Source organism: Fodinibacter luteus (assembly GCF_039541575.1).
In the GTDB taxonomy this organism is placed as follows: Bacteria; Actinomycetota; Actinomycetes; order Actinomycetales; family Dermatophilaceae; genus Fodinibacter; species Fodinibacter luteus.
On record NZ_BAABGM010000001.1, the window covers coordinates 1 to 57,545 of the forward strand.

General features: G+C 74.2%; 48 protein-coding genes and 1 riboswitch (1 of these 49 running past the window's edge). Of the genes, 21 read left to right on the forward strand and 27 right to left on the reverse strand.

Annotated elements, in window-relative coordinates; translation table 11 throughout:
* Positions 1–265 precede the first annotated feature (265 nt).
* The 3 genes from ABD899_RS00005 to ABD899_RS00015 all read left to right on the forward strand — a co-directional run bounded on the left by ABD899_RS00005 (position 266) and on the right by ABD899_RS00015 (position 3,508).
* A complete protein-coding gene (locus ABD899_RS00005; protein ID WP_345200894.1) occupies positions 266–616 on the forward strand; it encodes a hypothetical protein in 351 nt (116 codons plus the stop codon).
* A gap of 172 nt (positions 617–788) precedes the next feature.
* Positions 789–2,018: a CaiB/BaiF CoA transferase family protein gene (locus tag ABD899_RS00010; protein ID WP_345200898.1), complete on the forward strand. Its 1,230-nt coding sequence runs from the start codon at positions 789–791 to the stop codon at positions 2,016–2,018.
* Entirely contained in the window at positions 2,015–3,508 is a 1,494-nt protein-coding gene (locus ABD899_RS00015; RefSeq protein ID WP_345200900.1) for a carboxyl transferase domain-containing protein, read from the forward strand. The genes ABD899_RS00010 and ABD899_RS00015 overlap by 4 nt, the downstream gene beginning before the upstream one ends.
* A gap of 148 nt (positions 3,509–3,656) precedes the next feature.
* Here ABD899_RS00015 and ABD899_RS00020 read toward each other — a convergent pair whose 3' ends face one another.
* Entirely contained in the window at positions 3,657–4,598 is a 942-nt protein-coding gene (locus tag ABD899_RS00020; protein WP_345200903.1) for a DMT family transporter, read from the reverse strand.
* A gap of 222 nt (positions 4,599–4,820) precedes the next feature.
* Between ABD899_RS00020 and ABD899_RS00025 the strand changes: the two genes are divergently transcribed.
* Positions 4,821–5,756, forward strand: a complete 936-nt coding sequence (locus ABD899_RS00025; protein ID WP_345200906.1) for a carbamate kinase — start codon at positions 4,821–4,823, stop codon at positions 5,754–5,756.
* Between the two features lie 27 nt (positions 5,757–5,783).
* Entirely contained in the window at positions 5,784–6,800 is a 1,017-nt protein-coding gene (locus tag ABD899_RS00030) for an acyltransferase family protein (protein WP_345200909.1), read from the forward strand.
* Between the two features lie 2 nt (positions 6,801–6,802).
* Here the strand turns inward: ABD899_RS00030 and purH are convergent, their stop codons facing one another.
* The 7 genes from purH to sucC all read right to left on the reverse strand — a co-directional run bounded on the left by purH (position 6,803) and on the right by sucC (position 15,315).
* Positions 6,803–8,431 carry a bifunctional phosphoribosylaminoimidazolecarboxamide formyltransferase/IMP cyclohydrolase gene (gene purH, locus ABD899_RS00035; protein WP_345200911.1) on the reverse strand — a complete coding sequence of 543 codons (1,629 nt, stop codon included), beginning with the start codon at positions 8,429–8,431 and terminating at the stop codon, positions 6,803–6,805.
* Positions 8,432–8,466: 35 nt separating this feature from the next.
* Positions 8,467–8,544: riboswitch (ZMP/ZTP riboswitch) on the reverse strand.
* Positions 8,545–8,619: 75 nt separating this feature from the next.
* Positions 8,620–9,045 (reverse strand): pyridoxamine 5'-phosphate oxidase family protein, encoded by a 426-nt coding sequence (locus ABD899_RS00040; protein WP_345200913.1) that lies wholly within the window; start codon positions 9,043–9,045, stop codon positions 8,620–8,622.
* 12 nt (positions 9,046–9,057) lie between these two features.
* Positions 9,058–11,256, reverse strand: a complete 2,199-nt coding sequence (locus tag ABD899_RS00045) for an alpha-galactosidase (RefSeq protein WP_345200915.1) — start codon at positions 11,254–11,256, stop codon at positions 9,058–9,060.
* Positions 11,257–11,260: 4 nt separating this feature from the next.
* Positions 11,261–11,848 carry a phosphoribosylglycinamide formyltransferase gene (gene purN / locus ABD899_RS00050; RefSeq protein WP_345200917.1) on the reverse strand — a complete coding sequence of 196 codons (588 nt, stop codon included), beginning with the start codon at positions 11,846–11,848 and terminating at the stop codon, positions 11,261–11,263.
* Positions 11,845–13,116, reverse strand: coding sequence for a cell division protein PerM (locus ABD899_RS00055; RefSeq protein WP_345200919.1), 1,272 nt, complete (start codon positions 13,114–13,116; stop codon positions 11,845–11,847). The genes purN and ABD899_RS00055 overlap by 4 nt, the downstream gene beginning before the upstream one ends.
* Positions 13,117–13,208: 92 nt before the next feature.
* Positions 13,209–14,102 (reverse strand): succinate--CoA ligase subunit alpha, encoded by an 894-nt coding sequence (gene sucD / locus ABD899_RS00060; protein WP_345200921.1) that lies wholly within the window; start codon positions 14,100–14,102, stop codon positions 13,209–13,211.
* Positions 14,103–14,136: 34 nt separating this feature from the next.
* Positions 14,137–15,315 (reverse strand): ADP-forming succinate--CoA ligase subunit beta, encoded by a 1,179-nt coding sequence (gene sucC / locus ABD899_RS00065; protein WP_345200923.1) that lies wholly within the window; start codon positions 15,313–15,315, stop codon positions 14,137–14,139.
* 366 nt (positions 15,316–15,681) lie between these two features.
* Between sucC and ABD899_RS00070 the strand changes: the two genes are divergently transcribed.
* The gene (locus ABD899_RS00070; protein ID WP_345200926.1) at positions 15,682–16,467 is read left to right on the forward strand and encodes a M23 family metallopeptidase; all 786 of its coding nucleotides are present in this window, start codon (positions 15,682–15,684) and stop codon (positions 16,465–16,467) included.
* Positions 16,468–16,536: 69 nt separating this feature from the next.
* Here ABD899_RS00070 and pcrA read toward each other — a convergent pair whose 3' ends face one another.
* Positions 16,537–18,981, reverse strand: coding sequence for a DNA helicase PcrA (pcrA, locus tag ABD899_RS00075; RefSeq protein WP_345200928.1), 2,445 nt, complete (start codon positions 18,979–18,981; stop codon positions 16,537–16,539).
* Between the two features lie 439 nt (positions 18,982–19,420).
* Here pcrA and ligD point away from each other — a divergent pair, with 439 nt between their 5' ends.
* Together ligD and arfB are read left to right on the forward strand one after the other, a co-directional pair.
* Complete coding sequence (gene ligD / locus ABD899_RS00080) at positions 19,421–20,410, forward strand: non-homologous end-joining DNA ligase (protein WP_345200930.1); 990 nt, start codon at positions 19,421–19,423, stop codon at positions 20,408–20,410.
* Positions 20,410–20,856: an alternative ribosome rescue aminoacyl-tRNA hydrolase ArfB gene (arfB, locus tag ABD899_RS00085; RefSeq protein ID WP_425474923.1), complete on the forward strand. Its 447-nt coding sequence runs from the start codon at positions 20,410–20,412 to the stop codon at positions 20,854–20,856. The genes ligD and arfB overlap by 1 nt, the downstream gene beginning before the upstream one ends.
* 103 nt (positions 20,857–20,959) lie before the next feature.
* On the opposite strand, the gene ABD899_RS00090 is transcribed toward arfB, so the two are convergent.
* Positions 20,960–21,913, reverse strand: coding sequence for an FAD-dependent oxidoreductase (locus ABD899_RS00090; RefSeq protein ID WP_345200932.1), 954 nt, complete (start codon positions 21,911–21,913; stop codon positions 20,960–20,962).
* 28 nt (positions 21,914–21,941) lie between these two features.
* Here ABD899_RS00090 and ABD899_RS00095 point away from each other — a divergent pair, with 28 nt between their 5' ends.
* The 3 genes from ABD899_RS00095 to ABD899_RS00105 all read left to right on the forward strand — a co-directional run bounded on the left by ABD899_RS00095 (position 21,942) and on the right by ABD899_RS00105 (position 26,543).
* Positions 21,942–22,799: a uracil-DNA glycosylase gene (locus ABD899_RS00095; protein WP_345200934.1), complete on the forward strand. Its 858-nt coding sequence runs from the start codon at positions 21,942–21,944 to the stop codon at positions 22,797–22,799.
* Positions 22,800–23,045: 246 nt separating this feature from the next.
* A complete protein-coding gene (locus ABD899_RS00100; protein WP_345200936.1) occupies positions 23,046–25,439 on the forward strand; it encodes a DUF222 domain-containing protein in 2,394 nt (797 codons plus the stop codon).
* A gap of 117 nt (positions 25,440–25,556) precedes the next feature.
* On the forward strand, positions 25,557–26,543 hold the full coding sequence (locus ABD899_RS00105; protein ID WP_345200939.1) for a quinone oxidoreductase family protein: 987 nt from the start codon (positions 25,557–25,559) through the stop codon (positions 26,541–26,543).
* Between the two features lie 203 nt (positions 26,544–26,746).
* Here ABD899_RS00105 and ABD899_RS00110 read toward each other — a convergent pair whose 3' ends face one another.
* The 3 genes from ABD899_RS00110 to ABD899_RS00120 form a co-directional block, all read right to left on the reverse strand.
* Complete coding sequence (locus tag ABD899_RS00110) at positions 26,747–27,094, reverse strand: hypothetical protein (protein ID WP_345200941.1); 348 nt, start codon at positions 27,092–27,094, stop codon at positions 26,747–26,749.
* Positions 27,095–27,187: 93 nt separating this feature from the next.
* Positions 27,188–28,033, reverse strand: a complete 846-nt coding sequence (locus ABD899_RS00115; RefSeq protein ID WP_345200944.1) for a LuxR C-terminal-related transcriptional regulator — start codon at positions 28,031–28,033, stop codon at positions 27,188–27,190.
* Positions 28,030–29,325, reverse strand: coding sequence for an ATP-binding protein (locus ABD899_RS00120; protein ID WP_345200946.1), 1,296 nt, complete (start codon positions 29,323–29,325; stop codon positions 28,030–28,032). Before ABD899_RS00120 ends, ABD899_RS00115 begins: the two co-directional genes overlap by 4 nt.
* A 115-nt stretch (positions 29,326–29,440) precedes the next feature.
* Between ABD899_RS00120 and ABD899_RS00125 the strand changes: the two genes are divergently transcribed.
* The gene (locus ABD899_RS00125; protein ID WP_345200949.1) at positions 29,441–30,820 is read left to right on the forward strand and encodes a PspC domain-containing protein; all 1,380 of its coding nucleotides are present in this window, start codon (positions 29,441–29,443) and stop codon (positions 30,818–30,820) included.
* Entirely contained in the window at positions 30,820–31,209 is a 390-nt protein-coding gene (locus ABD899_RS00130; protein WP_345200951.1) for a hypothetical protein, read from the forward strand. The genes ABD899_RS00125 and ABD899_RS00130 overlap by 1 nt, the downstream gene beginning before the upstream one ends.
* A gap of 8 nt (positions 31,210–31,217) precedes the next feature.
* Here the strand turns inward: ABD899_RS00130 and ABD899_RS00135 are convergent, their stop codons facing one another.
* Entirely contained in the window at positions 31,218–31,883 is a 666-nt protein-coding gene (locus ABD899_RS00135) for an NUDIX hydrolase (RefSeq protein WP_345200953.1), read from the reverse strand.
* Entirely contained in the window at positions 31,880–33,004 is a 1,125-nt protein-coding gene (locus tag ABD899_RS00140; RefSeq protein ID WP_345200955.1) for a glycosyltransferase family 4 protein, read from the reverse strand. The genes ABD899_RS00135 and ABD899_RS00140 overlap by 4 nt, the downstream gene beginning before the upstream one ends.
* 36 nt (positions 33,005–33,040) lie before the next feature.
* Between ABD899_RS00140 and ABD899_RS00145 the strand changes: the two genes are divergently transcribed.
* Both ABD899_RS00145 and ABD899_RS00150 read left to right on the forward strand, forming a co-directional pair.
* A complete protein-coding gene (locus ABD899_RS00145; protein WP_345200958.1) occupies positions 33,041–33,889 on the forward strand; it encodes a PIG-L deacetylase family protein in 849 nt (282 codons plus the stop codon).
* A complete protein-coding gene (locus ABD899_RS00150) occupies positions 33,886–34,929 on the forward strand; it encodes a lysylphosphatidylglycerol synthase transmembrane domain-containing protein (RefSeq protein WP_345200961.1) in 1,044 nt (347 codons plus the stop codon). Before ABD899_RS00145 ends, ABD899_RS00150 begins: the two co-directional genes overlap by 4 nt.
* Here the strand turns inward: ABD899_RS00150 and asnB are convergent.
* The 5 genes from asnB to ABD899_RS00175 all read right to left on the reverse strand — a co-directional run bounded on the left by asnB (position 34,920) and on the right by ABD899_RS00175 (position 41,668).
* Positions 34,920–37,616 (reverse strand): asparagine synthase (glutamine-hydrolyzing), encoded by a 2,697-nt coding sequence (asnB, locus tag ABD899_RS00155; RefSeq protein ID WP_345200963.1) that lies wholly within the window; start codon positions 37,614–37,616, stop codon positions 34,920–34,922. The two genes, ABD899_RS00150 and asnB, sit on opposite strands and share 10 nt — an antisense overlap.
* A 154-nt stretch (positions 37,617–37,770) precedes the next feature.
* Positions 37,771–38,697 carry an alpha/beta hydrolase gene (locus ABD899_RS00160; protein ID WP_345200966.1) on the reverse strand — a complete coding sequence of 309 codons (927 nt, stop codon included), beginning with the start codon at positions 38,695–38,697 and terminating at the stop codon, positions 37,771–37,773.
* 89 nt (positions 38,698–38,786) lie between these two features.
* A complete protein-coding gene (gene guaA / locus ABD899_RS00165) occupies positions 38,787–40,361 on the reverse strand; it encodes a glutamine-hydrolyzing GMP synthase (RefSeq protein ID WP_345201651.1) in 1,575 nt (524 codons plus the stop codon).
* A gap of 91 nt (positions 40,362–40,452) precedes the next feature.
* Positions 40,453–40,797: a DUF3817 domain-containing protein gene (locus ABD899_RS00170; RefSeq protein ID WP_345201653.1), complete on the reverse strand. Its 345-nt coding sequence runs from the start codon at positions 40,795–40,797 to the stop codon at positions 40,453–40,455.
* A gap of 49 nt (positions 40,798–40,846) precedes the next feature.
* The gene (locus ABD899_RS00175) at positions 40,847–41,668 is read right to left on the reverse strand and encodes an SURF1 family protein (protein ID WP_345200969.1); all 822 of its coding nucleotides are present in this window, start codon (positions 41,666–41,668) and stop codon (positions 40,847–40,849) included.
* A 126-nt stretch (positions 41,669–41,794) separates the two neighbouring features.
* On the opposite strand from ABD899_RS00175, the gene ABD899_RS00180 reads away from it, so the two are divergent.
* Both ABD899_RS00180 and ABD899_RS00185 read left to right on the forward strand, forming a co-directional pair.
* Complete coding sequence (locus tag ABD899_RS00180; RefSeq protein WP_345200971.1) at positions 41,795–43,513, forward strand: ABC transporter transmembrane domain-containing protein; 1,719 nt, start codon at positions 41,795–41,797, stop codon at positions 43,511–43,513.
* Positions 43,513–45,288: an ABC transporter ATP-binding protein gene (locus ABD899_RS00185; protein ID WP_345200974.1), complete on the forward strand. Its 1,776-nt coding sequence runs from the start codon at positions 43,513–43,515 to the stop codon at positions 45,286–45,288. The genes ABD899_RS00180 and ABD899_RS00185 overlap by 1 nt, the downstream gene beginning before the upstream one ends.
* 15 nt (positions 45,289–45,303) lie before the next feature.
* Here the strand turns inward: ABD899_RS00185 and ABD899_RS00190 are convergent, their stop codons facing one another.
* The 5 genes from ABD899_RS00190 to ABD899_RS00210 all read right to left on the reverse strand — a co-directional run bounded on the left by ABD899_RS00190 (position 45,304) and on the right by ABD899_RS00210 (position 51,041).
* Positions 45,304–46,020, reverse strand: coding sequence for a DedA family protein (locus ABD899_RS00190; protein ID WP_345200976.1), 717 nt, complete (start codon positions 46,018–46,020; stop codon positions 45,304–45,306).
* 54 nt (positions 46,021–46,074) lie between these two features.
* Positions 46,075–46,386: a DUF1905 domain-containing protein gene (locus ABD899_RS00195; RefSeq protein ID WP_345200978.1), complete on the reverse strand. Its 312-nt coding sequence runs from the start codon at positions 46,384–46,386 to the stop codon at positions 46,075–46,077.
* The gene (locus tag ABD899_RS00200) at positions 46,383–48,245 is read right to left on the reverse strand and encodes an FAD-dependent oxidoreductase (protein WP_345200980.1); all 1,863 of its coding nucleotides are present in this window, start codon (positions 48,243–48,245) and stop codon (positions 46,383–46,385) included. Before ABD899_RS00200 ends, ABD899_RS00195 begins: the two co-directional genes overlap by 4 nt.
* Positions 48,242–49,831 (reverse strand): succinic semialdehyde dehydrogenase, encoded by a 1,590-nt coding sequence (locus ABD899_RS00205; RefSeq protein WP_345200983.1) that lies wholly within the window; start codon positions 49,829–49,831, stop codon positions 48,242–48,244. Before ABD899_RS00205 ends, ABD899_RS00200 begins: the two co-directional genes overlap by 4 nt.
* Before the next feature lie 88 nt (positions 49,832–49,919).
* Positions 49,920–51,041, reverse strand: a complete 1,122-nt coding sequence (locus ABD899_RS00210; RefSeq protein ID WP_345200986.1) for a GuaB3 family IMP dehydrogenase-related protein — start codon at positions 51,039–51,041, stop codon at positions 49,920–49,922.
* Positions 51,042–51,216: 175 nt separating this feature from the next.
* Between ABD899_RS00210 and ABD899_RS00215 the strand changes: the two genes are divergently transcribed.
* Complete coding sequence (locus tag ABD899_RS00215; protein ID WP_345200988.1) at positions 51,217–52,842, forward strand: DHA2 family efflux MFS transporter permease subunit; 1,626 nt, start codon at positions 51,217–51,219, stop codon at positions 52,840–52,842.
* A gap of 37 nt (positions 52,843–52,879) precedes the next feature.
* On the forward strand, positions 52,880–53,920 hold the full coding sequence (locus tag ABD899_RS00220; protein WP_345200990.1) for a P1 family peptidase: 1,041 nt from the start codon (positions 52,880–52,882) through the stop codon (positions 53,918–53,920).
* Positions 53,921–53,927: 7 nt separating this feature from the next.
* Here the strand turns inward: ABD899_RS00220 and guaB are convergent, their stop codons facing one another.
* Positions 53,928–55,532: an IMP dehydrogenase gene (guaB, locus tag ABD899_RS00225; protein ID WP_345200992.1), complete on the reverse strand. Its 1,605-nt coding sequence runs from the start codon at positions 55,530–55,532 to the stop codon at positions 53,928–53,930.
* Between the two features lie 245 nt (positions 55,533–55,777).
* Here guaB and ABD899_RS00230 point away from each other — a divergent pair, with 245 nt between their 5' ends.
* Both ABD899_RS00230 and ABD899_RS00235 read left to right on the forward strand, forming a co-directional pair.
* Entirely contained in the window at positions 55,778–56,068 is a 291-nt protein-coding gene (locus tag ABD899_RS00230; protein ID WP_345200995.1) for a WhiB family transcriptional regulator, read from the forward strand.
* 129 nt (positions 56,069–56,197) lie between these two features.
* Positions 56,198–56,425, forward strand: coding sequence for an RNA-binding S4 domain-containing protein (locus tag ABD899_RS00235; protein ID WP_345200997.1), 228 nt, complete (start codon positions 56,198–56,200; stop codon positions 56,423–56,425).
* A gap of 184 nt (positions 56,426–56,609) precedes the next feature.
* Here ABD899_RS00235 and groL read toward each other — a convergent pair whose 3' ends face one another.
* Positions 56,610–57,545 carry the 3' portion of a chaperonin GroEL gene (gene groL, locus ABD899_RS00240; protein ID WP_345200999.1) on the reverse strand. The gene runs 681 nt beyond the window's last position, so the window shows 936 of its 1,617 coding nt (coding positions 682–1,617); its start codon lies beyond the right edge, outside the window — the gene reads right to left on this strand; the stop codon is at positions 56,610–56,612.

A 57,545-nucleotide genomic window follows, 5' to 3' on the forward strand; every position in this document is an offset into this window, starting at 1 on the left:
GGCGACCACCGACACCCACCCCTACGAACAGGCCTGTCCCACACCCGGAAAGGTCACAACCAGGTCACGATCCGACAGGCACCGCACCCACCGCCTCCACCCCACCGCCTCCACCCACCGACCCCGGCCGCGCCGCCCGAGCGCGACTCCACGCCCAGCGCAGGCCTGGCCACGCCACGGCATCCGGACGCCGGGTCCGGGCTGCCGTCGCAACCCCTCGGCAGCGGTCGCCCCTCTCGACGCGCGCAGAAGTGAGACTAGGATGATGGCTGAGTACGACGTGAACCAGGCTGCGGTCGCCCGCGCGCGCGACCTCATCGACAAGCACCAGTACGTCCTCGACAGCGACTGGGGCGAGGTGCAGCCCGACGCCGCGCGCGAGAACGCCTATCTCGAGCGGCACTCGTGGGCCGAGTACGGCGCGTGGCACCTCGGCCTCACGCGGGGGGCGACCGACGAGACCAAGGGCCGCTACGCCTTCGTCGTCGGCGACCTGCGCCGGGTGCATCGCAGCGCCCTCATCGCCTGCGTCTACCGGGCCGGCGAGTGGCGCCACAAGGAGGTCGAGCTGGCCGCCCACGGCCTCCTCCAGCACCTCGACCGGACGAGCGGCTGACCCTCCGAGCGACGCGCTGTCTCGTGCGGCACCTGCCCCGCGAACGGCATCCGGCTGGCACGACGTGACGGCCCCGGAGACGCCGGGACGGCCCGCCCTGCCCACCGGTGCCGGGTGCCGCGTGGGAAGGTGGACGGGACCCCGCCCCTTCCACCGACGCCAGGAGCACACCGTGAGCGGACCCCTCGACGACGTCGTCGTCATCGACCTCACCCGCGCCCTCGCCGGACCGCACTGCGGCATGATGCTCGCCGACATGGGGGCACGCGTCATCAAGGTCGAGAGCCCCGACGGCGGTGACGAGTCCCGTGGCTGGGGTCCGCCCTTCGTCGGGCCCGACGACGAGCCGGTGTCGACGTACTTCCTGTCGTGCAACCGCAACAAGGAGTCGGTGACCCTCGACCTGAAGTCGGACGACGGCCGCGAGACCCTCGCCCGGCTCGTCACGCACGCGGACGTCCTGCTCGAGAACTTCCGGCCCGGGGTGCTCGACCGCCTCGGGTTCGACGTCGAGCGGCTCCACGAGCTCAACCCGGGGCTCGTGCTGCTGTCGATCAGCGGGTTCGGCCACGACGGCCCCGAGGGCGGGCGCCCCGGCTACGACCAGATCGCCCAGGGCGAGGGTGGCCTCATGTCGCTCACCGGCGCCGACCCCGACCACCCCCAGCGCGTCGGGGTGCCGATCGGTGACCTCCTCGCCGGGATGTACGGCGCGTACGGGGTCGTCGCGGCCCTGCACGAGCGCACCCGCACCGGCCGGGGCCGCGTCGTCCGGACCTCGCTGCTCGCGTCCATCGTCGGGGTGCACGCCTTCCAGGGCACGCGCTACACCGTCGCCGGGGAGGTGGGGCGCGCCGGCGGCAACCACCACCCCTCCATCTGCCCCTACGGCCTGTTCACCTGTGCCGACGGGATGATCCAGCTCTCCTGCGGCAGCGAGAGCCTCTGGCAGAAGCTCGCGACCGCCTTCGGGATCGACCCCGCGGCACCGGGGTTCGCGACGAACCGCGAGCGCGTCGGCAACCGGGAGCTCGTCGTCGAGACGCTCGACGCCGCCTTCGCGGACATCCCGCAGGACGAGCTCATGGCCAGGCTCGCCGAGCTCGGCATCCCCGCCGGTGAGGTGCGCACGCTCGACCGCGTCTACGAGTGGGAGCAGACCCGCAGCCAGGGTCTCGTCATCGACGTCGACCACCCACTCCTCGGCCGCATCGAGATCCCCGGGCCGCCGATCCGCTTCGACGACAACGCGTTTGCCGGTGGTCGCAGCGAGCACCTCCACCCCCCGCTGCTCGGCGAGCACAACGACGCCGTCCGGGCGTGGCTCGACGCCGTCGACGCCGCCGACGCCGCCGAGGGCGCCGATCGGGGCGTCGACGCCGCCGGCGGGGCCGGTTCGTGACCGAGCGCCCTCGCCGCCCGGGGGCCCGCGAGCTGCTCGCCGCCGTCCTCGACGAGGGCACCTTCGTGTCGTGGGACGAGGCCCCGCTCGGCGTCACCGAGCCGGACAGCGCCTACGCCGCCGAGCTCGCCGCAGCGGCGCAGCGGGCCGGCACCGACGAGTCGATCCTCACGGGAGAGGGACGCATCCGCGGGCACCGGGTCGCGGTCGTCGTGGGCGAGTTCCGCTTCCTCGCCGGCTCGATCGGGCGCGCCGCCGCCGAGCGCGTGACGCTGGCCTTCGAGCGGGCGACCCGCGAGCGGCTCCCCCTCTTCGCCGCGCCGGCATCCGGTGGCACCCGGATGCAGGAGGGCACCCCGGCCTTCGTCACCATGGTGAAGATCTCCGGTGCGGTCGCCACGTTCAAGGCCGCCCGGCTGCCCTACATGACCTACCTGCGCCACCCGACGACCGGCGGCGTCCTCGCCTCGTGGGGCTCGCTCGGGCACGTGACCGTCGCCGAGCCCGGCGCGACGATCGGCTTCCTCGGGGCGCGGGTCTACGAGGCGCTCTACGGCGAGCCCTTCCCCGACGACGTGCAGACCGCCGAGAACCTCTACGCCCACGGGCTGCTCGACGCCGTGCAACCCGTCGAGGCCCTGCCCGCGATCGCCGGGCGCTTCCTCGACATCGTCCTGACCACCCCCGACCTCACCCCCGTCGAGGACGTGCCGCGGGAACCGCTCCCCGACCTCCCCGCGTGGGAGTCGGTGACCCGCTCCCGCCACCCCGAGCGTCCCGGCGTGCGCGCCCTGCTCCGGCTCGGGGCCACTGACGTCGTCCCGCTGTTCGGCACCGGCGCGGGCGAGTGGGACCGCAGCCTGTTCCTCGCCGTGGCGCGCTTCGAGGGGATGCCGTGCGTCGTCCTCGGCCAGGACCGTCGCGCCGAGCACGCCGAGGCGCCGCTCGGACCGTCGGGGCTGCGGGTCGCTCGCCGGGGCATGCGGCTGGCCACCGAGCTCGGGCTGCCCCTCGTCAGCGTCATCGACACGGCCGGGGCCGCCCTGTCGAAGGAGGCGGAGGAGGGCGGCATGGCGGCCGAGATCGCGCGCTGCCTCGCCGAGCTCGTCGTCCTGCCGGTGCCGACGGTCTGCGTGCTCCTCGGTCAGGGCGCCGGAGGCGGGGCCCTCGCGCTCATGCCGGCCGACCGCGTCGTGTCCGCGCAGCACTCGTGGCTGTCGCCCCTGCCGCCCGAGGGCGCCTCAGCGATCCTCCACCGCACCGTCGACCGGGCCCCGGAGCTGGCCGAGCAGCAGCGGGTGCGCTCGCTCGACCTGCTCGAGGCGGGCATCGTCGACCGCATCGTCGCCGAGCGCCCCGATGCCGCCGCGGAGCCCGAGGCCTACTGCCGCCGGATGGCCCAGGCGATCCGGCACGAGCTGCGCACGCTCGTCGCGATGCCGTCGCCGGAGCGGCTCACCGCCCGCCGCGACCGCTGGCGTGCCCTCTGACCCCCCGTGCGAGCCGCCCGGCATCCCACGTCGTCCTCTCCCTCCCCCGCGAAGTCAGGAGCACTCCGACCGCTCAGGGCCTCACTCGGACCTGAGCCCGCGAAGTGCTCCTGAGTCCGCGAGAGACGGCACCGACGTCGGATGCCGGTCAGCGGGTCGGCGCCAGCGCCTCCTCGGCCGCGTCGGGCACGTCGACCGACGGGCGCCGGCTGCGTTGCTCGTGCAGCGCGAGGCCGACGACCGAGGCGAGGACGACGGCGAAGCCGAGCCACTGCGACCGGGACAGGGTCGCGTCGAAGGCGAGGATGCCCACGAGCGCCGCCGTCAGCGGGAAGGCGAGCTCCGCGAGGGTGGCCCGTGACGCCGGGGTGCGGCCGAGCGCGCGGTAGTACAACACGAGCGCGAGCAGCCCCGGGAAGAGCACGAGCAGGAGGATGTTCGGCGCGGCGTCGAGCCCGACCGCGAGCGGCGTCGACGTGACCCCGCTGATGACGAGCAGTGTCACGAGGCCGATCGCGAACCGCAGCGCCGTGAGGTCGGAGAACCGCAGCTCGGCGCTCGCCGCGCGGCCGAGCACCGTGCCGGCCGCCCAGAGCGCGGCGGCCCCCACCGCCAGCGCCGCGGCCTGGGCGCTCGAGACGGTGACCCCCAGCGGTTCGGGGAAGGCGAGCAGCCACGCCCCGGCCACGGCCGGCACGGCGAAGAGCGCGTAGCTCGGCCGCAGCCGCTCTCCGAGCACGACCGCGGCGAGGGCGATCGCGAACAACGGCTGGAGCTTCTGGAGCACCTGCGGCGTGATGGGGTCGCCGAGCCGGAACGCCGCGGTGAACAGCGTCGTCGCGAGCGCCGACGACCCGGCCCCGATGACGACGACGCTCACCTTCGTGCGGGTGCTCGCGGCGAGCGCCCGCCGCGCCGCCGGGACGACCCACGGGCTGACGATCACGACGAGCACGAGGTGCTCCCAGAAGACGATCGCGAGGGCGGGGTACTCCTGGGCGAGCGGTCCGCGCCACAGGGCCGACAGCCCCCAGAACGAGGCGGCGATCGCGACGAGCCAGGTGCGGTCGGTGGCACGGGGCGGGGTCATGGGCGACAGCCTCGCACCCCGGCCCCACCCCGGGCGACTCCTTCGGGTTGGGTGCTCAGGTGGTTGCCAGGGCAGCCACCTCGGCACACGACCTCGACGAGCCGGGGCGCAGGTGACAACCGGGCGCCCCTCGTTGGGCAGGTCCTGACAACGCCGAGCCCCGCACCGCTCCCTATCGTCGGGAGCCCGGGCACTCGGCGCGGGTGAGACGAGGAGGTTGCCATGCGGGTCCTGCTCGCCCTCGGCGGCAACGCGATGACCGGACTCGACGGCAGCGCCACCCCTGCGGCCCAGATAGCCGCGATCGAGGTCGCCATGCAGGCCACCGCCCACCTCGTCGCCGCGGGGCACGAGGTCGTCATCACGCACGGCAACGGGCCCCAGGTCGGCAACCTGCTCGTCAAGAACGAGCTCTCGGCGCACGTCGTCCCACCCGTGCCGCTCGACTGGTGCGGCGCGCAGACCCAGGGGACCCTGGGCTTCACGATCCTCGACGCCCTCGACGCCGCCCTCGCGACCCTCGGGGCCGCCCGCCCCGTCTCGGCCGTCGTGACCCGCACCCTCGTCGACCGCGACGACCCCGGCTTCACCCACCCGACGAAGCCGATCGGCCGCTACCTGCCGGCCGGTCAGGCCCGGCAGATGGTCGAGCACGGGCAGGTCTGGCAGGACCGCGGCGAGAAGGGCTGGCGCCGCGTCGTCGCCTCCCCGGAGCCCATCGAGGTGCTCGACGTCCCGGCCGTGCGCGCCCTGCTGGATGCCGGTCACGTCGTCGTCGCGGCGGGCGGCGGGGGCATCCCCGTCGTCCGCGACGCCGACGGCCGGCTGCGCGGCGTCGAGGCCGTCATCGACAAGGACCTCACGGCCGCCCTGCTCGCCCGCACACTCGGCGCCGACGTGCTCGTCATCGCCACCGACGTCGACCACGCCGCCGTCGGCTGGGGCACCCCGCAGCAGCGCGACCTCGGCCGGGTCACGCTCGCCGAGATGCGGGCGCACGCCGCGGACGGCCAGTTCGCCTCGGGGTCGATGGGCCCCAAGGTCGACGCCGCCACCCGGTTCGTCGCCGGTGGAGGCCCGCGCAGCGTCATCACGTCGCTGGCCCGGATCACCGACGCCGTCGAGGGCGGCTTCGGCACCGTCATCGAAGCCGACTGAGCCGGGGGCCCCCGGCACACTGGCCCCATGCCGACCGCCGCCCGTCCGCCGCGCCTCGACGGCCTCGACGCCGCCCGCGGGCTGGCCGTGGTCTCGATGCTCGTCGCCCACCTCAGCCCGGTCGGCGGGCCCCTGACGGTCAGCGAGTACCTCACGGCGCCGCTGTTCGCGGTGATCATCGGCACCTCGATGGGCGTCCAGCTCGCCGAGCGCCGGCCGGCCGCCGGGCCCTTCCTGCGTGACAACGCCGTGCGGGCGAGCGTGCTCATCGTGCTCGGGGTGCTGCTCCAGCGGGTCTACCACCAGATCGCGGTCATCCTGCCGTACCTCGGCCTCCTCGTCGTCGTCCTCGCTCCCCTGGCCCTGCTCCTGCACCGGATGCCGGTCCGCACCGTCGTCCTCTCAGCGATCCTGTCGATCGTGAGCCCGCTCGTCATGGACCGGGCGAGAGCGTGGACGGCGACGGGCGGCGACCGTCCCCGGGTGGTCCTAGAGCTCGTGCACTGGCTCGCCGCGGGCGGGTCGTACCGGGTCATCTCGCTGCTCGCGATGGCGCTCGGCGGTCTGGCGCTCGCCACCGTGCTCCGCCGCGCCGGTCGGCTGCCGGCAGCGTGGGCGGTCGGGGGCCTGCTCACGGTCGCGGGGCTGGGCACCTACCTCGTCGGCGCGCTCACCCCCGCCGGGGCGTCGGCCTACTCGGGCACGACGGCCGAGATCTCGGGTGCCACGCTCCTGGGCTGCGCGTCCGTCGTGCTCTCCTTCGGCGTCGTCCAGGTCCTCCGGGACCATGGCGCCGGGCGCGTCGCGGAACCGTTGCTCGCCACCGGGCGGCTCGCGCTCAGCGCCTACACCCTGCAGATCCTGTGGCTCGCGCTGGTCGCCGCCGTCAGGGACCAGGCCCGCGACGACACGTGGTGGGTGCTCGGGTCCAGCCTCGTCGTCGTCGTCGGCTCGTGCTGGGCCCTGGAGCGCACGTGGGGCACCGGTCCCCTCGAGTGGCTCGTGCACCGGCTGCGCCGGCCTGCTGTGCGACCGCGGGCCTGACGTCAGTGCGCGAAGTGGCGGGTGCCCGTGACGTACATCGTCACGCCCGCCGCCCGGGCGGCCTCGACCACCTCGGCGTCGCGCACCGACCCGCCCGGGGCGACGACGGCGCGCACCCCGGCATCGATCAGCACCTGGAGCCCGTCGGCGAAGGGGAAGAACGCGTCGGATGCCGCGACGGCGCCCCGCGCGCGCTCCTCACCCGCGCGTGACACGGCGAGGTGGCACGAGTCGACGCGGTTGACCTGCCCCATGCCGATGCCGACGGAGGCACCGTCGCGGGCGAGCAGGACGGCGTTCGACTTCACCGCGCGCACCGCGCGCCACGCGAACTGCAGGTCGGCGAGGACGGCGTCGTCCGCCGGGTCGCCGGAGACCAGCCGCCAGTGCGCGGCGTCGTCGCCGCCGGTGACCGAGCCGTCCTCGGAGCGCACGACGGCGTCGACGCCGTCGCGCTCCTGCATGAGCAGGCCACCGCTGATCGGCCGCGTCTCCACCCCGCCACGCCGCGGTGCCGCGCACTCGAGGAGGCGGATGTTCTTCTTCGCCGTGAGGACCTCGAGCGCGTCGGCGTCGAAGCCGGGGGCCACGACGACCTCCGTGAAGATGTCGGCGACGGTGCGCGCCATGTCGGCGGTGACCGGCCGGTTCGTGGCGATGATGCCGCCGAAGGCCGAGACGGGGTCGCACTCGTGCGCCTTGCGGTGCGCCTCGGCGATGTCGGCGCCGACCGCGATGCCGCACGGGTTGGCGTGCTTGACGACGGCCACGGTCGGCAGGTCACCGTGGTCGTGGGCGGCGCGCACCGCGGCATCCGCGTCGACGTAGTTGTTGTACGACATCTCCTTGCCGTGCAGCTGACGGGCCTGGGCCAGCCCCGGCTGGGGCTGGAACCCGTTGGCGTAGAGGGCGGCTCGTTGGTGGGGGTTCTCGCCGTAGCGCAGCACCGCCGACCTGCTCCACGTCCCGCCCGCCCAGGCGGGGAAGCCGGTGCCATCGGAGGTGTCGGTGTACGCGTTGCCCATCCACGAGGCGACGTGCACGTCGTAGGTCGCCGTGTGCACGAACGCCTCGGCGGCGAGGCGCGTGCGCTGCTCGAGGGTGAAGCCGCCGCCACGCACGGCATCCAGCACGCGGCCGTACGTCGACGGGTCGGTGACGACGGCGACGCTCGGGTGGTTCTTCGCCGCCGCCCGGACCATCGAGGGGCCGCCGATGTCGATCTGCTCGACGCACTCGTCGGGGCCGGCGCCCGAGGCCACGGTCGCGGCGAACGGGTAGAGGTTGACGACGACGAGCTCGAACGCCTCGACCCCGAGCTCGGCGAGCTGCTCGAGGTGGTCGGGCTTGCGGGTGTCGGCGAGGATGCCGGCGTGCACCCGCGGGTGGAGGGTCTTGACCCGGCCCTCGAGGCACTCGGGGAACCCGGTGAGCTCCTCGACCCTCGTCACGGGCAGGCCGAGCGACTCGATGAGGGCGGCCGAGCCGCCGGTGGACACGAGCGAGACCCCGGCGTCGTGCAGGCCGCGGACGAGGTCCTCGAGGCCGGTCTTGTCGTGGACGGAGACGAGCGCGCGGCGCACCGGGCGGACGTCCTGCGAGGGGCCGGGGGCGGTGACGGCGTCGGGCATGGCGGGCGCTCCTTGCGGGTCGGTCGGGTCAACCTGCGGGGCACCCAGGCGGGCGATGCCCCGACGCGAGACTTCCCGGTGGTGCACCACCCTCGCCAGTCGTCGGGCCGCAGTCTACCGAGGACGACGTGCTCGCCCCACCCCGGCCGTGGGTGCGGAAACGGTCGCCCCGGCCACCACGTCGGCACTCATCGCGGGTAGGGCGAGGGCGGCAGCGGGTGCGGCCAGGAGCCACCGAGCACCCGGTCGACCTCGAGGACGACGACGACGCGCTCCGGGTTCGGTCGCGGCACCCGGTAGCGCACGGCGTACCGCTCCTCGGCGTCGCGCACCGACGCGGCGTCCTCGAGCACGCGGGTCATCCCCTCGAGGGTGACCCACCGCCGGCCCTGCACCTGGCTCAGCGCGGCCCGCCGGCCGGCCCGGGCCTGGTGGACCTTCGCGCTCGACCGGCTCGCGATGACGCGCGCGACGAGCGCCACGGCATCCCACGTGAAGCCGACCGGAACGACGTGCGGCGACCCGTCCCGGCGCAGCGTCGTCAGGGTCGCGAGGTGCCGCTCGGCGAGGAACTCCAGGGCCGGGGCGGACAGGTCTGCGGGGTGGGTGGCCACCCGGCGAGTGTGTCACCCCTGCGCGGGCTCGAGGTGGAGCAGGAAGCCCTGACCGGGCAGGAGGGCCGGCATGGCCAGCCCGGCCGCGCCGAGGGCCGCGCCGCTGACGACGAGGCCCTCGCCCGTCGCCGCCTCCCACCACGCCGGGGGCTCCACCTGCACGGTCACCGGCAGCCCGGCCTCTCGCCGGACCCGCACGCGGTAGGTGCGGCCGGGGTCGAGCCCGGGCAGCGGTACCGCACCGGGGGTGACCCCGCGGCCGGTGGCGACCTGGACGACGGTGAGGACCGCGGCCGAGCGGTCCGGCGCCACGACCCCTCCGACGTCGATGCTGTCGTCCGGGTGGTCGGACCGCACGGCATCGCCGCCGTGGAGCAGCGGCCGCAGCTCGCGGTACAGCGCCGACCACGCCCGCAGCGCCTCGAGCTCGTCCGGGTCGCACGTCGTGATGTCCCACTCGAGGCCGGCGTGGCCGCCGAGCGCGACGAGCATGCGCAGCGAGAGGTCGAGGTGCCGGTGGGTCGTGTGCGCCGTCGGTGGGCCGACGTGCGACCCCATCCGCTCCGGTGGCACGAGCAGGCCGGTCCAGCGCTGGATGGCGACCCGCTCGAGGGCGTCGTTGCAGTCCGAGGTCCACACCCGGTCGGTGCGGGCGAGGACGCCGAGGTCGACGCGCGCCCCGCCGCTCGAGCACGACTCGATCTCGAGGTCGGGATGCCGCCGGCGCAGCTCGTCGAGCAACCGGTACGTCGCGAACGTCTGGGCGCGCACCGCGGGCCGGTCGGTGCCACCGTCGTCGGTGCGCACGGCCTCGTGCAGGTCGCGGTTGTGGTCCCACTTGACGAAGTCGATGCCGTACGTCCCGATGAGGGCGCTCATCGCCTCGAGGACGTGCGCGAACGCGCCGGGGTCGGCGAGGTCGAGCACGTGCTGGTGGCGCGAGGGGTGCGGCGGGCCGGCCACCGGGCCGAGGACCCACTCGGGGTGGGCGCGCACGAGGTCGGAGTCGAGGTTGACCATCTCGGGCTCGAACCACAGCCCGAACTGCATGCCGAGGCCCTTGACGTGGTCGACGAGCGGGCCGAGGCCGTCGGGCCACACGTCGGGCGACACGACCCAGTCGCCGAGCCCGCGGTGGTCGTCGCGCCGTGACCCGAACCAGCCGTCGTCGAGGACGAACCGCTCGACCCCGATCGACGCCCCGGTGTCGGCGAGCCGCTTGAGGTGGTCGAGGTCGGTCTCGAAGTAGACCGCCTCCCACGTGTTGAGCACGAGCGGGCGCGGGGTGGAGCGGTAGCCGGCCTGGGCGCGCTGGTGGCGCACGAGGCTGCGGGTCAGCCCGTCGAGGCCCTCGGTGGAGTGCACGAACACGACGGGGGGCGCGGTGTACGTCTCGCCCGGGCCGAGCCGCAGCTCCCCCGGCGCGAGGGCCTCGCCGCCGCCGATGACCGACGCGTGCGCCCCGGCGCCCTCGGGAAGCCGCTCGACGAGGTGCTCGTGGTTGCCGCTCCACGCGACGTGGGTGGCCCACACCTCACCCGATCGGAAGCCGAAGCCGGCCGTGCCGGCGACGAGGAGCAGGGTCGCGTCGTGCCCGGTGCGGCCGCGGCGCCCGGTGCGCAGCCACGTGCCGTCGGCGAGGGGCCGGCGCTGCGGCGAGCGCTCCCGGCACCACCGCCCGGTGAGGTCGAGCACCTCGTCGGCCCGGGTCGGCAGCGGCAGCACGGCGCGCAGCGCGCCGACGTCGAGCGGGGTCTCCTCGGTCGACGTGTTCGTCAGCTCGGACCCGACGACGAGCACACCGTGCTCGTCGAGCCGGTAGCGCAGCACCACCTCGGCACCGACGTCGGATGCCGTCGCGCGCACGACCGCGGTCGCCTCGCCGGCGCCGGCCCTGCCGTTCGTCCCGGGGTCGCCGTCGCCTGCCTCGAGGGTGGCGACCCAGCGCGGGGCCGTGCGCCCGCCGGCGCGGTGCGCGGCGAAGGCCGGGGTGCCGAGCCACCCCTCGCCGGACGTCGGCAGGACGCTGAGGTGCCACGGCAGGTCGAGCTGGTTGTGTGGCACCGGTCGGCCGGTGACGAGTGCGACGTCGGCGAGCGCGGCATCCGGCAGGTCGGCGCCCCAGTACGCGACGTGCGGCAGCCCGCCCCCGTCGCCGGAGAGGACGAGGGCGCAGCCGCCGCCTCGCAGCGTGACCGTGTCGGGCGTCATCGCTTCAGTCTCCCTGCCAGGACCGGTCGGCCGCGAGGGCGCGCACGACGTCGACGAGCATCTCGCGCTCGACGACCTTGATCCGCTCGTGGAGCGACTCGACGGTGTCGTCGTCCTCGACCCGCACGCAGCGCTGGTCGATGATCGGGCCGGTGTCGACGCCGGCATCCACCCAGTGGCACGTGCACCCGGTGACCCGCACCCCGTGGGCCATGGCGTCGCGGACGCCATGGGCACCCGGGAAGCTCGGCAGCAGCGCCGGGTGGGTGTTGACGACGCGGTGGGAACCGAGGACCGCCGGGCCGAGCACCTTCATGAAGCCGGCCGACACGACGAGGTCGGGGTCGACCGCCGAGATCTGCCGTTCGAGGTCGAGGTCCCAGTCGGCACGCGTGAGGTAGTCGGGCACGCGGCAGACGAACGTCGGGATGCCGGCCGTCGCGGCGCGCTCGACGCCGAGCGTCCCGTCACGGTCGGCTCCCACGGCGAGGAGCCGGAAGGGCGCGCCGTCGCCGGCGGCGGCGTCGATGAGGGCCTGCAGGTTGCTGCCCGCCCCGGAGACGAGGACGACGACGCGCAGTGGCGAGGTCACCGGCGCAGCCTCCACGCGTCGCGCACCACGACGACGAGGGCGCCGAGGCACAGCTCGGCGAGCAGCGCCAGGAACAGCCGGCCGGCGGGGGCCCCGACGTCGGCGAGCCGGAACTGCCCGACCGAGCCCCCGGCGAGGACGTCGAGCCCGGCGATGACCAGGGCGGTCGTGACGCAGGCCCAGAACGCGACGGCCAGCTTCGTCCGGAGCCGGGACAGCCGGGCCACCTCGGACAGCGCCCGCCGAGCGGCGTGGGCCCCGACCCCGACGACGACGAGGCCGCCGAGGGCGACGAACCACGGGAACGCCCCGGGCCGGGGCAGCGCAGCGAGCACCGGCACCATGGGGAGCAGCCCACCCTCGGCACCCGACCACGTCACGTCGCCGCCGTCGACGACGCGGAAACCGGGCCCCGCGAGGAACGACACCGCCCACAGGGCGAGGTTCGGCAGGGAGGCCACCTGGGCGAGGGCGAGGACGACCCCACCGAGCCCCGCTGCCGCGACCCCCTCGGAGATCGTCGAGACCTCCCCCCACGCCAGCGCGACCGCGGCCACGACGGCGACCAGGCCCGCCGCGAGCAGCACCCCGGCGCCGGCGAGCCCCGGCCGCACCCCGCGTCGGATCGTGTCGGGGACCCGTGCGAGGGACAACCGGGGTCCGAGGACGTCCGGGTCGTCGAGGGCGACCGGTCGCAGCGCGAGGGCGAGGGCGGCCAGCGGCACGAGGACCGAGGGCACGACGAGCGAGAGCGGGCCCACGCGGACCGGACCGGCGAAGGTGAGCGCCACCGCGCCGACGACGGCGCCGGCATACCCGGCCCACCACGCGCCGAGTGCGGCGGCCAGGGGCGTGGGCAGGAGCCCCCACCAGTACTCACCGTCGGTCGAGACGTCGACCATCGCCTCCCTCGCCCCGAGCCACGCGACGAGCACGAGCAGCGCGAGGCCGGCGAGCGGCACGAGCGAGACCGTCACCCCACCCACCGCCACGTGGGCACCCGACGTGAGCAGCCACAGCGCGGCGCCGGTGCCGACGGCCTGCCCGGGGGTGCCCGCACCGACCGGCTCGACGAGCCACGCCAGCACGACCGGACCCACGACGACGAGCACCGACGCGAGCCCGGTGAGCAGCCCGACGACGCCGGCGCGCTGCCAGCCGGCACCCACCGCCTCGCCGCCGGGGGCTGTCGGCGTGCCGGGCTCACCGGCATCCGCCGGCTCGGAGGAACCGGGAAGGACGGCACGCAGTCGCTCGGTGACGGTCATCGCGACCAGTGTGCGCGAGAACCGCCCGGAAGTGTCCGAGCAACGCCGCGGCGACCCCGGCCGGGAGCTGACCCGAGAACTCCGCGGAACGGTCAGCCGGCGAGGCCCTGCATGATCTCGCGCATCAGCCCGGCCGTCTCGGAGGGCGTCTTGCCGACCTTGACCCCGGCGGCCTCGAGGGCCTCCTTCTTCGCCTGCGCCGTTCCGGACGAGCCGGACACGATGGCGCCCGCGTGACCCATCGTCTTGCCCTCGGGGGCGGTGAAGCCGGCGACGTACCCGACGACCGGCTTCGTCACGTGCTCCTTGATGTAGGCGGCGGCGCGCTCCTCGGCATCCCCGCCGATCTCGCCGATCATGACGATCGCGTCGGTGTCGGGGTCGTTCTGGAAGGCCTCGAGGCAGTCGATGTGCGTCGTGCCGATGACCGGGTCGCCACCGATGCCGACCGCGGAGGAGAACCCGAAGTCCCGCAGCTCGTACATCATCTGGTAGGTCAGCGTGCCCGACTTCGAGACGAGGCCGATGCGGCCGGGGCCCGAGATGTCCGCCGGGATGATGCCGGCGTTCGAGGCCCCGGGGCTGATCAGGCCGGGGCAGTTCGGCCCGACGATGCGTGTCGTGCCCTTGTCCTTGGCGTAGTTGTAGAACTCCGCGGTGTCCCGCACGGCGACGCCCTCGGTGATGACGACGGCGAGCGGGATGCCGGCGTCGATCGCCTCGGTCGTGGCGGCCTTCGTGAACTGGGCCGGGACGAAGATGACGGTGACGTCGGCGCCGGTGGCCTGAACCGCCTCGGCGACGGTGCCGAACACGGGGACGGTCGTGCCGCCCTCGAACTCGACGGTCGTGCCGGCCTTGCGGGGGTTGACGCCGCCGACGACGGCGGTGCCGGAGCGCAGCATCCGCTGCGTGTGCTTCATGCCCTCGGAGCCGGTCATGCCCTGGACGATGACCTTGGAGTCTGCGGTGAGGAAGATGGCCATGGGTGTCTCGTGTCTCTCTGCTCGCGCTCGGTGGTCAGTTCTGGGAGGCCAGCTCGGCAGCCCTGCGGGCGGCGCCGTCCATGGTCTCCTCGATGATGACGCGAGGGTGGTTGCGCTCGGCGAGGATGCGGCGACCCTCCTCGACGTTGTTGCCGTCGAGGCGGACGACGAGCGGTCGGTCCTCCTCGTCGCCGAGGGCGTCGAGCGCCCCGACGATGCCGTTGGCCACGGCGTCGCACGCGGTGATGCCGCCGAAGACGTTGACGAAGACGCTCTTGACCTGGGGGTCGCTGAGGATGATGTGCAGTCCGTCGGCCATGACCTCGGCGCTCGCGCCGCCCCCGATGTCGAGGAAGTTCGCGGGCCGCTGGCCGCCGAACTCCTCACCGGCGTAGGCGACGACGTCGAGCGTGCTCATGACGAGCCCGGCGCCGTTGCCGATGATGCCGACGGAGCCGTCGAGCTTGACGTAGTTGAGGTCCTTCTCCTTGGCCGCGGTCTCGAGCGGGTCGGTCGCGCTCGTGTCCTCGAGCGCGGCGTGGTCGGGCTGACGGAAGAAGGCGTTCTCGTCGAGCGTCACCTTGCCGTCGAGGGCGACGATGTCGCCGGCGGCGGTCTTGACGAGCGGGTTGACCTCGACGAGCGTGGCGTCCTCGTCGCGGTAGACGACCCAGAGCCGCTTGAGCACCGGCTCGACCTTCGCGGCGGTCTCGGCGTCGAAACCCGCCTGCTCGACGATCTCGCGGGCCTTGGCGTCGTCGATGCCGACGTTCGGGTCGACGGTGACGCGGGCGAGGGCCTCGGGGCGCTCGACGGCGAGCTGCTCGATGTCCATCCCCCCCTCGGTGGAGCACATGGCGAGGTAGCTGCGGTGGGCGCGGTCGAGGAGGATCGAGAAGTAGTACTCCTCGGCGATCTGGGCGCCCTGGGCGATCATCACCTGGTGCACGGTGTGGCCCTTGATGTCCATGCCGAGGATCGCGCGGGCGTGCTCCTCGGCCTCGTCGGTCGTCTTCGCGACCTTGACCCCGCCCGCCTTCCCCCGGCCGCCGGTCTTGACCTGGGCCTTGACGACGGTCACCCCGCCGCTCGCCGCGCCGATGCGCTCGGCGGCCGCCCGGGCCTCCTCGGGGGTCGTGGCGACGGCCCCTGCGAGCACGGGGACACCGTGCTTCTCGAACACGTCACGGGCCTGGTACTCGAAGAGATCCACGGGGCGATCCGTCCTCACTGTCGGCGGTGGGTGGTCCGCTGCGGAGCCTAACGGGGCGGCCGTTCCCTGTCGTGGCCCGGGGCGCTGCCGGGCGCCGGGTGGGAGGGATCTCACGCCCGAACGGTCACTGGCGGCGACGACCGGCGTCGACTGCCGGATGCCGTCCGCCCACCGGCTGCCTCGCGACACGCCCGGGAGCGTGGGTCGGGTGAGCGGGATCACAGGACGCGCAGACCCGCACGTCACCCGGGGGTTTCCAGGTTTCGTGCAGCCTCGGCTCCCCGGGGGCAGAGGGGTGGTTTTTGTGTCACGGAATGGTCACGCTACGGTGGATCAGCCCCGTCACCGCCCCTGAGGTCTTTCCCTGTGAGTTCCCTGCCCTACCAGGGGCGCCACTATGCCGGACGACACCGTCAGTCCCGCCGTGCGCGCCTGCCCCGAGCCTTCAGCTCGAGCTTCGTCCTGCCCACGACGGCAGCGGCAGCTCTCGTCGTGACCGCGACCGGGGCGACGATGGCCGAGTCCGCTCCCGCTCCCCTCACGCTCGACCTCTCCGGGCAGCAGACGGCCTTGGCACGCACCGAGCAGGTCGCCGACGACGCGATGGTCACCGACCTCGCCCAGCGCCGGCAGGCCTCGTCGATGCAGACCGCCGCCCTCCAGGGCCGTGTCGAGGCGCAGCAGCGCGCAGCCCGCGACGCCAAGCGCAAGGCCGCGGCAGCGGCAGCGGCGCGCGCCAAGGCGGCGCGCGAGGGCAAGCGCTGGGTCAAGCCGATCCGCACCGGCACCCGCACGTCCGGCTTCGGCTGGCGATGGGGCAAGACCCACGACGGCCTCGACGTCGGGGCACCGACCGGCACCCCGTTGTACGCCATGTCGAGGGGCACGGTCATCTCGGCCGGGTTCGTCTCGAGCTTCGGTGGCAAGGTCGAGATCCGCTACTGGGACGGCACCGTGTCCTGGTACGCGCACATGAGCAAGATCAGCGTCAGCGAGGGCCAGAGCGTCATGCCCGGCGACCGTGTCGGGTCGGTCGGCAACACCGGCAACTCGTTCGGGTCGCACCTGCACATCGAGATCCACCCGACGGGCGGCGACAACCCGGTCAACCCGTACCCCTGGCTGCAGAAGAAGGGCATCCTCGTCGGCTGAGCCCCGCGTGGCTGAGCCCCGCGTGGCCCGATGGGCCGGCCGGTCGTGGCCGGCCGAGCCGCGGCGCGCTCAGAGCTTGTCGAGCGGGGCGAAGCGGAGCACGAACCGCTTGACACCCAGCTCACCACCGAAGTCGACCTCCGCCTGGGTCTTCTCGCCCTCACCGAGGGTGCGCACGACGGTGCCCAGCCCGTAGGTGTCGTGGGTGACCCGGTCGCCCGGGGACAGCGGGATGACCGGTCGGTTGCCCGGGGAGCGCACCCCGGGCCGGGCGGCGAGGGTGGCGACGGCCGGTCGCTGGTCGCGCCGGCCCACCGCGGCCGCACCGGAGAGCTCGCGTTCCCACACGAGCAGCTCGGCGGGGATCTCGTCGAGGAAGCGTGAGGGAGGATTGTACTGCGGTGCGCCCCAGGCGGATCGCAGCGCCGCCCGGGACAGGTGGAGCCGCTCCCGAGCCCGGGTGATGCCGACGTAGGCGAGCCGGCGTTCCTCCTCGAGCTCCTTGGGATCGGCCAGGCTCCGCTGGTGCGGGAACGTGCCGTCCTCCATCCCCGTGAGGAAGACGACGGGGAACTCCAGCCCCTTCGCGGTGTGCAGCGTCATGAGTGTGACGACACCGGCCGCCTCGGCCTCGGCCGAGTCGGGGATCTCGTCGGCGTCGGCCACGAGCGAGACCTGCTCGAGGAAGTCCTCGAGGGCGAGGACCTCTCCGGTCTCGCGACGCGCCTCGTCGAACTCACCGGCGACCGCGACGAGCTCGGCGAGGTTCTCGATGCGGGTCTCGTCCTGGGGGTCCTGGCTCGCCCGCAGCTCGGCGAGGTAGCCCGAGCGGTCGAGGACGGCCTCCAGGAGGTCGGACACGCCGGCATCCTCGTCGTCGCGGACCGCCCCGAGGTCCTCGAGCAGGGCGGTGAAGCCCTTGATCGCCGTCACCGACCGGGTCGCGATGCCCGGGGCGTCCTCCGGCCTGCCGAGGGCGGCGACGAACGGGATGCGCTCGCGCTCGGCGAGGGCAGCGACACAGGCCTCGGCGCGCTCGCCGATCCCCCGCTTCGGGACGTTGACGATGCGGCGCAGGTTCACGGTGTCGGTGGGGTTGGACAGCACCCGCAGGTAGGCCAGGGCGTCCTTGACCTCGCGCCGCTCGTAGAAGCGCGTGCCGCCGACGACCTTGTAGGGCAGGCCGACCCGGACGAACACCTCCTCGAGCGCGCGCGACTGCGCGTTGGTGCGGTAGAACACGGCGACGTCGCCGGGCCGCACCCCGTGCTCGTCGCCGAGCCGGTCGATGGTGCGCGCCACGAAGGACGCCTCGTCGTGCTCGTTGTCGCCGACGTAGCCGACGATCCGGGCACCGTCGCCGGTGTCGCTCCACAGGTTCTTCTTGCGCCGGCCCTCGTTGCGGGCGATGACGGCGTTGGCCGCGCGCAGGATGGTCTGGGTGGAGCGGTAGTTCTGCTCGAGCAGGATGGTGCGCGCCTGCGGGTAGTCCTGCTCGAACTCCTCGATGTTGCGGATCGTCGCGCCGCGGAAGGCGTAGATCGACTGGTCGGCGTCACCGACGACGACGAGCTCGCTCGGCTCGACACCGAACTCGGTGCGGCCCTCCTCGGAACCCACGAGCTCGCGCACGAGCTGGTACTGGGCGTGGTTGGTGTCCTGGTACTCGTCGACCATGACGTGGCGGAAGCGACGCCGGTAGTGCTCGGCGACGTCGGGGAAGGCCTGGAACATGTGCACGGTCGTCATGATGAGGTCGTCGAAGTCCATGGCGTTGGCCTGCCGCAGCCGCCGCTGGTACGCGGTGTACGCCTCGGCGAGCACCTGCTCCTGGTGCGGGCTCGCCTCCCCCACGCGCCCGGCGAACGTCTCCTCGTCGACGAGCTCGTTCTTGAGGTTGGAGACCTGGTGGCTGAACGAGCGCGGGTTGTAGCGCTTGGGGTCGAGGTCCATGTCGCGCAGCACCATCGACATGAGGCGCTGCGAGTCGGCGGCGTCGTAGATCGAGAACGTCGAGCGCAGGCCGACCTTGTCGGCCTCACGGCGCAGGATCCGCACGCACGCGCTGTGGAAGGTCATGACCCACATCGCCCGCGCCCGCGCCCCGACGAGCGTCGACACCCGCTCACGCATCTCGGCGGCGGCCTTGTTGGTGAACGTGATGGCGAGGACCTGCCCCGGCTGCACCCCGCGCGCGGCGAGGAGGTGGGCGATGCGCTGGGTGAGCACCCGGGTCTTGCCCGAGCCCGCCCCGGCGACGATGAGCAGCGGGCCGCCGTCGTGGAGCACGGCCTCGCGCTGCTGGGGGTTGAGGCCGGCGAGCAGCGCCTCGGGGTCGGGTCGCGCCGCTGCGGGGCCGCCATCGGGCCCGAGCCCGGCCGCTGCGGCCTCGGCCCAGGTGGGGACGCCGGCCGCGTTGACGAGGGCCGCGTGGGCGCTGGCGTGGGTCGCGGGGTCGACGTGCGGCTCGTGCCGCGGGTCGCCGAAGTCGAGGCCGTCGAACAGGGTGCTCATGTCGGGGCCAACCCTACGTCGCCGGACCGACGACGCCGACGTCGCGCCCGAGGCAGGGGCACGACGAGGCGGCCGGGACCACCACCGAGGTCCCGGCCGCCCGTGGCGGGTGCGCTCCGCAGGGGCTCAGGAGCGCGTCACCGCCGGATCGTGCGGCTGTCGGAGGGTCAGCCGCACCGGGGGTCGTCGATCGTCTCGTCCGACGCGGTCGTCGGCGAGGAGGGCCTGGGTGCTGCTCATGGGCGCCTCCCTCTCTGCCGTCGGGCGTTGGTCCGTGGAGGAGACGTTAAAGGTTTGTCGAGTGTCTGTCCATCCGCTGTCGAAGGTTCACCCCGGTGGACCCCGACGACCGTCGCCGGTGGACCCCGACGACCGTCTCGGGTGCCCCCCGGCACCGGCATCCCCACCGTGGGTGCCTCCACGTCCTACCGTGGTCGTCATGGCCTCGCGCAAGGGTGAGTTCGGGGAGCCCGTCGTCCTCGACGTCGACGGTTTCGACGTGCGGGTCTCCAGCCCCGACCGCATCTACTTCCCCGCCCGTGGGGAGACCAAGCTGGACCTCGTGCGCTACTACCTCTCGGTCGGCGACGGCATCGTCAACGCCCTGCGCGAGCGGCCGTGCATGCTCCACCGCTTCCCCGACGGGGTCGCCGGTGCGAAGGTGCACCAGAAGCGGCTCCCCCGAGGTGCGCCCCCATGGGTCGAGACCGTCCGGCTGCACTTCCCGCGCTATGGGCTGCACGCCGACGAGCTGTGCGTCACGCGGCTCGCCGACGTCGCGTGGGCCGTGCAGATGAGCACCGTGGAGTTCCACCCGTGGAACAGCCGGCGCGCCGACACCGAGAAGCCCGACGAGTGGCGCATCGACCTCGACCCGATGCCCGACGCGCCGTTCTCGCGGGTGCGGCGGGCGGCCCACGTCGCCCACGAGGTGCTCGACGAGCTCGGAGCCGTCGGCTGGCCGAAGACGAGCGGGGGCAACGGTCTCCACGTGTACGTGCGGATCCGACCCGACCACGGGTTCGGCGACGTGCGCCGCGCCGCCCTGGCGTTCGCCCGGGAGGTCGAGCGCCGCCTGCCCGACGACGTCACGACGACGTGGTGGCGCAAGGACCGCGACCCCGAGGCGGTCTTCGTCGACTACAACCAGAACGCCCGCGACCACACGATCGCAGCGGCGTACTCGGTGCGCGGCAACGACATCGGGACCGTGTCGACGCCCATCCGGTGGGACGAGGTCGACGACGTCGAGCCGCGCGAGCTGACGATCGCCACGGTGCCCGGGCGTCACGCGGCACTCGGTGACCTCCACGCGGGCATCGACGACGCCGTGTTCGACATCGCCCCGCTGCTCGAGTGGGCCGACCGCGACGACGCCGAGGGGGCCGAACCGCCGCCCGAGGCCGAGGACGACACCGGGAAGCCCTGATGGACCTCGTCGTCGCACCGGGTCCCGGTGTGCCGCAGGGCCTCACGATTCCTGCAGGCGAGCTCGTCGAGAGGTTCTCGCGCTCCTCCGGGCCGGGCGGCCAGGGGGTGAACACCGCCGACAGCCGGGTCGAGCTCGAGCTCGATGTCGTGGCATGCGGCGGGTTGACGCCGACCCAGCGGCGTCGCGTGCTCCGCGCCCTCGACCCGCGCCTCGTGGGCGGACGCCTGCTCGTCGTCGCGGCGTCGGAGCACCGGCAGCAGCGACGCAACCGGGTCGCCGCCCGCGAGCGGATGGCCGAGCTGCTCCGTGACGCGATGGCTCCCCCACCGTCCCCGCGTCGGGCCACCCGGCCGACCCGGGCATCGCGCGAACGCCGGCTGTCGGCCAAGCGTCGCCGCGGCGAGACGAAGGCGGGGCGCGCGCGGCCGGCATCCGACGCCTGACCCGCACACCCCCGCGGGCTCAGGAGCAGTTCGCGGGCTCAGGGCCTGCTACGGCCCTGAGTCGACGAAGTGCTCCTGACTTCGCGTTGGCGGGGAACGGGCGTCAGGATGCCGTGTGCTTGCCGACGAGGGCGACGACCTCCGCCGCGCACCCCCACGAGAGCGTCACGCCGGCGCCGCCGTGGCCGTGGTTCGTCACGACGAGGCGCCCGCTGCGCTCGGACGCCGCCAGCGAGACGGAGGGCGCGACCGGCCGCAGCCCGACCCGGGAACCCAGCACCGCGGCATCCGCCAGCTCGGGCACGACGGCGCGCACCCGCGCGACGATGTCGTCGTGCACCCTCGGGTCGGGTTCGGTGTCCCACTCGCCCTCGACGTCGGTGCCACCGCAGACGACCCAGCCGGGATGCGGCAGCGCGTAGACCATGCCGTCGGGGTGCGCGTCGTCGACGACCCACCGGTGCAGGCCCGGGTTCTCGAGCAGCGCGACCTGCCCGCGCGACGGCATCCCGCGGTCGTCGCCGACGAGCGGCCCGGACTGCAGACCCGCGGCGACGACGACGACCTGGGCAGCCACCGGGTCGAGGTCGTCGAGGTGCTCGACGTGGGCGTCGGCGAGCTCGACCCCGGCCTCGCGGCAGCGGTCCTCGAGCCAGGGCAGGAAGACCGGCATCGTCACGAGCGGCACGGTCGCGACGACACCGCCCGTGGCCCCTGGCGGCAGCTCGTGCGCGGCAGCCTCCCGCCAGCCCGGCAGCCCCTGGGTCCACCACCGGTCGGGGGCTCCGCGCTCGACGACGACCCCATCGCGCAGGGCGACCCCGCTCGACGGGTCCGCGGCCAGGGCGGCGAAGCGCTCGCGGGCCACGCTCCCCCAGCGCAGCACCCGGTCGCGCGGGTCGACGTGGTACGGGAACCACAGGCCCCCGGCCAGCGCCGAGACGGTGTCGGCGACCGGTGCGTCGCGCACGCAGCGCACGACGTGCCCGGCGCGGGCCAGCTCGAGGGCCGTGGTGAGCCCGACGACTCCACCACCGACGACCGTCACGCGCGCCATGCCACCATCCTCCCCTAGCCTCGGCGGCATGGGACGGCGCGACGTGGGACCGCTCGGGGGTCTCGACCCCCACCCCGTCACGGGCGACCTGTTCCCCTCCCCCGTGCCCGCGGGCAGCGGCTGGCCGGGTGACCCTGCGACCTCCGACACGCCCGTCGCGGGCACCCCCGCCGCGGTGCGACGGCTCGCGGCGAGCGCCGGCGACGTCGCCGAGCTCCAGGCGCGGGTCTCGGTGTGCCGGGCCTGCCCCCGCCTCGTCCGGTGGCGCGAGGACGTCGCCGTGTCGGGGCGTCGGGCGTCGTTCGCGGACCAGCCGTACTGGGGGCGGCCGGGCCCGTCGTTCGGCGACCCGGACGCCGACGTCCTCCTCGTCGGCCTCGCCCCGGCGGCCAACGGCACGAACCGCACCGGCCGGATGTTCACCGGCGACGCGTCCGGCGACGTGCTGTACGCGGCGCTGCACCGCACGGGGTATGCCGCCCTCCCGACGTCGGTGGCGGCCGGTGACGGCCAGGCGCTCACCGGCATCCGCATCGTCGCGGCGGTGCGGTGCGCTCCGCCCGAGAACCGCCCGACGCCCCGGGAGCGCGCGACGTGCGCGGCGTGGCTCGAGCGCGACCTCGAGCTCTCGGCGCCGCGCCTGCGTGCCGTGTTGTGCCTCGGTGCGATCGGCTGGGACGCCACGCTGGCCGCCGTGCGATCCCTCGGCTGGGACGTGCCTCGCCCGAAGCCGCGGTTCGGCCACGCGCGTGAGGTCGCCCTGACGACGGCCGATGGTCACGGTGTCCGGCTCGTCGGCTGCTACCACGTCAGCCCCCACAACACGTACACCGGACGGCTCACCCCGGACATGCTCGACGACGTGCTCCGCTCGCTGCGCAGGTAGTCGGCGTGGCGTTTCGACCACAGGGTGTGCGGTCTTGCGGTGTCGTCCACGGGGCGTGCGGTCGGGCGGCGTCCCGAGCAGGGGGTGCGGTCGGGCGAGGGCGTCCAGAGGGCGGTGCGGTCGGCGGGAATGTCCACAGGGCGTGCGGCCGGGCGGGGCGTCCACAGGGCGTGCGGTCCGTTGTCGTCGTCCACAGTGGGTGGCGGGCCCAATGGGCCTGTCAGTGGACACGTGTACGGTTTTCGTATGAGGGGGAGATCGGGTTTCGAGGGGTCGGGCGGCAGCCCGGGGGTGGCTGTGCCGCAGCCGGTGACGGATGCCCTTCCGCCCGGTGAGCTGGTCGCTGCGCCTGGTGGTGGGGCCGTGCCGCCCGGTGAGCGGGTCGCTGCGGCTGGCGGTGCGGCCGTGCCGTCCGGCGGGGATGCCGTGCCGTGCGGTGGTGGCGGTGTCGCGCCTGGGGTCGGCGGTCAGGTCTCCGCCGCCGGTAGCGGGGATGCCGTGACCGAGGGTGCCGTGGCCCGACCGGTGTCGGAGGGCGGACCGCCCGGCGGGGACGCCGCCGCGCCTGGTGGTGGTGTGGTGGGGCCGGTGGTGGCGTTCCAGGGGTGGCTGGCGGGGGTGGATGTCGGGGGGCTGAGCGACGCGGAGCGGGTGGACCTGGTCGGGGTGTTGGAGCGGGTCAAGGGGTCGGTGTGTGCGGTGCAGGCGCGGGCCACGGATGCGGTGCGGTGCTCGCGGGAGGTGGTGGCGCCGGTGGACGCGGCCCGTTCGGTGGGGTCGGTGGTGGCGTTGGCGCGCCGGGAGTCCCCGTCGGCGGGGGACCGGTTGGTGGGGGTGGCCCGGGCGTTGGTGCACGAGATGCCGGTGACGATGGCCGCCCTGGCGGCCGGGGTGATCTCGGAGCGGCATGCGGTGGCGGTGGTGGCGGCCACGGCGTGCCTGTCCCGGGAGGATCGGGGGGTGGTGGATGCCCGGGTGGGTCCGGTGCTGCCCGGTGTGGGGGTGCAGGGTGCTGCGGGTGCGGCGGGGCGGGTGGCGGCGGAGCTGGACGCGGCGGCGGTGGTGGCCCGGCGGGCGGCGGCGGTGGCTTCGCGGCGGGTGACGACCCGCCCGGCCCCGGATGGGATGGCGTACCTGTGCGTGTTGGGTCCGCTCAAGGAGGTGGTCGGGGCGTACGCGGCGGTGCGGGCCCGGGCCCGGGCGGTGGTGTCCGGGCAGTGCCCTGAGGAGGGTCCGCAGGGTCGGGGGGTGGGGGCGGTGATGGCCGATACCGCGTTGCGGGTGTTGTCCGGGCGGGCCGTCGGTGAGGTCACTGCGGTGGAGGTGCACCTGGTGATCACCGACATGGCGTTGTTCGGGGTTGGGGATCCCAAGCGGTCGGTCAACGAACCGGCTCGTATCCCCGGCCACGGCAGTGTGCCCGCCCCGATCGCCAGGGCCTGGCTGCGCGAGGACCTCCCCGACACCGAAGACGACGACGGCGGACCCGACGACGCCGCTGCACGTGGAGGCACCGTGCCCGACGACCACGTGCCCGACGAGCCCGTGCCGAACGATCCGGTGCCCGACGAGGCGCCCGACGACGTACCTGGAGTCGACGACGTCGTGCCCGACGAGACGGAGTCCGGCGAGGGGACCGAGGACGCTGACGGTGACGTCACCCCGCGCCAAGAGCCCGTGCCCGACGAGCCTGTCCTGGACGTGCTGCGCGACGACGCTGACGCCCTGCACGACGACGCTGAACCAGGCGACGCCCAGTGCGGCGAGGCTGGACGTGACGAGGTCCCCGAGGGTGCGGTCGTGGACGAGGCCGTGGCCGACCCCGCGAGGGCCGAAGCCACAGCTGATGGTCCCGCCGGCGCCGGGGCCGACCCCGCGGGGGCCGAAGCCACAGCTGATGGTCCCGCCGGAGGCGCCACGGCTCGACCCCGGGGTGGGCAGCCGCCGGGCAGCCCAGCACGGGGTGCGCCCCCGCCTGGGCGTGCCCGACCGCACCCCAGTGCGCCGCCGGAGCGTTCGCACCCACCGACGCCCGGGTCCGCCGTCGGCGCCGGGCCGGGAACCCGGGCTCGGAAGCCCGAGGCGGGTTCCCGGGTGGCGCGGGTGTGGCTGCGTCGCCTGTACACCAGCCCGGACGGGCGCGACCTGGTCGGCATGGACTCACGACGGCGCACGTTCTCGGGGTTGCTGCGCCGGATGCTGGTGCTGCGCGACGACGTGTGCACCACCCCGTGGTGCCAGGCCCCGATCGTGCACGCCGACCACGCCCACCCGGCCCGGGCCGGCGGGGTGACCGGGTACGGCAACGGCGACGGGCGGTGCGCGAGGTGCAACCAGGTCAAGGAGGCCCCGGGGTGGTCGGTGCGGGTCATCGACGACGGCCTGCCCGGGCGGCACCGGCCGCGGCAGGTCGAGGTGACGACCCCGACCGGGCACACCTACCGCTCCGTCGCCCCGCCGATCACCGGGTGGGGGTGGGAGGAGAGGCCCGGCCCGCACATCCCCCGGCCCGCAGGCGACCAGGACCTCGGCGCCGAGCACTCCTCCATCCCCGCCACACCCGCCATGGAGTCCGACGCACGGCGCTCCCAGCGAGCCCGCGACCCCGAGCGGGCGGACACCCTCCGTCGGCCGGCCTGAGCGTCGAGGGCGCGACAACGGCCAAGCGTCCCGGCGCTCGAGAGGCCGCACGTCGTCGACGTGCTGGGCTCAGTCTGACCGAGGCCGGACGAGGCGCCGGCGACCTACGCTGGCACCATGACCTCACGCACCGGACCCGCCCTCGTCGTCACCGGCCACGGCGGCCGCGACGTGCTCGCCGTCGAGGAGCGCCCCGCGCCCGCACCGGGGCCCGGGGAGGTGCTCGTCGAGGTCACCGCCGCCGGGGTCAACTTCATTGACGTCTACCAGCGCGAAGGCACTTACCCCGTGGCGACACCGTTCGTGGCCGGCAACGAGGGTGCGGGAACGGTCGTGTCGACCGGCGAGGGAGCCGGTGGTCTTGCGCCGGGGGCTCGAGTCGCCTGGCCGCAGACGCTCGGCAGCGCTGCCAGGTACGTCGTCGTCCCGGCATCCGAGGCGGTCGTCGTACCCGACGGGGTCGACCTCGAGACGGCCGCGGCCGTCATGCTCCAGGGCCTCACCGCGCACTACCTCACGACGAGTACGTATGCCGTGCGCCCAGGGGACGTCGCCCTCGTCCACGCCGCAGCCGGTGGGGTCGGCCAGCTGCTCGTGCAGCTCGTCCGGGCTCGCGGCGGCGTCGTCGTCGCGACGGCCGGCGGACCCGAGAAGTGCGCGGCCGTCCGCGAGCTCGGCGCCGAGCACGTCGTCGACTACCGGGCCGTCGAGGACCTCGCCGCAGAGGTGCGCGCGCTCACCGGCGGACGCGGGGTCGACGTGGCGTACGACGGGGTCGGCAAGGACACCTTCGACGCGTCACTGGCGTCGCTGAGGCCGCGTGGGACGCTCGCCCTCTTCGGCGCCGCGAGCGGTCAGGTGCCACCCGTCGACCTCCAGCGGCTCAACGCCGGAGGCTCGCTGTTCGTCACCCGCCCCAAGCTGCTCGACCACGTCGCGACGCGGGACGAGCTCGAGTGGCGGGCAGGGGAGGTGTTCGGCGCCGTCGCCGACGGCAACCTCCGCGTGACGATCGGCGGCCGCTACGCGCTCACCGACGCGGCCGCGGCCTACGCCGACCTCGAGGGCCGGCGCACCCGGGGCAAGCTCATCCTCATCCCCTGACCGCTTCATCCCGACCTCGTGCGGGTTGCCCACGGTTCTCTAGCGGTTGCGGGCCGAGAACCGCAGACAGGTCGCACGAAGTCGGTGAGGCGCCGCCGGAAGACGACGTCGGGAGTCGGGGAGCGGCGGGCCGAGAGCCGGGCTGGGTCAGGGTTCCCTCGGATGCCGGATGGCCGGGTTCAGCGGATGCCGGATGGCCGGGTTCAGCGCCAGAGGACCGCGATGGCGGTGTTGAGCAGGGCGAGCGCGCCGGCGGCGGTCACGAGCTGGGCCCGGGCGCCCTGGCCCTTGCGCTCCTTCGCGGCGGCGATCTCCGCACAGGCGGCGACGGCGATCGCGACGAGCAGCTTGACGCCCACCTTGACGTGGTTGAGGTCCTCGTCGCCCGCCTCGGCGAGACCCACGAGCACGAGGCCGGTGAGCAGCTGGGCACGCGCACCCCAGACCAGGGCCGGGGTCGCGACGCCGCGCGCGACGAACACGGCACTGCCGACGATCGCGGCCATGCCGAGCAGGTGGGCGAGGACGAGAAGGTGCTCGAGGAACTCCATGGCCGACACCCTAGGTCCCGCCCCCTCCCCCGCCGCCGGCACCCCCGAGCGCCGACTCGGGAGGGTCCCCGGCAGCCGACCGGCAGCTACATATCAGAGGAGGCGGCGGCCCATGGCCCAGGCGGTGAGCTCGTGCCGGGACGACAGCTGGAGCTTGCGCAGCACCGACGACACGTGCGTCTCGACGGTCTTGACCGAGATGAACAGCTCCTTGGCGACCTCCTTGTACTGGTAGCCGCGGGCGATGAGCCGCATGACCTCGCGCTCGCGCGCGGAGAGCCGGTCGAGCTCCTCGTCCACCTCGGCGATCTCGCCGGCCGCGGCGCCGAAGGCGTCGAGCACGAAGCCGGCCAGCCGCGGCGAGAACACGGCATCCCCGTCGGCGACGCGCCGGATCGCGGTGATGAGGTCGCGCGCCCCGATCGTCTTCGTGACGTACCCGCGCGCCCCGGCCCGGATCACCGCGATGACGTCCTCGGCCGCGTCGGACACCGACAGCGCGAGGAAGCGCACCGGCGTCCCGGCGGCGGTCTCGACCCCCATGCACCCGCGGATGACGTCGACACCGCCGTTGCCCGAGCCGCCGGGCAGGTGCACGTCGAGCAGCACGACGTCGGGCGTCTCGGCCCGGATGACGGCGACGGCGGTGTCGACGTCGGGGGCCTCCCCGACGAACTCGCACACCGCGGGCCCTCCCGCGGCCGACATCGCCTCGGTCAGCTCGGCGCGCACCCCGGTGCGGAACATCCGGTGGTCGTCGACGAGCACGACGCGCACCGGTCCCGCGGGCGGACCCCCGGACCGGCTCGGGCCGCTCGGGCCGCTCGGGCCGCTCGGGCCGCTCGGGCCGCTCGGGCCGCCGGGCCCTCCGGTCGGGCGGGTGGGGCCGCGGGAGCCGCTGGAGCCCCCCGTGGGGCCGGTCGGAGTGGTCTGGCTCATGGCTGTCCTTCCTCGAGCGGTGGCAGCCGCAGCTCCACCTCGGTGCCGTCGTCCCTGCGGCGCACCCGCGCCGTCCCGCCGTGCCGCTCCATCCGACCGAGGATCGACTGCCGGACGCCGAGCCGGTCGGTCGGCACGGCATCGAGGTCGAAGCCGTCGCCGCGGTCCCGCACGAAGGCCTCGACGCCGCTCGGCCCGATCTCCACGTAGGCCGTGACCGGGGTGCCGCCGTGCCGCACGGCGTTGAGCAGCGCCTCGCGCATCGCCTGGGCGAGGGCCGCACCGTGCGGCTCGTACGGCCGGTCGCCGGTCACGACGAGGTCGATCGCGACCCCGTGGACGTCCTCGACGTCGTGCGCCACCTCGGTGACCGCGGCGGCGAGCGTCGACTGCGAACCCTGCGGCCCGGCGTACAGCCACGAGCGCAGTTCGCGCTCCTGCGCCCGGGCGAGCCGGGTCACGGCGGCGGCATCCCCCGCCTGACGCTGGATGAGGGCCAGCGTCTGGAGCACCGAGTCGTGCAGGTGTGCCGCGATGTCGGCGCGCTCGGTGGCCCGGGCGGCGGCCACCTGCTCACGGCGCAGGTCACCCCACAGCCGCAGCGCCCACGGCGCCGCGATGATGAGCGCGCCGACGAGGACGGCGACAGCGGCGAGCAGGGCGTCCCACACGGCCGTGATCGACTGGCCGCGCGTCACGAGGACGAGGATGCCGGTGACGGCCAGTCCCGCTCCGAGGGCCACGCGCACCCATCCGAACCGGGCCGCACCCGACCCGGCTCCGAGCCAGCGGGAGCGCTGGGCGTCGTCGAGGTTGGACCACGCGACGACGGCCCCGACGGCGATCGTGAACAGCGGCACGAGCACCGAGCCGATGAGCGAGCCACCGAGCACGGGGGTGACGAGCACCGCGCCGACGACGACGAGCACCCCCCCGACCGCGATGACGAGCCCCCACTGGCGCCGCTCGGGGGGCGCCTCGGCGAGCCCGGTCACCGGGTCGGTCGTGAGGTCCTCCTCGGGCGTCAGGGCCCACAGGAAGACGTAGGCGACGGCGCCGGCACCACCCGCGAGGGTCAGCAGGACGAAGCCCCAGCGCACGAGCCGCGTCGACAGCCCGAGGTGGCGGGCGACCGCGGCGCTGACGCCCGGCGTCCAGCCCCGGCCGCGGGCGCGCACCATCGGCGGTCGTGCCGGCCGGTGCGACCCGCCGTGGCTGCCGGCCCCGAGGTCGGGGCCGGCACCGCTCCCGAGGTGCAGCGGGGCGGCCGCGGGCTCGTAGGGTGTCGGCACCCCTCCATCCTGACGTACTCCGGGGCTCGAGCGGGCTCCTCCCGGGGTCGGCTCAGGGGGGGGTCAGGGTCGACCCTCATGGCGCGACCGGACTCCCCGGGACCACGCTGTGGGTATGACGCAGAACCCCACACCGAACGCGCCCCCCCAGGGCACCTCGTTCCTCGACGACACCTTCGCCCGGCTGCGGGCCAGCGGCTACGAGCGCGACACCGAGGGGCGGTGGTTCGGCGGCGTCTGCTCCGGGCTCGCGCACCGGTTCGGCGTCGACCCGATCCTCATCCGCGCCGCGGCGATCGTGCTCGCCTTCCTCGGTGGCCTCGGCCTGACGGCCTACGTCCTCCTGTGGCTCCTCATGCCCGACCGCCGCGGCGACATCCTCGCCGAGCGCGCCGTCCGGCACGGCGAGCTCGGCCCGATCGCGCTGCTCGTGCTCGCCGGCTTCCTCGTTCTCGGCGGGATCGTCTCGATCGGCCAGGGCGACGGCTGGATCGCGCCGCTGTGGCTCATCCCTGTGGCCGTCGTCGCCTGGTTCGTCATCAGCCGCGGCCGCAGCGGCGGTGCCGCACCGTGGACGACCGGCGGCACCCCACCCCCGCCCCCCGTGCCCCCGGGCACGCCACCACCCCCGCCTTCGTCAGGAGTCGCCATGTCCACACCCACGACGATGTCCGCCGCCCAGCAGGCGGCGGCCCCCACCCGGCCCGTACCCACGGGCCCACCCGCCCCGACGCCCTACGGGACCCCGACCCCGCCGCCGTACGGGACCCCCGCGGGCGGCCAGTACCCCGGCCCCTACGGCGGGCGCCCGGTGCCCCCGGCACCCCCGCGCCCCGTCGGGCCTCCCCCGCCTCCGCAGCCCCGGCGCCGTCGCCCGAGCGCCTTCGTCGGCCTGATGTCCCTCGGCGTGGCCCTGGTCGGCCTCGGTCTCGGCGCCGCCCTCGACGGGCCGCTCGGCTTCCCGGGCAGCTCGGCGACCCTCGGCTTCCTCATCGCGCTCGTCGGGGTCTCGGTCGTCGTGCTCACCCTCGGCCTCACCGGCCGGGCCTCGGGCTTCAGCGGCTTCCTCACCGTCGTCCTCGCCCTCCTGCTCGTGACCTCCTCGGCCGCGTCGCGGATCGAGGTGCGCGACGGGGTCGGCGAGCGCACGTGGACCCCGGTCCCCTCCTCGGGGGTCACCCGGTACGAGCTCGGGGCCGGCGAGGCAACCCTCGACCTCAGGCAGCTCGACTCCGCCACGGTGTCGGCGACGCCCCAGAGGATCACCGTCGAGATGGGTGCCGGCGACCTCCGGATCCTCGTCCCGAACGGCCTCGACACCCGCGTCGACGCCAGCGTCGGCTTCGGCGACATCAGCCACCGTGGCGGCATCGGCGGCAGCACGGACACGAGCGGCACCGACCGCAGCACCTCGACCGTCATCGGCGAGCAGCCCGTCCAGGTCGTCGTCGACGCCGAGCTCGGCTTCGGCCAGATCACCATCCAGGAGCAGTGATGACCAGTCCCAGCACACCCCCCACCCCCCGCGAGGACACCCTCGCCGACGAGGTCTTCGTCGACGACACCCGCACGACCCCGCAGCCGCCGCCGACCCCGGGAACCACCCCCGCCACGGCATCCGCCGCGCAGCAGACGACGACGCAGCCGACGACGACGCAGCCGACGACGGCGGCCACCGAACCCACGTACCTGCGCGGTCCCGCCCCGTTCGCGGTCGTGCTCGGGATCCTCGGTCTCGTCATCGCGGGCGCCACACTCGTCGCCGAGCTCACCGACCTCTCGGTGCCCTGGACCGACCTCGGCCCGTGGAGCGTCGTCGCGGCCGGCCTCGTCGTACTCATGGTGGGCGCGACCGGCCTGCGCGGCAGCCGCACCCGCGACTGACCGTGCGATCAGGCGAGGCCCACCGCACGCAGCGCGGGCGGCACGCTCGCCACGACCTCGACCGACGCCAGCTCATCGAGCGGAACCCACCGCGCGTCGGACGTCGACCCGCCCACGTCGTTCACGACGGGGCGGGTCGGCCGTGGGCAGCGGGCCGTGTGCAGCAGCCGCACCGCGTGGTAGTCCTCGAGGCCGCGCGCCGAGCGGCCCACCCAGTGCTGCGTCATGACGTCGACGAGGCGCACCTCGTCGACGACCTGCCCGGTCTCCTCGCACAGCTCGCGGACGACCGTCGCCTCGGGGGACTCGCCCGGGTCGATGCCACCGCCGGGCAGGTTCCACCGCCCGGCGGCCCCGGTGCGCGGGGCGAGCTGGGTCAGCAGGAGCCGTCCCTCGGCGACGACGACGGCGTAGGCCGCGACCCGCTGGTGCGGCTCGATCCGCGACCGCTCGGCGTGGGTCAGGCCCGGCCCCTCCGCCGCCCCGACGGCGGGCACGGCGGGCACCGGCGCCACGGCGTAGCGCAGGGTGAGGTCGCCGAGCACCCCCACCGCCGCCACGACCCGCCCCGCCCAGCCCCGAGCCTCGAGGGCGGTGACCGGGTCGTCGCCGTGGCCGAGGGGGAAGCTCGCGACGACCCGGCCCGCACCGTCGGTGCCGACGACGGTGATCACGCGACCGGGACCCCGGCCCGGTGGTACTCGCCGAGGGTGACCTCCACGACGCCGGGCCAGTCCTGCGCGGGAGCGGTGGCGAGCAGGTGAGCGTGCATCGTGCCCCGGAGCGCGTCGTCCCCGGCGAGTCGGGCGAGCGCCGACGCGAGGGCGGCGTCGGTGTCGGCGAGCAGCCCGTCGACTCCGTCGGTGACGAAGTCGTCGGCGCCCGTGCCGCGCCGGGCGACGACCGGCAGGCCGGCCGCGCGGGCCTCGAGGGTGGCGATGCCGAACGCCTCGAGCCGGGTCGTCGACAGGTAGACGTCCGCCCCGTGGTGCAGGCGGCGCAGCTCGTCCTTCGTGACCCGCCCGGGCAGGTCGACCCAGTCCATGCCACGGGTGCGCAGGTGGCGTTCCATGAGCCACCGCTGCGGCCCGGCGCCGACGATCGTCGCGCGCAGGGGCACCGCGGGGTCCAGGGCCGCGCGGGCGGCGCGGAGCACCTCGAGCATCGCGACCGGGCGCTTGCGGGTCACGAGGCGCATCGCCGACACGACGTGGACCGGGTGCCCCGCCGCGGCGGCCGGGCCGGGGTGCCACCACGCCGCCTCGACGCCGTTGGGCACGACCCGCACGTCCGCGCCACGCGCGGCGGCCGACACGCGCCGTGCCGCCATGGAGGACACGGCGTTGAGCGCGACACCGCGCCGTGCCCAGTGCGCGAGGTGACCGACGGTCCGCATGAGCCAGCCCGACCGGTCGATGACGCAGTGGAAGGTCGCCGTCACGGGCACCCCCACCGACAGGGCGACCGGAACGAGCTCGGTGGCGAACGGGCTGAGCACCCCGAGGTGGGCGTGGGCGACGTCGAAGCCCCCGGCATCCAGCCGCCGCCGCACCTCACGCGGCGCGAACGGGTTGACCGGGATGCCGCCGGGCACCGGGATCGCGAACCGGTGGACGACGACGCCGTCGTCACCGCGCTGCGTGGCGCCGCCGCGCTCCCCGTCCGGGCCGGCCGTCGCCGTGAAGACCTCGACCTCGTGGCCGGCGGCGACGAGCCGGCGGGAGAGGTCGCGCACCTGGCTCTCGATGCCGCCGAGCCGCGGCGGGTAGCAGTCGGTGAGCATGGCGACCTTCACGAACGGACAGCCTGCCATGCGCGAGGATGGTCGACGATGTCCCGCACGATCGTGGCGTTCCATGCCCACCCCGACGACGAGGCCCTCCTCACGGCGGGCACGATGGCACGCCTGGCCGACGAGGGTCACCGGGTCGTCCTCGTGCTGGCGACGGACGGCGGCGCCGGCCTCGCGGCCGAGGAGCTGCGCCGTGGCGGCGGCCTCGGGACCCGGCGCCTCGAGGAGGCGCGGCGCTCCGCACAGGTGCTGGGGGTCGCGCGGGTCGAGTGGCTCGGCTACGCCGACAGCGGCAGCGGCCCGCGGCCCGAGCCCGATGTGCCGGGGGTCGTCCGCTTCTGCCGGGCTCCCCTCGACGAGGCCGCGGAACGGCTCGCGGCGGTCCTGCGCACCGAGCGCGCCGACCTGCTCCTGTCCTACGACGCCAACGGCGGCTACGGGCACCGCGACCACGTGCGGGTCCACGAGGTCGGCGCCCTGGCGGCGCGGATCGCCGGCACCCCGCGGGTGCTCGAGGCGACCGTGCCCCGCGACACCATCGTGCGGGCGGTGCGGGCCGTCGGACGCGTCTACCGGTTCCCGGCCGAGTTCGACCCGACGAGCCTCGATCGGGCCTTCTCGGCGCGCTCCGACATCACCCACCGCATCGACGTGCGGCGCCACGTGCGGGCCAAGCGGGACGCGATGCGGGCGCACGCGTCGCAGGCGACCGGCGGCGGCGCGGCATCCGTCGGCGAGGGCGGGCAGACCGGCGACCGCACCCTGGCCGCGTTCCTGCGCATCCCCCGGCCCGTCTACGATCTCGTCTTCGGGAGGGAGTGGTTCCGCGACCCGTCCCTGCCCGCGGGCGGCCCCGTACGCACCGCCATCTTCGAGGGAGACCCGTGAGCGCGCACACGAGGAAGGTCGCGCAGGCCGTCGTCGGCCTCGGCCTCGCCGCCGTGCTCCTCATCTGGGGCCTGCCCCACTTCGCGAAGACGTCGTGGGGTGACATCTGGGCCGTCATCACGACCGTCCCGCTGTCCCACGCGCTCGGCTACCAGCTGCTCATGCTCCTCGGGCTGTGGTGCTACACCTTCACCTTCACCGGCTCCCTCCCCGGGCTGACGCACGGCAAGGCGCTCATCGTCAACCTCTGCGGGTCGTCGGTGTCGAACCTGCTGCCGGGCGGCGGGGCCCTCGGGCTCGCCGCCACGTACGCCATCTGCCGGTCGTGGGGGTTCACCCGCCGGGCGACGTCGACCTCGGTCATCGTGACCGGCGTGTGGAACGTGCTCGCGCGCATCGCGCTGCCCGTGGGCGCCATCGCCACTCTGTGGTTGAGCGGGGTGGCCCTGCCGTCCGTGCTCACCGAGCTCGCCGTCGCGGGCATGCTCACGGGGGTCGCGATCCTCGGTGCGCTCATCTCGATCATGACGAGCGAACGGGCTGCCCAGGCCATCGGCCGGGGGCTCGACGCTGTCATCGGCCCGCTCGTGCGCCGCCGCCACCCGGCCTCCACGATGCGCGTGTCCGACCTCGTCCACGACCTGCGTGCGCGGATCAACGACGTCGTGTCGAACGGCTGGTGGTCGATGTCGCTCGGCATGGTCGGCTTCTTCGCCGCCTACTTCGTGCTCTTCGTGCTCATCATGCGCGGCACCGGCGTCACGCTGCCGCTCACCCTGCTCTTCGCGGCGTTCGCCATCGGACGCCTGCTCACCACCATCGGCGTCACACCCGGGGGCGTCGGCGTCACCGAGACCGCGACCTCGGCCGTCCTCGTCGCGTGGGGGGCCGACCCCGCCGGGGCCACCGCCGGCGTCGTCCTCTTCTCGATCTTCACGCACCTCATGGAGGTGCCCCTCGGGGCGCTCGGCTGGCTGCTGTGGACCGCCAGCCCGAAGGTCGAGCCCCCCGCCGAGGGCGAGGAAGCCGTCTACGCCTGACCCGGACGCAGGAAGACCATCGCCATCGGGGTCTGCTGCGAGCCCTGGCCGAGCGGGTTGTCGGCGAACATCTCCTCGAAGCGGGTCCGGTCACCCGGGGCGTCCGAGCCGAGGACGTTGCGGCCGATGTCGTTGGCGTCCATGATGACCGTCCCCCCGAAGGTCGAGCGCCACGGCTCCGGCACCCGTTCGCGGATCGCGGCACTGAGCCGCGCCGCGACGGCATCCGGGTCCTTGGGCGCGAGCTTCGCCGAGACGTTCGACGGGTAGGCCGAGTACTCCGTGGGCCCGTCGATCGCGCTGATGTCGTTGCCGACGAGCTCGTAGAACAGGCCCTTGCGCCCGGTCACCTTGCCGACGGCCCCGCCGGCGGCGGCGTAGAGCACCCGCGGCAGGCCGGCCTCCTGGATCGCGAGCTGCATCGTGAACGGGCTACCGAGTCCGATGCCGGCCGGCGTGCGGGTGACGTAGCGCGACAGGACGCGCGCCGGACGCCCGACCTTGATGTCCCACACGAAGTAGGAACGGCCCTGGGTGATCGCCACGACCTTCTCGGAGAGGAAGAACCACCACGGCCCGCGGGTCGCCGCCTCGTGCTCGGGCCCTGCGGACGGCAGCCCGGCGAAGAACCGGTCGACGTGCTCGAGCACCCGCGCGTCGAGGTCGTCGTCGCGGCTGAACAGCTCGGTGCGCACGGGGTAGCGCCGCACGTCCTCCCCGAGCGAGGTGACGAGGTCGAGGCTGCGCCCGGCGTTCGGCTCGTAGTCGGTCTTGACGTGCACCGCCTGCTCGGCGGCCGCGGCGTCCGCGTCGGCGTCGTGGTCGTGGTCGTCGATGAACTCGCGCAGCCACAGCTCGAGGTTGATGAGCCGCCAGAACGTCATCGTGTCGACGTCGTTGGCACCCTTGACCCACCCCTCGAACGCCGCGATGACCTCGGCCTGGTCGACGTAGGGCCGGTTGGCGAAGGACTCGCTGAGGAAGATCGAGTAGAAGTGGTTCTTGAGCCGCATGAACCACTCGACCTGCGGGGTCGTGAACCCGATCTTGTTGCGGCGCCGGTTGATCGACTCGGGGAGCAGGTCGCGCGTGGCGTCGCGCAGCACCCTCTTGTTCCAGCCGTCCTTGATGATCGCCTCGTCCGAGAGGCTGAAGACGTACTTGAGCACCTCCTTGTCGAGGAACGGCACGCGCCCCTCGAGCGAGAAGCGCATCGTGTTCTTGTCCTCGTAGCGCAGCAGGCTCGGCAGCGAGTTGTGGAAGAGGTCCTCGACGAGGCGCTTCTTGAGGTTCGCGCCCTCGGAGGAGTAGCGCTCGCCCGAGTGGGCCGCGACGAAGTCCTTCGCGAGCAGCTGGGTCGTGGGCACCGTCTTCTTGAGGGTGAGCTTGGCCTTGAGCTTGAAGCGGCCCAGGCGGTAGAGGACGTCGAGGCTCTTCGCGAGCTCCGAGGCCGCCGCGGTGGCACCCTGGGCCCGCAGCTGGCGCAGGTAGACGAAGTAGTAGGGGATGTAGCCGGCCATCATCTCGTCGGCGCCCTGGCCGTCGAGGAGCACCGTGACGTGCTTCGTGGCCTCGCGCATCACCTGGAACTGCGCGTAGGGGCCGGAGGAGATGAGCGGCTCCTCCTGGGTGCGGACGAAGTCGAGCAGGTCGGCCTTGAACTCGTCGGCCGTCGGCAGGATCTTGTGCGCGTCGACGTGGCCGGTGCAGATGTCGAGGACGTCGTCGACGTAGCGCTCCTCGTCGTTGATCGAGCCCGGGAAGACGGCCGAGAAGGTGTTCTGGCGGGTGCCGACGGACCGTGTCGAGAGCTCGTCCCCCTCGTTGAGGAGCCGGTTGATGATGACGGCCACGGCGCTGCTGTCGAGCCCCCCGGACAGGCTCGTGCCCACCGGGACCTCGGACTGCAGGCGCAGCCGCACCGACTCGACGAGCCGGCGCTCGTACTCCGCGGCGGCCGCCTCGTCATAGGGGCGCTGCTCGGTCGCGAGCTCGAGGAGCTCCTCCTTGAGCCGGGTGAACATCCGCCGCCGGATGCCGGCCGCGTCGGCCTCGAGCAGCTCACCGGGTGCGAGCCGCTCGATGCCGTCGAAGAAGGTCTCGGTGCCGTCCTCGTGGGCGCGGAAGCGCAGGTAGCGGTACACGGAGCGGTCGTTGACCTTCTTCTCGTACAGCCCGCTCGCGAGGATCGGCTTGATCTCGCTCGAGAAGAGGAGCACCTCGCCGTCGCCGCGCGGGTGGCGGACCCGGGCGACGTAGACGGGCTTGATGCCGAAGTGGTCGCGCGCGAGGGTGAGCCGCTGCTCGTGGCGGTCCCAGATGGCCAGGCCGAACATGCCGTTGAAGCGGTCGAAGGCCTCGGGGCCCCACTGGGCGAAGGCCTGGAGCACGACCTCGGTGTCGCTGTCCGTGGCGAAGGTGCGGCCGAGCGCCTCGAGCTCGGCCCGCAGGTCGAGGTAGTTGTAGACCTCGCCGTTGTAGGCGATGGTGTAGCGCCCGTCGGCGGTGTCCATCGGCTGCTGCCCGTGCGCGACGTCGATGATCGACAGCCGTCGGTGCGCGAGCCCGCAGGGCCCGTCGGTGACGATGCCGTCGCCGTCGGGGCCGCGGTGCTGCTGGCAGTCGTTCATGCGCTGCAGGAGCGCGGTGTCGGCGGTGAGCCCGTGGTAGCCGGCGATGCCGCACATGCGTCAGTGGTCCTGTCGTCCTCGGGGGCGGTGCACACGGCACCGGGGGGCGATGCCGTCGGCACCCGTCGGGATGCCGTCGTCCAAGCCTGCCACGGATGCCGGCCCGGTCCGACTCCGCTCCCCCGCGGCATCGGCTCGGCCCGGCTGCGGGTCAGTCGGGCAGGTGCGCGTCGAGCCAGTGGATGACGTCGGCGGTGACCTCGTCGCGGTTGGTCTCGTTGAAGATCTCGTGGCGGGCTCCCGGGTAGAGGGTGCACGTGACGTCGACGACCCCCACGGAGGAGAACTGCTCGGCCACCTCGCGCGGGCCCCTCCCGCGGTCGCCGACGGGGTCCTGGTCGCCGGCGACGAGGAGGATCGGCAGGTCGCGGCGCACGCGCGCCACCCGGCGGCGGTCGTTGACCTCTCCGATGCCGCCGAGCTGGTCCACCCAGAACCCGGACGTGAAGGTGCGGCCGCACAGCGGGTCCGCGACGTAGAGGTCCACCTCGGCCGGGTCACGGGAGAGCCAGTCGGAGTCGGTGCGGTTGGGCTGGAAGGCGGAGTTGAACTGCCCGAACGAGAGCTTGGCGAGGAGGGGGCTGACGTGGCGCCGGCCGCGCAGGCGCGCCTCGAGGCGGGCGATCGCGAGCCCGGCCTTGCCGAGGAGGCCGGGATCGCCCATCGTGCCGGAGAGCACGAGCCCGGCCAGGTCGCGGCTGCCCTCGATGACGTAGGCGCGGGAGATGACCGAGCCCATCGAGTGGCCGAGCAGGAAGACCGGCAGCCCCGGGTGCTCCTCCTGCGCGAAGCGGGTCACGGCGCGCACGTCCTCGACGACGGTGGCCCAGCCGTCCCGGTCGGCGAAGTAGCCGTGGTCGGCCTCGCTCGCGGTGGCGCCGTGGCCGCGGTGGTCGTGGGCGTAGACGGCGTACCCCGCCGCGGTGAGGGCCTCGGCGAGGCGGGCGTAGCGCGCCGAGTGCTCGGCCATGCCGTGCGCGATCTGGACGACGGCCTTCGGCGGGCCGTCGGGCAGCCACCGCAGGGTGTGGAGTGGGATGCCGTCGCTCGCCGTCACCGTCGTCGTCGTGCTCTGCATGGTCGCCGCCTCTGGTTACCGATGGGTATGCCGGGGACAGCCTGCCACGCCGACGGCTCGGGCCACAGCAGTCCCCACCCTCCAGGCGTTCACTCCCACTCGATCGTGCCCGGTGGCTTGCTCGTGACGTCGAGGACGACCCGGTTGACCTCCCGCACCTCGTTCGTGATGCGGGTCGAGATCCTCGCGAGCACGTCGTACGGGACGCGGGTCCAGTCGGCCGTCATCGCGTCCTCCGAGGAGACCGGGCGCAGCACGACGGGGTGGCCGTAGGTGCGACCGTCGCCCTGGACCCCGACGGAGCGGATGTCGGCGAGCAGGACGACCGGGCACTGCCAGATGTCGCGGTCGAGCCCGGCGGCGGTGAGCTCCTCGCGGGCGATGGCGTCGGCGGAGCGCAGCACGTCGAGGCGCTCACCGGTGACCTCGCCGACGATCCGGATGCCCAGGCCCGGGCCCGGGAACGGCTGGCGCCAGACGATGGCCTCGGGCACGCCGAGCTCGAGCCCGACCTGGCGCACCTCGTCCTTGAAGAGCAGCCGCAGTGGTTCGACGAGCTTGAACCGGAGGTCGTCGGGCAGGCCGCCGACGTTGTGGTGGGACTTGATGTTCGCCGTGCCGCTGCCGCCCCCGGACTCGACGACGTCGGGGTAGAGCGTGCCCTGCACGAGGAACTCGACGGGGTGGTCGCCGGCCCCCTCGTGCGCGCCGACGACGTCGCGGGCCGCCTGCTCGAAGACGCGGATGAACTCGCGGCCGATGATCTTGCGCTTCTCCTCGGGGTCGGACACCCCGGCGAGCGCGGTGAGGAAGCGCTCGCGCGCGTCGACGACGACGAGGTCGACCCCGGTGGCCGCGACGAAGTCCTTCTCGACCTGCTCGGCCTCGTTCGAGCGCAACAGCCCGTGGTCGACGAAGACGCAGGTCAGCTGGTCGCCGACGGCCCTCTGCACGAGCGCGGCCGCGACGGAGGAGTCGACGCCCCCCGACAGGCCGCAGATGACCCGGGCGTCGCCGACCTGGGCGCGCACCGCCGAGACGAGGTCGTCGACGACGTTGGCCGCCGTCCACTCCCCGGTGAGGCCCGCCCCACGCAGGAGGAAGTTCTCGAGCACCTGCTGCCCGAAGGTCGAGTGCAGCACCTCCGGGTGCCACTGGACGCCGTAGAGCCGGCGCTCGTCGTCCTCGAAGCCGGCGACGGGCGCACCCGACGTCGTCGCCGTGACCGTCATGCCGGGCGGGGCGGCCGAGACCGAGTCACCGTGGCTCATCCACACCGACTGCTCCGCCGGCTGCCCGTTGAACAGGGTCGACGAGGTGTCGAGGACGCGGGCCGGGGTGGCGCCGAACTCGGACAGGCCGGTCCGCTCGACGGTGCCGCCGAGGGCCTGCGCCATCGCCTGGAAGCCGTAGCACATCCCGAACACCGGCACCCCCGCCTCGAGCAGGGCCGGGTCGAGCGACGGGGCCCCCTCGGCGTACACCGACGACGGCCCACCGGACAGGATGACGGCGGCGGGGTCCTTGGCGAGCAGCTCGGCGACCGGCATCGAGTGCGGCACGACCTCGCTGAAGCAGCTGGCCTCGCGAACCCGCCGGGCGATGAGCTGGGCGTACTGGGCGCCGAAGTCGACGACGAGCACCGGCCGGTCGGCGAGGCGCACCGGCTCGCCGCCCTCGACTACGACGTGGCCGACGCCCTCGTGGGGGCGGGGACGGGGCTCCGTGCGGGGGGCGTCGCTCACGCGGTCAAGGCTACTGGCGCGCGGCGACGAGCCCGGCCTCGACCTCGGCCGCCACCTTGCGCTCGACCCAGAACGACAGGAACGGCACGCACCCGGCGAGCATGACGAGCACCATCCTCGTCAGGGACCAGCCCACCTTGAAGCCGAGCAGCGCCGTGGCGACGAGGTAGACCATGTAGATGAAGCCGTGCGGCTGGGGCCACCAGTGCAGCGGGTTCTCCTCACCCTTCATCCCGAAGCCGTAGGCGAGCACCATCTCGACGACGAGCACGAGCAGCCCCACCCCGACGATGAACGCCATGACCTTGAAGAAGGTCAGCCGCGAGCGGGCGCCCTCGACGTCGTCGATGTGCAGGGCGCCGCCGGCCGTGGCGGTCGGGGCGCCGGGGGCGGGGGTGCTGGGGTCAGTCGTCACGCGCACCATTGTCACCCGCGCCCACCGGGGTCCCCGCGGCGGGCTGCGTCACGGCGATCGCGCCGGATGCCGTGCCGTCCGGTTCCGGGGCTTGCCCGGCGGCCGCTCGCCGGGCCTCCTCGCGCACCATCCGGAACCACACCCAGAAGGCGAAGAGGGCGAACACCCACCACTGCACGGCATACGCCGCGTTGCGCCACTGGATGCTCGTGTCGGCGAGCGGTGTCGGCACCCTCGTGAGCCCGGGCCCGGTCGCCGGGTCCTCGGCCTCGAGGAAGACGAACGCGTTGTAGAGGTCGCCGGGCCAGCTGTTGACGAGGAGCGAGAGGTCGACCGAGCCGATCTGCCCCTCGGGCACCGGCTCGCTCACCGGGGACTCACCGGGGGCCAGCCCGCCGGCGATGGTGAGGGTCCCCGCGGGCGGCGACCCGGCATCCGCGGGGTCGGTGACGAACCCCCGCACGACCGGCAGCGTGGCGCCGCTCGCGTCGACGACGAACGGCGTGAGCACCCACAGGCCGGGCACCCCGTCGAGCAGCCGCCCGGGCACGAGCAGCTGGCCGGTGGCGGCGTAGCGGCCCGTCGCCGTGACCGGGCGGGAGGACAGGTCGTCGCGGAAGGGCGCGTGCGGCTCGAGGACGGTCGTGAGCTCGGCGGGGGCCTGGGCCCGGGCCTGCTCGACCGCCTCGCGGTGGGCGGTGCTCTCGGCGACGCCGAGCTGCCAGCGGCCGAGGAACCCGAAGGCGATGCCGACGGCGATGACGAGCGCGAGGAGCCCGAGGAACCTCGGTCTCAGGGCGGTCCGCAGCACTCTTCGAGGCTACGTCACCGCGACGGCGCGCCCGCTCGCCCGGCCGACCCCCGGCATCCGCACCCCGCCCCACCTCGGAAAACTCGGTGGCTCGCGGGCCGTCCGGCCGCCTAGCGTGGACGGGCGATGAGACACCACTCCTGGCCCTACGCGATCGACGCGGACGCGGCCCCACCTCTCGACGCCGACCGCCTCGTCCTGTGGCTCGGCCGGCGGCAGTGGCGCACCCTGCTCGGCGGGGTGCTCTTCGGCGTGCCGTGGATGCTGTCGGTCGCCCTCGTGCCCGCCGCCATCGGCCGGGCCGTCGACGAGGGACTCGTCGCCCGCGACCCCGGTGCGCTCGTCACCTGGTCGGCCGTCATCATGGGCCTGGGCGTCGTGAGCGCCGTGACGACGAACGGCCGGCACTGGTTCGCCGTGCGGAACTGGCTCGTCGCCTCCTTCCGCACCGCGCTCGTCACCGAGCGGGCGGTGCGGCGGGCCGGCCCCGCCCTGACGCGCGAGCTCCCGGCGGGCGAGGTCGTGACGAGCTTCGCGAGCGACTTCTGGCGGATGGGCAACGCCTTCGACATCACGGCGCGGATGGCCGGCGCCGTCGTGAGCTTCGTCGTCGTCTCGGCGATCCTGCTCCGGGGCTCCGTGCTGCTCGGCGTCATCATGCTCGTCGGGGGCCCGCTCCTGCTCGCCTCGCTCGCGCTCGTCGTGCGGCCCCTCCAGCGACGCCAGCAGGCGCAGCGCGCGGAGGCCGGCCGGCTCACCTCGCTCGGGGCCGACACCGTCGCGGGGCTGCGGGTACTGCGCGGCATCGGCGGCGAGGACGCCTTCCTCGCCCGGTACACCGCGCAGTCCGACCGCGTGCGCCGCGCCGGGGTGCGCCTCTCGCCCCTCCAGGCGACGCTCGACGCCGCCCAGGTGCTCCTCCCCGGGGTCTTCGTCGTCGTCGTGACCGGCGTCGGGGCGCACCTCGCCGTCGCCGGGGAGATCACCCCGGGCCAGCTCGTCGCCTTCTACGGGTACACCGCCTTCCTCACCATGCCGCTGCGGACCGCGACCGAGTTCGTCGACAAGCTCATCCGCACCCGGGTCGCCGCCCGCCGGGTCGTCCGGGTGCTCGCCGTCCGGCCCGACCACGCCACGAGCCCGTCCCTCGCCGCGGTGGGCGCGCTGCTCGACCCCGGTGCGCCCCTGCTCGACCCGGCGTCCGGCGTCGTCGTCGAACCCGGCCGGCTCACGGCGCTCGTCAGCGCCCGCCCCGAGGAGACCGCCGAGGTCGCCGACCGGCTCGGCCGCCTCCTGCCCGGCCGGCACGGCGTGTGCTGGGGTGGGGTGGCGCTCGACGACCTGCCCCTCGACGAGGTGCGCGCCCGCGTCGTCGTCTCCGAGGCCGACCCGCACCTGTTCAGCGGCCCGGTGCGCGAGGCGCTCGGCGGGCCCGACGACGCGGCCCGGTGGGCCGCGGTGCACGTCGCGAGCGCGGGCGACGCCATCGAGGCGATCGACGGCGGCATGGGCGGCGACCTCGAGGAGCGCGGCCGCGCCCTCTCCGGCGGCCAGCGCCAGCGCGTCGCCCTCGCCCGGGCGCTCGTGCGCGACCCGGACGTGCTCGTGCTCGTCGAGCCGACGAGCGCCGTCGACGCGCACACCGAGGCGCGGATCGCCGAGCGGCTCGGTGCCCACCGGGCCGGCCGCACGACGGTCGTCGTCACGGTCAGCCCCCTGCTCCTCGACCGGGCCGACACCGTGCTCCTCCTCGAGGACGGGCGGGTCACGGCCTCCGGGCGGCACCACGACCTGCTCCGCTCGCACCCGGCCTACCGCGACGTCGTGCTACGGGGTGAGGACTGATGTCGCCGCTCCTCGGACGCACCGACCACGCCGCGCGGACCCTGCCGATCGCCACCGCCCCCACCGTCGTCGCGCACACGAGGGCGCTGCTGCGCCACCACCGCGGCCCGCTCACCGGGGTGCTGCTCTGGCACGGTGGCGCCGCCCTCGTCGCGCTGCTCGGGCCGTGGGTCGTCGGGCAGATCGTCGAGGAGGTCACGACCGGCGAGGGCCGGCTGGGCCGCATCGACCAGCTCATCGGCATCCTCGTCGCCGCCGTCGTCGTGCAGACCGTGCTCACCTGGGTGGCCCGCCGGTCCTCGTTCGTGCTCTCGGAGCTGATCTTCGCCCGGCTGCGCGAGGACTTCATCGCCTCCTCGGTCCGCCTGCCCCTGTCGACCGTCGAGCGCGCCGGCACCGGCGACCTCGTGGCGCGCACGACGAACGACATCGACTCGCTCGCGCACATCATCCGCTTCGGCATCCCGGCGATCGTCGTCGCGGTGACGACGGTGGCGGCCACCGCGGTCGCGGCCGTGCTCACCTCCCCCCTGGCGGCGCTCGCGCTGCTCACCGCGGCCGTCGTGCAGGTGCCGACCTCGCGCTGGTACCTCTCGCGGGCGGGTGACGGCTACCTGTGGGAGCACGCCTCCTACGCCCGGCTCAACGGGGTCGCCTCCGAGACCGTCGAGGGCGCCCGCACGATGGACGCCCTCGGCCTGCAGGCCGCCCGGGGCCGGCGCTTCCAGGACGCGCTCGACGAGTGCGGCGACGCGGAGGCCTACACGATGGGCCTGCGGCTGCGCTGGTTCCCCTGGCTCGAGATCGGGTTCTTCCTCCCGATCGCGACATCGGTGCTCTGGGGCGGGTACCTCGCGTTCACCGGCCACATCTCGGTCGCGGCCGCGACGGCGGTCACGCTCTACGTGCAGCAGCTGCTCGACCCGCTCGGGGAGCTCATCTCGTGGCTCGACGAGATCCAGTTCGCCGCGACCTCGCTCGCGCGCATCCTCGGCGTCGAGGAGGTGCCCCCGGACCGCGTGGCCACCGGGGCCCGGCCCGAGGGTGACCGGGTCGACGTCGACGACGTGCGCTACTCCTACCGCGAGGGCCGTGACGTGCTGCACGGCGTCTCGCTCGGGCTCGTGCCCGGCGAGCGGCTCGCGATCGTCGGGCCGTCGGGTGCCGGGAAGTCGACGCTCGGCCGGCTCATGGCCGGCATCGACGGGCCGCGCACCGGCCGGGTGACCGGCGGCGGGGTCCCGCTCGTCGACCTCGAGCTGCCGGTGCTGCGCGGGGAGGTCGCGCTCGTCACCCAGGAGCACCACGTCTTCGTCGGGACCCTCGCCGAGAACCTGCGACTGCCCCGGCCCGAGGCCACCGACGACGAGCTGCGCGACGCGCTGGCCGCCGTCGACGCCCTCGAGTGGGCCGAGGCGCTGCCCCACGGGCTCGCGACGGTCGTCGGCTCCGGCGGGCACCCGCTGACCGAGGCCCAGGCGCAACAGCTCGCCCTCGCGCGGCTCGTGCTCGCCGACCCGCACACCCTCGTGCTCGACGAGGCCACCTCGCTGCTCGACCCCCGTGCGGCGCGGCACCTCGAGCGTTCCCTCGCCGCCGTCGTCGACGGGCGCACCGTCGTCGCCATCGCGCACCGCCTGCACACGGCGCACGACGCCGACCGGGTGGCCGTCGTCGAGGGCGGTGTCGTCAGCGAGCTCGGGTCCCACGACGAGCTCATCGCCCGCGACGGGTCGTACGCCGCGCTCTGGCGCTCCTGGCGCGACGAGTCCTGACGCTCACCCGCGACGTCAGCGGGTGGCGCTCCCCGCCCGCTCGGGGCGGGTTCCCTCCTCGGCCTCGAGGACGATCTGCTCGGCCTCCTCGACCGTCGCCCCGTCGGCGACGGCCTCGTCGAGCGCCGCCTGCTCGCGGCGGCGGCGCAGGGCGAGCCAGAGCAGGCCCAGCACGACGAGGGCCACGACGACCTTGCTCACCGGCGAGACCCAGCGCTCGACGACGGCGTAGTCGGCGCCGAGCCGGTAGCCGACCCAGATGAAGAGCGCGTTCCACACCCCGCTCCCGGCGGCGGTGAGCAGGGTGAAGCGCGCGAGCGGCATCCGCTCCAGGCCCGCCGGCACCGACACGATGGAGCGCACGAGCGGCACGAAGCGGCCGAAGAAGACGATCGCGGTGCCGTGCCGCTCGAAGAAGCGGTGCCCCCGGGCGAGGTCACGCTGCCCGAAGAGGACGAACCAGCGCCGGCCGGCGAGTTCCTCGAGCCGCTCGTAGCTCACCGTGCGGCCGAGCCCGTAGAGGACGTAGGCCCCGACGAGCGAGCCGATGGTGGCCGCCACCCAGGCGAGCACCGGGTCGATGCGCCCGCTCGCCGCGGCGAACCCGGCGAAGGGCAGGACGACCTCGGAGGGGATGGGCGGGAGCACGGTCTCGAGGGCCAGGAGCGCCCCGACCCCCACCTCCCCGATGGACTCGATGACGTCGACGACCGGGCCGGTGATGGACTGCACCGGTCAACGGTACGCACGGACCTCGCTCGATGGGGAATCCGCCCTGCTGTGGCGTCAACGTTCGACGAGCCGGATCGACACCTCCACGGTGTCGTCGTCGGTGAGCCCCTCGGCGGTGCGCACGGCCTTCTTGACCGGCAGGACGTAGGCCCCCGCGTCGGCGGAGGGGAAGAGCGAGGTGCGCCACACGGTGGTACCGACGGTGACCTCGACGCGCACCGACCCGAACCCGCCGGTGGCGTCACCGACGGCCTCGTCGACCTCGTCGCTGACGTCGTCGGGCACCGTGACGAAGCGCCACGAACCCTCCCTCCAGCGCCACAGCGTCGTGGCGAAGGTCCACGGACCCGGCGTCGAACCGCTCATCCCCCCATCGTCGCGCGACCCACCGACACGGGCACGCCACCGGCCGTGCCGGCCGCCCCGGCGGCGCCGCTCGCCCCACCCGACGCACCGGCATCCGGCCCGACCCGCGGGAAGCCCACGGGCACCGCCGGGTGGCGGGGCGCCACCGGCGGCAGCACGGCGTACGGCTCGCCCTGGCGCGGGCGCTGGTCGGCGTCCCCGTGGTTGGGCCAGAACGACATCGCCCGCTCGGCCTGCGCGGTGATCGTGAGCGACGGGTTGACGCCGAGGTTCGCCGAGATCGCGGCGCCGTCGACGACGTGGACGCCCGGGTGCCCCCACACGCGGTGGTAGGGGTCGAGCACCCCGCGCTCGCGGTCGGAGCCGATCGGGGCGCCGCCGATGAAGTGGGCGGTCATCGGCGTGTCGAGCACCTCGCCCCACGACCCGCCGGCCACGGCCCGCCGGCCGGTCTCCTCCTGCAGCCGCGCCGCGACGGCCTGCATCGCCGTGTGCCCCACCTCGATGTACGTCGGGTTCGGCTCACCGTGGCCCTGCTCGGAGGTCAGCCGGTGGCGGCCGAACAGCCCCCGGCGGCGGAAGGTGCGCAGCGAGTTGTCGCGGGTCTGCATGACGAGGCCGATGATGCTTCGCTCGCTCCAGCGGTAGGCGTTGAGCCCGACGACGCGCAGGTCGCGGGGGTTTCGGGCGAGCTCGACGAGGGCCTGGAGCAGCCGCGAGCGGCCGGTGTCCGGCGGCACGCGCACGCCCGCCAGGAGGGCCATCGCGTTCGACCCCTTGCCGTAGCGGCAGTTCTCGACGTGGGTGACCTCGTCCGGGTGGAACGACGACGTGATGGCCACCCCGCGGGTCAGGTCGGTCGCCCGCGGCACCGAGACGGTCGTCGCACCGAGCAGGGCCTCGGAGTTGGTGCGCGTCAGGTGGCCGAGCCGCTGCGAGACCCGCGGCAGCTCGCCGACGTCGCGCATCTCGTGGAGGAGGTGCTGGGTGCCCCACGTCCCGGCCGCGACGACGACGTGCCGGGCCGTCGTGACCCGGGCGTCGCGCCCTGACCGGGGGCCCGTGCGCTCGTGGAGCACGCGGTAGACCTCACCCGTGCCGTCCGGCGCGCCGGTTCCCGGGACGACGCCGAGCCGGGTCACGGTGCGCATCGGCTCGATGACGACACCGAGCCCCTCGGCGAGGGCGAGGTAGTTCTTGACGAGGGTGTTCTTCGCACCGATGCGGCAGCCGACCATGCAGTTGCCGCACTCGGTGCAGCCGGTGCGCTCCGGGCCGACGCCCCCGAAGTAGGGGTCCGCGGTGCGGGCTCCGGGCGGGCCGAAGTAGATGCCGACCGGCGTCTTGCGGAAGGTGTCGCCGACGCCGAGGTCCTCGGCCGTCTGGCGCATGACCCGCTCGACCGGCCCGTCGCACGGGTTGGTCACGACCCCGAGCATCCGCGAGGCCGTGTCGTAGTGGGGTGCCAGCTCGGCCTGCCAGTCGGTGATGTCGCCCCACTGCGCGTCGCGGTAGAACGGGGCGGGTGGCACGTAGAGCGTGCACGCGTAGTTGAGCGAGCCGCCGCCCACGCCGGCCCCCGCGAGGATCATGACGTCCTTGAGCCGGTGAATGCGCTGGATGCCGTAGAGGCCCAGGGCCGGTGCCCACAGGAAGTTGCGCAGGTCCCAGGAGGTCCTCGCGAAGTCCTCGTCCGCGAAGCGCCGCCCCGCCTCGAGCACGAGCACCCGGTAGCCCTTCTCCGCCAGGCGCAGCGCCGAGACGGACCCGCCGAAGCCGGAACCGATGACGACGACGTCGACGTCCGTGCCGGCATCCACGTCCGGGCCCTCCGGACCGTTCGGGACTCGTGTGCTCACTTCATCCTCACCGCCTTCATGACGCGCAGCGCCGCGGTGAGCCCGCGCGCGAACGCCCGGTCGGACATGCCGGCGAGCGGCGCGATGCCCACGAGGTGCTGCGAGGTGATGTTCTGGCTCTCGGTGTACTTCATGAGCCCCTCCCGGCCGTGGCGGCGACCCAGGCCGGAGGACTTCATCCCGCCCATGGGGGCGGCCACGCTGCCCCACGCCGCGGCATAGCCCTCGTTGAGGTTGACGGTGCCGGCGTGGATGCGCCCCGCGATCTCGCGGCCGCGCCGCACGTCCCGGGTCCAGACCGAGGCGTTGAGGCCGAACTCGGTGTCGTTGGCGAGGCGGACGGCCTCGTCGTCGGAGTGCACCCGGTAGACCGACACGAGCGGCCCGAAGGTCTCCTCGTCGCGGCACGCCATCGCCGACGTCACGCCCTCGAGCACGGTGGGCTCGACGACGAGCGGGCCGATGTCCGGGCGGGCCCGCCCGCCGGTGAGCACGCGCGCGCCCTTGGACACGGCATCCTCGATGTGCGCGAGCACCTTGTCCTTCTGCTCGGCGCTCGCGAGGCTGCCCATCTCGGCGCCCCAGTGCAGGCCGGTCGACAGGCGCATCCGCGACACCCGCTCGACGAACCGCGGCACGAACTCGTCGTAGACGTCGGCGTGGACGACGAGCCGCTCGGCACTGACGCACAGCTGCCCCGCGGACGAGAAGCAGGCGCGCACCGCACCGTCGACGGCGCGGCGCAGGTTGGCGTCCGCGGCGACGTACATCGTGTTCTTCCCGCCGAGCTCGAGGCTGATGCCGACGAGACGACGACCGGCGGACTGGGCGACGCGGCGGCCGGTGGCCGTCGACCCCGTGAAGCTGATGTAGTCGGCGTGGTCGACGACGGCCTGCCCGGTCGGGTTCCCCGGCCCGAGGACGACCTGGAGGAGCCCGTCCGGCAGCCCGGCCTCGGCGAAGATCTCGGCCCCCGCCAGCGCGGTGAGCGACGCCTGGCTGTCGGGGCGGTGGACGACACCGTTGCCCGCGAGCAGGGCGGGGATCGTGTCGGACACCGCGAGGGTCAGGGGGTAGTTCCACGGCGAGACGATGCCGACGACCCCCTTGGGGCGGTGGTGCTCCACCGCCCGGGAGAGCATCGGGAGCACCCCGACGTGCTTGGTGTCGCGCAGCAGCGCCGGGGCCCGGCGGGCGTAGTGCCGCGCGACGATGGCGCAGTCGGCCACCTCCTCGAACGCGTGGCTGCGCGCCTTGCCGGACTCGAGCTGCACGAGGTCGAGCAGCTCGGGCTGCCGGTCGAGGAGGAGGTCGTGCACGCGCAGCATGACCGCCGCGCGGTGCTCGACCGGGGTGAGGGCCCACGCCTGCTGGGCGACCCGGGCGGCGTCGACCGCCACCGCGACGTCCCGCGCGCTCGACACGGGCAGGACCGCGAGGGGCGCCCCCGTGAGCGGGGTCGTCGTGCGCAGCTCGCCGTCCTCGCCCGAGGCGATGACGCGGGCGGTGAGGGCCCGCACCCGCGCCGGGTCCACGGCGTACGTGGCGGCAGGGTCGGTTTCCGGGTCAGCGATGACGTCGGCCATTACCCGAGGGTAACCACCGCTGGGGGTGCCGGCGCTCGAACGTGGGCACCGGCACACGACGGGTCCCGCTCGCGGCACCCGCGTGGGGTCAGCTGCGCTCGTAGGGCGCGACGACGACCTCGACGCGCTGGAACTCCTTGAGGTCGAGGTAGCCCGTCGTCGCCATGGCGCGGCGCAGGGCACCGACGAGGTTCGTGCGCCCGTCGGCGACCCGGCTCGGGCCGAAGAGCACCTCCTCGAGGCCGGCGACCGCCCCGACCTCGACGCGCTCGCCCCGGGGCAGCTCGGGGTGGTGCGCCTCCGGCCCCCAGTGGAAGCCCCGGCCGGGGGCGTCGGTCGCGCGCGCCAGCGCGGCGCCGAGCATGACGGCGTCCGCGCCGCAGGCCACCGCCTTGACGACGTCGCCGCTCGTGCCGACCCCACCGTCGGCGATGACGTGGACGTAGCGGCCCCCGGACTCGTCGAGGTAGTCGCGGCGGGCGGCCGCGACGTCGGCGATGGCCGAGGCCATCGGCGCGTGGATGCCAAGCGTGCGGCGGGTCGTGTGCGCGGCGCCGCCACCGAAGCCGACGAGCACCCCGGCGGCGCCGGTGCGCATGAGGTGGAGGGCGGCGGCGTAGGACGCGGCACCGCCGACGATGACGGGCACGTCGAGCTCGTAGATGAAGCGTTTGAGGTTGAGCGGCTCGGCCCGGCCCGAGACGTGCTCGGCCGACACCGTCGTGCCGCGGATGACGAAGAGGTCGACCCCGGCGTCGACGACGGTCTTCCACAGCTGCTGGGTGCGCTGCGGGGTCAGGGCGCCGGCCACGGTGACGCCACCGTCACGGATCTCGCGCAGCCGCTCGGTGACGAGGTCGGGGTCGATCTCGGCGCGGTAGATCTCCTGCATGCGGGTCGTCGCGAGCGCGGGGTCGAGGGTCGCGATCTCGGCGAGCAGCGGCGTGGGGTCCTCGTAGCGGGTCCACAGCCCCTCGAGGTCGAGCACGGGCAGGCCGCCCAGGCGACCGAGCGCGATGGCGCTGCGCGGGGAGACGACCGAGTCCATCGGGGCGGCGATGACCGGGATGTCGAAGTGGTAGGCGTCGATCTGCCAGCCGACCGACACCTCCTCGGGGTCGCGGGTGCGGCGCGAGGGGACGATCGCGATGTCGTCGAAGGAATAGGCCCGGCGGCCGCGCTTGCCGCGGCCGATCTCGATCTCGGTCACCGGGGCAGCCTACCGACGGGGATGCCGGCCACTCCCGCGGCCGTCCCCCGGCGGTCCACGCACCGACTGGGGGCCCGCCCCCACCCCCGCCGAAAGCGTTTCCATCACCCGGGTCCGGTGCGGCACACTGGACCGTCGGGGCAGTTCCCGCCTCTCGAACGGACATGGAGCCGACGTGTCATCAGCACCCGCGCCGACGGCGCCCCACGAGTACCCCGAGAAGATCGACGCGGCCGTCCTCACGGTCGCCGGCGTCGTCGTCCTCGGCGCCATCATGTCGATCCTCGACATCACCGTCGTCAACGTCGCGCTGCCGACCTTCCAGGTCGAGTTCGGCACCCCGGGGAACCCGCTGCCCTACTCCACGGTCGCGTGGACGGTCACCGCCTACACGCTGGCCCTCGCGACCGTCATCCCGATGACGGGGTGGGCCGCCGACCGGTTCGGGACCAAGCGGCTCTACATGACGGCGCTGCTGCTGTTCACCTTGGGCTCGGTGCTGTGCGCGATGGCCGCGACGATCGAGGCCCTCATCGCGTTCCGCGTCCTCCAGGGCCTCGGTGGCGGCATGCTCATGCCGCTCGGCATGACGATCATGACCCGCGCCGCCGGGCCCGCCCGGATGGGCCGCCTCATGGCGATCCTCGGCATCCCGATGCTGCTCGGCCCGATCTTCGGCCCGATCCTCGGCGGCTGGCTCATCGAGAACTACTCGTGGCACTGGATCTTCCTCATCAACCTGCCGATCGGCGCCATCGCGATCGTCTACGCCTGGCGGGTCCTGCCCTCCGACCGCCCGGAGCCCTCGGAGTCCTTCGACTGGGTCGGCATGGCCCTCATGTCGCCGGGCCTCGCGCTGTTCCTCTACGGCGTCTCCTCGATCCCGGGTGAGGGGACCTTCTTCTCCGCCAAGGTCGTCGTCCCGGGCACCATCGGCCTGCTCATGGTCGCCGGCTTCGTCGTCTGGAGCTTCCGTCCGGTCCACCCCCTGCTCGACCTGCGCCTGTTCCGGAACCGCAACCTCACCGTCTCGGTCATCACGATGTTCCTCTTCGCGGCGGCCTTCTTCGGCGGCCTGCTCCTCGTGCCGACCTACTTCCAGCAGGTCCGGGGGGAGAGCGCGCTCGAGGCCGGGTGGCTCATGGCCGTGCAGGGCCTCGGCGCGATGATCACGATGCCGATCGCGGGCGCCCTCGTGGACCGGCTGCCGGTCGGTCGCATCGTCCCCTTCGGGCTCGTGCTCATCATCGGCGGCATGTACGCGCTGACCCAGCTCACGGCGACGACGAGCTACTCGTTCATCCTCCCCGTGCTCTTCGTCATGGGGCTGGGCATGGGCGCGACGATGATGCCCCTCATGACCTCGGCGCTGAAGACGCTGAAGTCGCACGAGGTCGCCCGCGGCTCGACGCTGCTCAACATCAGCCAGCAGATCGCCTCCTCGATCGGTGTCGCCATCATGTCCGTCGTGCTCACGAACGGGCTCAACGACGACCCGCTGCTCAGGGCCGCCGCGGCCTTCGAGGAGGCGACCGCCGGCCTCACCGACGAGGCCCAGATCGGCCAGGTCGCCGCCCGGTTCCCCGAGGTCGCGGCGCTGCTCGCCCGGGGCCAGGAGGCCTTCATGGCAGCCGTCCACGAGGCGATGGCCGTGGCCTTCGCGAACACCTTCTGGGTCGCCGCGATCCTGCTCACCCTGACCCTCGTCCCGGCCTGGTTCCTCCCGCGCCGGCACGAGGAGTCGCACCTGCTCGACGACGCCACGGCCGACGAGGTCGCGCCGCCCATCGTCCTGCACTGACCGCGCCCCGGGGCCGGCATCCGTCATGCTGGGGCCCGTGCAGCCGGGAGCGTGGAACGCCATCACCGACGTCGAGGGGGTGCGGGTCGGCCATGCGACCCGGGACGAGCCGGGCTGGCTCACCGGGGTCACCGTCGTCGTCGCGCCGCCCGGCACCGTCGGCGGCGTCGACGTGCGCGGCGGCGGGCCGGGCACCCGCGAGACCGACCTGCTCGACCCGAGCCGCTCGGTGGACACCGTGGATGCCGTCGTCGTCGCGGGCGGCAGCGCGTTCGGCCTCGCGAGCGCCGACGGCGTCATGGCCGGGCTCTGGCAGGACGGGCTCGGTTGGCCGGTCGGCACGCAGCCGCACGAGGTCGTGCCCATCGTGCCGGCAGCGATCCTGTTCGACCTCGGGCGCGGCGGCGACTGGAGCCACCACCCCGGTCGCGACGACGGCCTGGCCGCCTACCGGTCCGCGACGTCCGGCCCGGTGACCGAGGGCTCGGTCGGCGCGGGGACCGGCGCGATGACCGGCGGGCTGCGCGGTGGGGTCGGCACGGCATCCGTGGTGCTGTCCTCGGGTGCGACCGTCGGCGCCCTCGTCGTCGTCAACGCGGTGGGCTCGGCGTGGGACCTCGCCGGGTCGCTCCTCGCCCGCCCGCTGCTCACCGACGCGGAGGCCGCCGCCCTCCCCGACCCGGACCCGGCGGCCGCGGCGGCCCACCGGGTGGAGCAGGAGGCGGCCCTGGCCGCCCTCGTCGCGGGGGCCGCCACGACCCTCGGCGTCGTCGCGACCGACGCGGTGCTCACGAAGTCCGGATGCCGCGCCCTGGCCGGCGTCGCCCACGACGGCTTCGCGCGGGCGCTCACCCCGGTGCACACGACCTTCGACGGCGACGCGGTCTTCGCCCTGTCGACGGGCACCGGGCCGCAGCCGTCCCGCGTCGAGCTCGTCGAGCTGCAGACCGCCGCGGCCGACACCGTCGCCCGGGCCATCGCCCGCGGCGTGCTCGCCGCCACGTCGGTGGACCGCGCGGCCGACGGGGGCGTCGCCCTGCGCTCGTACCGCGACGCGCTGACGCGCCACCCGGGCTGAGCGGGGCTCAGCCCTGCGAGGTGTAGTTCGGTGCCTCGACGATGCCGGTGATGTCGTGGGGGTGCGACTCGCGCAGGCCCGCCGTCGTGATGCGGATGAACCGGCCCCTCGCCTTCAGCTCGGGGACGGTGCGTGCGCCGACGTAGAACATCGACTGGTGCAGGCCGCCGATGAGCTGGTGGGCCACCGCGCCGACCGGGCCGCGGTAGGCGACCTGGCCCTCGATGCCCTCGGGGACGATCTTGTCGTCGGAGGTGACGTCGGCCTGGAAGTAGCGGTCCTTGGAGTAGGACTTCTTGCCGCGCGAGGACATCGCCCCGAGCGACCCCATGCCGCGGTAGGCCTTGAACTGCTTGCCGTTGATGAAGACGAGCTCGCCCGGCGACTCCTCGCAGCCGGCGAGCAGCGACCCGATCATGACGGTGTCGGCCCCGGCGACGAGGGCCTTGGCGATGTCGCCGGAGTACTGCAGCCCGCCGTCGCCGATGAGCGGCACCCCGGCGGGACCGCAGGCGAGCGACGCCTGGTGGATGGCCGTGACCTGGGGGACGCCGACGCCGGCGACGACCCGGGTCGTGCAGATCGACCCCGGCCCGACACCGACCTTGACGGCGTCGACGCCGGCGTCGATGAGGGCCTGGGCGCCGGCCCGGGTGGCGACGTTGCCGCCGATGACCTGGACGTGCCGCGTCGCGGGGTCGGCCTTGACGCGCTCGATCATCTCGAGGAGGAGGCGGGCGTGGCCGTGGGCGGTGTCGACGACGAGCACGTCGACGCCGGCCTCGACGAGGGTCGTCGCCCGCTGCCAGGCCTCGCCGAAGTAGCCGACCGCAGCGCCCACGAGGAGGCGGCCGTCGGCATCCTTGCTGGCGTTCGGGAACTGCTCGGACTTCACGAAGTCCTTGACCGTGATGAGCCCGCGCAGGCGCCCCTCGTCGTCGACGATCGGCAGCCGCTCGCGCTTGTGCTGGCGCAGCAGGAGGGTGGCCTCGTCGTGGCTGATGCCGACGTGCCCGGTGATGAGCGGCATCGGGGTCATGACCTCGCGCACGAGCGTGTGCCCCCACGCGGCGACGGGGGTGAAGCGCAGGTCGCGGTTCGTCACGATGCCCAGGAGGTGGTCTCCCGGGTCGACGACCGGCAGCCCGGAGACGCGGTAGCGGCCGCAGATCTCGTCGAGCTCCTCGAGGGTGGCGTCGGGGCCGATCGTGACCGGGTTGGAGATCATGCCGGTCTGGGTGCGCTTGACGAGGTCGACCTGGTAGGCCTGGTCCTCGATCGACAGGTTGCGGTGGAGGATGCCGAGGCCGCCGTGCCGCGCCATGGCGATCGCCATGCGGGCCTCGGTGACGGTGTCCATCGCCGCCGAGACGAGCGGCACCCGGAGCGAGATGCCGCGGGTGAGCCGGGACGTCGTGTCGACCTCGCTCGGGACGACGTCGGTCTCCCCGGGCTGGAGGAGCACGTCGTCGTACGTGAGACCGAGCTCGGCGAACGGGGATGCCGGGGCCGGCTCGGCCGTCGTCGCGACGACCGCGGGCGCCTCGGCGAGGGCGGCGCCCCCGAGGTCGCGGTCGGGGGCCGTGCTCGTCTCGTCGACTCCGAGGCTCATCACCCGATTCTACGGGGTGCGCCGACGTGGCCCGACACCTCACGCCGGTTCCGGCCGCCGGACGGTCGAGGCCCAGAGCCTTCGGAATCCGTACTCGACGACATCCATGGTCAGAGGCCCTTTTCGGGCGTCACCGGGGGTCTTGACCAAGTCCTTACCAAAGGATTGCCCACCGTGTACCAACCCGCTTCTAGCGTGAAGCCCTGGCCGCTCAGCGAGCGGCACCACCACGCACGGAGGTACGCATGGCCGAGATCACCCGACTGCCCGGTCCCGTGGCCGACCTGTGGGAGTGGCAGTTCGACGGCTCGTGCCGCCGGGTCGGTCCCGAGGTGTTCTTCCACCCCGAGGGCGAGCGCGGCAGCAAGCGACGCACCCGAGCCCGCGCCGCCAAGGAGATCTGCCTGTCGTGCCCCGTGCTCCAGCAGTGCCGCAGCCACGCGCTCGCCGTCCGCGAGCCGTACGGCGTGTGGGGCGGGCTCACCGAGGACGAGCGGGAGTCGTACTACGCGCGCGGGCGGCACATCGCGTCCTGACCGCGGTGGGTGCACCGCGGTCGGCGCCGGACCCGGGGGGCGAGGGGCGGTCCGGGTCGCAGAACGTCCCTGGGGCGGGGCGTCCTGCGACCCGGACGGGGGCCGCGCCGGTCGGCGTAGCCTGAGCCGGTGAGCACCCCCGTCGACGTCCCCATCCGTGACGCGTCGATCCGGCTCGGCCAGCTGCTCAAGCTCGCGGGGGTCGTCGACGACGGGGCGATGGCCCGTGAGGTCGTCGAGCGCGGCCTCGTCGCCGTCAACGGTGAGGTCGACACCCGTCGTGGGCGCCAGGTGCGCCCCGGTGACGTCGTGACCCTCGAGGGCGCCACCCTGCACGTCACCGCCGCCGCCACCTGACCACCCCCCGCCCGCCCCTTCCGCGGGCTCAGGAGCACTTCGCCGAGTCAGGGTCGAGCAGCACCCTGAGTCGACGGGGTGCTCCTGAGTTCGCGAGACACACGACGGGATGCCGCCCGCTCGGGTGAGCGGACGGCATCCGTCGTCGTGCGGGTGCGCCGTCGAACGGCGCGGGAGCGAGGGCTCAGTGGCCGTGCCCGTGGCCCTGGCCACCGGCGGCGGCCGGCTCCTCCTCCTTCTTGTCGACGACGAGGGTGTCCGTCGTGAGCACCATCGAGGCGATCGAGGCCGCGTTGCGCAGCGCCGAGCGGGTCACCTTGACGGGGTCGATGACGCCGGCCTTGACGAGGTCCTCGTACTCGCCGGAGGCGGCGTTGAGGCCCATGCCCGGCTCGAGGCCCTGCACCTGGGCGACGGCGACGTAGCCCTGCAGGCCCGCGTTCTCGGCGATCCAGCGCAGCGGCTCGGCCGCGGCCTTGCGCACGATCGACGCGCCGACCTGCTCGTCGTCCTCGAGCCCGAGGCCGTCGATGACCTTGACGGCCTGGATGAGGGCCGAGCCGCCACCGGCGACGATGCCCTCCTCGATGGCCGCGCGGGTCGCCGAGATGGCGTCCTCGATGCGGTGCTTCTTCTCCTTGAGCTCGACCTCGGTGTGCGCGCCGACCTTGATGACGCAGACGCCGCCGGCGAGCTTGGCGAGCCGCTCCTGGAGCTTCTCGCGGTCCCAGTCGGAGTCGGTGCGCTCGATCTCCTGCTTGATCTGCGCGACCCGGCCCGAGACGTCCTCGTGGGCGCCGGCACCGTCGATGATCGTCGTCGAGTCCTTGGTGACGACGATGCGGCGGGCCTGGCCGAGGACGTCGAGACCGACCTGGTCGAGCTTGAGCCCGACCTCCTCGGCGACGACCTGGCCGCCGGTGAGGACGGCCATGTCCTGCAGCATCGCCTTGCGGCGGTCGCCGAAGCCGGGCGCCTTGACCGCGACGACGTTGAACGTGCCACGGATCTTGTTGACGACGAGCGTCGACAGCGCCTCGCCGTCGACGTCCTCGGCGATGACGAGGAGCGGCTTGCCGGCCTTGACGACCTTCTCGAGCACCGGGAGGACGTCGGCGAT

Bases quoted from the DNA above. Each gene is read 5' to 3' on its own strand.
- ABD899_RS00005 (WP_345200894.1), top strand. From the start codon at position 266: ATGGCTGAGTACGACGTGAACCAGGCTGCGGTCGCCCGCGCGCGCGAC.
- ABD899_RS00020 (WP_345200903.1), bottom strand. From the start codon at position 4,598: ATGACCCCGCCCCGTGCCACCGACCGCACCTGGCTCGTCGCGATCGCC.
- ABD899_RS00025 (WP_345200906.1), top strand. From the start codon at position 4,821: ATGCGGGTCCTGCTCGCCCTCGGCGGCAACGCGATGACCGGACTCGAC.
- ABD899_RS00030 (WP_345200909.1), top strand. From the start codon at position 5,784: ATGCCGACCGCCGCCCGTCCGCCGCGCCTCGACGGCCTCGACGCCGCC.
- purH (WP_345200911.1), bottom strand. From the start codon at position 8,431: ATGCCCGACGCCGTCACCGCCCCCGGCCCCTCGCAGGACGTCCGCCCG.
- ABD899_RS00045 (WP_345200915.1), bottom strand. From the start codon at position 11,256: ATGACGCCCGACACGGTCACGCTGCGAGGCGGCGGCTGCGCCCTCGTC.
- ABD899_RS00055 (WP_345200919.1), bottom strand. From the start codon at position 13,116: ATGACCGTCACCGAGCGACTGCGTGCCGTCCTTCCCGGTTCCTCCGAG.
- sucD (WP_345200921.1), bottom strand. From the start codon at position 14,102: ATGGCCATCTTCCTCACCGCAGACTCCAAGGTCATCGTCCAGGGCATG.
- pcrA (WP_345200928.1), bottom strand. From the start codon at position 18,981: ATGAGCACCCTGTTCGACGGCCTCGACTTCGGCGACCCGCGGCACGAG.
- ligD (WP_345200930.1), top strand. From the start codon at position 19,421: ATGGCCTCGCGCAAGGGTGAGTTCGGGGAGCCCGTCGTCCTCGACGTC.
- arfB (WP_425474923.1), top strand. From the start codon at position 20,410: ATGGACCTCGTCGTCGCACCGGGTCCCGGTGTGCCGCAGGGCCTCACG.
- ABD899_RS00090 (WP_345200932.1), bottom strand. From the start codon at position 21,913: ATGGCGCGCGTGACGGTCGTCGGTGGTGGAGTCGTCGGGCTCACCACG.
- ABD899_RS00095 (WP_345200934.1), top strand. From the start codon at position 21,942: ATGGGACGGCGCGACGTGGGACCGCTCGGGGGTCTCGACCCCCACCCC.
- ABD899_RS00100 (WP_345200936.1), top strand. From the start codon at position 23,046: ATGAGGGGGAGATCGGGTTTCGAGGGGTCGGGCGGCAGCCCGGGGGTG.
- ABD899_RS00105 (WP_345200939.1), top strand. From the start codon at position 25,557: ATGACCTCACGCACCGGACCCGCCCTCGTCGTCACCGGCCACGGCGGC.
- ABD899_RS00110 (WP_345200941.1), bottom strand. From the start codon at position 27,094: ATGGAGTTCCTCGAGCACCTTCTCGTCCTCGCCCACCTGCTCGGCATG.
- ABD899_RS00115 (WP_345200944.1), bottom strand. From the start codon at position 28,033: ATGAGCCAGACCACTCCGACCGGCCCCACGGGGGGCTCCAGCGGCTCC.
- ABD899_RS00125 (WP_345200949.1), top strand. From the start codon at position 29,441: ATGACGCAGAACCCCACACCGAACGCGCCCCCCCAGGGCACCTCGTTC.
- ABD899_RS00130 (WP_345200951.1), top strand. From the start codon at position 30,820: ATGACCAGTCCCAGCACACCCCCCACCCCCCGCGAGGACACCCTCGCC.
- ABD899_RS00145 (WP_345200958.1), top strand. From the start codon at position 33,041: ATGTCCCGCACGATCGTGGCGTTCCATGCCCACCCCGACGACGAGGCC.
- asnB (WP_345200963.1), bottom strand. From the start codon at position 37,616: ATGTGCGGCATCGCCGGCTACCACGGGCTCACCGCCGACACCGCGCTC.
- ABD899_RS00160 (WP_345200966.1), bottom strand. From the start codon at position 38,697: ATGCAGAGCACGACGACGACGGTGACGGCGAGCGACGGCATCCCACTC.
- ABD899_RS00180 (WP_345200971.1), top strand. From the start codon at position 41,795: ATGAGACACCACTCCTGGCCCTACGCGATCGACGCGGACGCGGCCCCA.
- ABD899_RS00185 (WP_345200974.1), top strand. From the start codon at position 43,513: ATGTCGCCGCTCCTCGGACGCACCGACCACGCCGCGCGGACCCTGCCG.
- ABD899_RS00195 (WP_345200978.1), bottom strand. From the start codon at position 46,386: ATGAGCGGTTCGACGCCGGGTCCGTGGACCTTCGCCACGACGCTGTGG.
- ABD899_RS00205 (WP_345200983.1), bottom strand. From the start codon at position 49,831: ATGGCCGACGTCATCGCTGACCCGGAAACCGACCCTGCCGCCACGTAC.
- guaB (WP_345200992.1), bottom strand. From the start codon at position 55,532: ATGAGCCTCGGAGTCGACGAGACGAGCACGGCCCCCGACCGCGACCTC.
- ABD899_RS00230 (WP_345200995.1), top strand. From the start codon at position 55,778: ATGGCCGAGATCACCCGACTGCCCGGTCCCGTGGCCGACCTGTGGGAG.